Source organism: Methylobacter sp., from assembly GCF_036845245.1.
GTDB lineage: Bacteria > Pseudomonadota > Gammaproteobacteria > Methylococcales > Methylomonadaceae > Methylobacter_A.
Genome location: NZ_DAIUEH010000039.1, coordinates 1 through 57,671, shown reverse-complemented (window position 1 = coordinate 57,671; position 57,671 = coordinate 1). Strand labels below are relative to the sequence as shown.

At 47.5% G+C, this 57,671-nt stretch carries 47 protein-coding genes (1 of these 47 running past the window's edge); 17 read left to right on the top strand and 30 right to left on the bottom strand.

What is annotated here, in order from left to right:
* Positions 1 to 1,989, bottom strand: partial view of a TonB-dependent receptor plug domain-containing protein gene (locus tag V7051_RS16805; protein WP_333876765.1) — the 5' portion only. Its footprint begins 54 nt before the window's first position; the window shows 1,989 of its 2,043 coding nt (coding positions 1-1,989); its start codon is at positions 1,987 to 1,989; its stop codon lies off the left edge, out of view.
* 644 nt (positions 1,990 to 2,633) lie between these two features.
* Here V7051_RS16805 and V7051_RS16800 point away from each other — a divergent pair.
* Genes V7051_RS16800 through V7051_RS16785 form a run of 4 tightly spaced genes read left to right on the top strand, consistent with a single transcriptional unit; the run spans position 2,634 to position 7,633 of the window.
* Entirely contained in the window at positions 2,634 to 3,233 is a 600-nt protein-coding gene (locus V7051_RS16800; protein ID WP_333876767.1) for a YfiR family protein, read from the top strand.
* A complete protein-coding gene (locus V7051_RS16795) occupies positions 3,233 to 6,226 on the top strand; it encodes a response regulator (protein ID WP_333876769.1) in 2,994 nt (997 codons plus the stop codon). Before V7051_RS16800 ends, V7051_RS16795 begins: the two co-directional genes overlap by 1 nt.
* Positions 6,216 to 7,136: a diguanylate cyclase gene (locus V7051_RS16790; RefSeq protein ID WP_333876770.1), complete on the top strand. Its 921-nt coding sequence runs from the start codon at positions 6,216 to 6,218 to the stop codon at positions 7,134 to 7,136. The genes V7051_RS16795 and V7051_RS16790 overlap by 11 nt, the downstream gene beginning before the upstream one ends.
* Positions 7,137 to 7,174: 38 nt before the next feature.
* On the top strand, positions 7,175 to 7,633 hold the full coding sequence (locus V7051_RS16785; protein ID WP_333876772.1) for a cupin domain-containing protein: 459 nt from the start codon (positions 7,175 to 7,177) through the stop codon (positions 7,631 to 7,633).
* Positions 7,634 to 7,692: 59 nt separating this feature from the next.
* Here V7051_RS16785 and V7051_RS16780 read toward each other — a convergent pair whose 3' ends face one another.
* From V7051_RS16780 to V7051_RS16770, 3 genes are all read right to left on the bottom strand, one after another.
* Positions 7,693 to 10,026, bottom strand: coding sequence for a methyl-accepting chemotaxis protein (locus tag V7051_RS16780; protein WP_333876773.1), 2,334 nt, complete (start codon positions 10,024 to 10,026; stop codon positions 7,693 to 7,695).
* 83 nt (positions 10,027 to 10,109) lie between these two features.
* The gene (locus V7051_RS16775) at positions 10,110 to 10,337 is read right to left on the bottom strand and encodes a 4Fe-4S binding protein (RefSeq protein ID WP_333876775.1); all 228 of its coding nucleotides are present in this window, start codon (positions 10,335 to 10,337) and stop codon (positions 10,110 to 10,112) included.
* Between the two features lie 105 nt (positions 10,338 to 10,442).
* Positions 10,443 to 13,148 carry a bacteriohemerythrin gene (locus V7051_RS16770; protein ID WP_334168758.1) on the bottom strand — a complete coding sequence of 902 codons (2,706 nt, stop codon included), beginning with the start codon at positions 13,146 to 13,148 and terminating at the stop codon, positions 10,443 to 10,445.
* 193 nt (positions 13,149 to 13,341) lie between these two features.
* On the opposite strand from V7051_RS16770, the gene V7051_RS16765 reads away from it, so the two are divergent.
* On the top strand, positions 13,342 to 17,223 hold the full coding sequence (locus V7051_RS16765; RefSeq protein ID WP_333876778.1) for an AAA family ATPase: 3,882 nt from the start codon (positions 13,342 to 13,344) through the stop codon (positions 17,221 to 17,223).
* A gap of 137 nt (positions 17,224 to 17,360) precedes the next feature.
* On the opposite strand, the gene V7051_RS16760 is transcribed toward V7051_RS16765, so the two are convergent.
* On the bottom strand, positions 17,361 to 17,969 hold the full coding sequence (locus V7051_RS16760) for an exosortase system-associated protein, TIGR04073 family (protein ID WP_333876780.1): 609 nt from the start codon (positions 17,967 to 17,969) through the stop codon (positions 17,361 to 17,363).
* 51 nt (positions 17,970 to 18,020) lie between these two features.
* Complete coding sequence (locus V7051_RS16755; protein WP_333876783.1) at positions 18,021 to 20,303, bottom strand: Tex family protein; 2,283 nt, start codon at positions 20,301 to 20,303, stop codon at positions 18,021 to 18,023.
* A 290-nt stretch (positions 20,304 to 20,593) separates the two neighbouring features.
* Here V7051_RS16755 and V7051_RS16750 point away from each other — a divergent pair, with 290 nt between their 5' ends.
* Positions 20,594 to 20,836 (top strand): hypothetical protein, encoded by a 243-nt coding sequence (locus tag V7051_RS16750; protein WP_333876785.1) that lies wholly within the window; start codon positions 20,594 to 20,596, stop codon positions 20,834 to 20,836.
* A complete protein-coding gene (locus tag V7051_RS16745; protein ID WP_333876787.1) occupies positions 20,823 to 21,176 on the top strand; it encodes a PIN domain-containing protein in 354 nt (117 codons plus the stop codon). The genes V7051_RS16750 and V7051_RS16745 overlap by 14 nt, the downstream gene beginning before the upstream one ends.
* 2 nt (positions 21,177 to 21,178) lie before the next feature.
* On the opposite strand, the gene V7051_RS16740 is transcribed toward V7051_RS16745, so the two are convergent.
* Together V7051_RS16740 and V7051_RS16735 are read right to left on the bottom strand one after the other, a co-directional pair.
* On the bottom strand, positions 21,179 to 21,469 hold the full coding sequence (locus V7051_RS16740) for a hypothetical protein (protein WP_333876788.1): 291 nt from the start codon (positions 21,467 to 21,469) through the stop codon (positions 21,179 to 21,181).
* 50 nt (positions 21,470 to 21,519) lie between these two features.
* Complete coding sequence (locus V7051_RS16735) at positions 21,520 to 21,852, bottom strand: AbrB/MazE/SpoVT family DNA-binding domain-containing protein (protein ID WP_333876790.1); 333 nt, start codon at positions 21,850 to 21,852, stop codon at positions 21,520 to 21,522.
* A 384-nt stretch (positions 21,853 to 22,236) separates the two neighbouring features.
* On the opposite strand from V7051_RS16735, the gene V7051_RS16730 reads away from it, so the two are divergent.
* Positions 22,237 to 23,532, top strand: coding sequence for a hypothetical protein (locus V7051_RS16730; RefSeq protein WP_333876792.1), 1,296 nt, complete (start codon positions 22,237 to 22,239; stop codon positions 23,530 to 23,532).
* Between the two features lie 343 nt (positions 23,533 to 23,875).
* On the opposite strand, the gene V7051_RS16725 is transcribed toward V7051_RS16730, so the two are convergent.
* From V7051_RS16725 to htpG, 16 genes are all read right to left on the bottom strand, one after another.
* On the bottom strand, positions 23,876 to 26,701 hold the full coding sequence (locus V7051_RS16725; protein WP_333876794.1) for an ankyrin repeat domain-containing protein: 2,826 nt from the start codon (positions 26,699 to 26,701) through the stop codon (positions 23,876 to 23,878).
* Between the two features lie 71 nt (positions 26,702 to 26,772).
* Positions 26,773 to 28,083: a YihY/virulence factor BrkB family protein gene (locus tag V7051_RS16720; protein WP_333876795.1), complete on the bottom strand. Its 1,311-nt coding sequence runs from the start codon at positions 28,081 to 28,083 to the stop codon at positions 26,773 to 26,775.
* A gap of 565 nt (positions 28,084 to 28,648) precedes the next feature.
* Entirely contained in the window at positions 28,649 to 29,329 is a 681-nt protein-coding gene (locus V7051_RS16715) for a class I SAM-dependent methyltransferase (protein ID WP_333876797.1), read from the bottom strand.
* Between the two features lie 104 nt (positions 29,330 to 29,433).
* Complete coding sequence (gene tpx, locus V7051_RS16710; protein ID WP_333876799.1) at positions 29,434 to 29,928, bottom strand: thiol peroxidase; 495 nt, start codon at positions 29,926 to 29,928, stop codon at positions 29,434 to 29,436.
* A 90-nt stretch (positions 29,929 to 30,018) separates the two neighbouring features.
* Positions 30,019 to 31,416, bottom strand: a complete 1,398-nt coding sequence (gene der, locus V7051_RS16705) for a ribosome biogenesis GTPase Der (RefSeq protein WP_333876802.1) — start codon at positions 31,414 to 31,416, stop codon at positions 30,019 to 30,021.
* A gap of 3 nt (positions 31,417 to 31,419) precedes the next feature.
* Positions 31,420 to 32,610, bottom strand: a complete 1,191-nt coding sequence (gene bamB / locus V7051_RS16700; protein ID WP_333876804.1) for an outer membrane protein assembly factor BamB — start codon at positions 32,608 to 32,610, stop codon at positions 31,420 to 31,422.
* Positions 32,610 to 33,257 carry a YfgM family protein gene (locus V7051_RS16695; RefSeq protein ID WP_333876805.1) on the bottom strand — a complete coding sequence of 216 codons (648 nt, stop codon included), beginning with the start codon at positions 33,255 to 33,257 and terminating at the stop codon, positions 32,610 to 32,612. Before V7051_RS16695 ends, bamB begins: the two co-directional genes overlap by 1 nt.
* Positions 33,258 to 33,366: 109 nt before the next feature.
* The gene (hisS, locus tag V7051_RS16690) at positions 33,367 to 34,644 is read right to left on the bottom strand and encodes a histidine--tRNA ligase (RefSeq protein ID WP_333876807.1); all 1,278 of its coding nucleotides are present in this window, start codon (positions 34,642 to 34,644) and stop codon (positions 33,367 to 33,369) included.
* A 23-nt stretch (positions 34,645 to 34,667) separates the two neighbouring features.
* Entirely contained in the window at positions 34,668 to 35,429 is a 762-nt protein-coding gene (pilW, locus tag V7051_RS16685) for a type IV pilus biogenesis/stability protein PilW (RefSeq protein ID WP_333876809.1), read from the bottom strand.
* A complete protein-coding gene (gene rlmN / locus V7051_RS16680) occupies positions 35,419 to 36,531 on the bottom strand; it encodes a 23S rRNA (adenine(2503)-C(2))-methyltransferase RlmN (protein WP_333876811.1) in 1,113 nt (370 codons plus the stop codon). The genes pilW and rlmN overlap by 11 nt, the downstream gene beginning before the upstream one ends.
* Positions 36,506 to 36,937, bottom strand: a complete 432-nt coding sequence (ndk, locus tag V7051_RS16675; RefSeq protein ID WP_104423168.1) for a nucleoside-diphosphate kinase — start codon at positions 36,935 to 36,937, stop codon at positions 36,506 to 36,508. The genes rlmN and ndk overlap by 26 nt, the downstream gene beginning before the upstream one ends.
* Before the next feature lie 88 nt (positions 36,938 to 37,025).
* Positions 37,026 to 37,961, bottom strand: coding sequence for a protein translocase subunit SecF (gene secF / locus V7051_RS16670; protein ID WP_333876814.1), 936 nt, complete (start codon positions 37,959 to 37,961; stop codon positions 37,026 to 37,028).
* A gap of 20 nt (positions 37,962 to 37,981) precedes the next feature.
* A complete protein-coding gene (gene secD, locus V7051_RS16665) occupies positions 37,982 to 39,832 on the bottom strand; it encodes a protein translocase subunit SecD (RefSeq protein WP_333876815.1) in 1,851 nt (616 codons plus the stop codon).
* Positions 39,833 to 39,953: 121 nt separating this feature from the next.
* Complete coding sequence (gene yajC, locus V7051_RS16660) at positions 39,954 to 40,304, bottom strand: preprotein translocase subunit YajC (protein ID WP_333876816.1); 351 nt, start codon at positions 40,302 to 40,304, stop codon at positions 39,954 to 39,956.
* 56 nt (positions 40,305 to 40,360) lie between these two features.
* Positions 40,361 to 41,476, bottom strand: a complete 1,116-nt coding sequence (gene tgt / locus V7051_RS16655) for a tRNA guanosine(34) transglycosylase Tgt (RefSeq protein WP_333876817.1) — start codon at positions 41,474 to 41,476, stop codon at positions 40,361 to 40,363.
* A 387-nt stretch (positions 41,477 to 41,863) separates the two neighbouring features.
* Positions 41,864 to 43,798 (bottom strand): molecular chaperone HtpG, encoded by a 1,935-nt coding sequence (htpG, locus tag V7051_RS16650; RefSeq protein ID WP_333876818.1) that lies wholly within the window; start codon positions 43,796 to 43,798, stop codon positions 41,864 to 41,866.
* Positions 43,799 to 43,899: 101 nt separating this feature from the next.
* Between htpG and V7051_RS16645 the strand changes: the two genes are divergently transcribed.
* Positions 43,900 to 45,525, top strand: a complete 1,626-nt coding sequence (locus V7051_RS16645; RefSeq protein WP_333876819.1) for a response regulator — start codon at positions 43,900 to 43,902, stop codon at positions 45,523 to 45,525.
* Positions 45,526 to 45,609: 84 nt separating this feature from the next.
* Entirely contained in the window at positions 45,610 to 46,221 is a 612-nt protein-coding gene (locus V7051_RS16640) for a sensor histidine kinase (protein ID WP_334181160.1), read from the top strand.
* Here V7051_RS16640 and holA read toward each other — a convergent pair.
* The 3 genes from holA to leuS are packed head-to-tail and all read right to left on the bottom strand — an operon-like array spanning position 46,213 to position 50,218.
* Positions 46,213 to 47,259, bottom strand: a complete 1,047-nt coding sequence (gene holA, locus V7051_RS16635) for a DNA polymerase III subunit delta (protein WP_333876822.1) — start codon at positions 47,257 to 47,259, stop codon at positions 46,213 to 46,215. The two genes, V7051_RS16640 and holA, sit on opposite strands and share 9 nt — an antisense overlap.
* Before the next feature lies 1 nt (position 47,260).
* Complete coding sequence (locus tag V7051_RS16630) at positions 47,261 to 47,758, bottom strand: LPS-assembly lipoprotein LptE (RefSeq protein ID WP_333876824.1); 498 nt, start codon at positions 47,756 to 47,758, stop codon at positions 47,261 to 47,263.
* Between the two features lie 9 nt (positions 47,759 to 47,767).
* Entirely contained in the window at positions 47,768 to 50,218 is a 2,451-nt protein-coding gene (gene leuS / locus V7051_RS16625) for a leucine--tRNA ligase (protein ID WP_333876826.1), read from the bottom strand.
* 85 nt (positions 50,219 to 50,303) lie between these two features.
* On the opposite strand from leuS, the gene V7051_RS16620 reads away from it, so the two are divergent.
* From V7051_RS16620 to lnt, 3 genes are all read left to right on the top strand, one after another.
* The gene (locus tag V7051_RS16620) at positions 50,304 to 50,789 is read left to right on the top strand and encodes a zinc ribbon-containing protein (protein WP_333876828.1); all 486 of its coding nucleotides are present in this window, start codon (positions 50,304 to 50,306) and stop codon (positions 50,787 to 50,789) included.
* Between the two features lie 58 nt (positions 50,790 to 50,847).
* A complete protein-coding gene (locus tag V7051_RS16615) occupies positions 50,848 to 51,630 on the top strand; it encodes a ParA family protein (protein ID WP_305274159.1) in 783 nt (260 codons plus the stop codon).
* 269 nt (positions 51,631 to 51,899) lie between these two features.
* Entirely contained in the window at positions 51,900 to 53,477 is a 1,578-nt protein-coding gene (gene lnt / locus V7051_RS16610) for an apolipoprotein N-acyltransferase (RefSeq protein WP_333876832.1), read from the top strand.
* Between the two features lie 109 nt (positions 53,478 to 53,586).
* Here the strand turns inward: lnt and V7051_RS16605 are convergent, their stop codons facing one another.
* From V7051_RS16605 to V7051_RS16595, 3 genes are all read right to left on the bottom strand, one after another.
* Positions 53,587 to 54,579 carry an integron integrase gene (locus V7051_RS16605; RefSeq protein ID WP_333876834.1) on the bottom strand — a complete coding sequence of 331 codons (993 nt, stop codon included), beginning with the start codon at positions 54,577 to 54,579 and terminating at the stop codon, positions 53,587 to 53,589.
* Between the two features lie 116 nt (positions 54,580 to 54,695).
* Positions 54,696 to 54,881 carry a hypothetical protein gene (locus V7051_RS16600; RefSeq protein WP_333876836.1) on the bottom strand — a complete coding sequence of 62 codons (186 nt, stop codon included), beginning with the start codon at positions 54,879 to 54,881 and terminating at the stop codon, positions 54,696 to 54,698.
* Positions 54,882 to 54,982: 101 nt separating this feature from the next.
* Positions 54,983 to 55,207 (bottom strand): hypothetical protein, encoded by a 225-nt coding sequence (locus V7051_RS16595; protein ID WP_334168759.1) that lies wholly within the window; start codon positions 55,205 to 55,207, stop codon positions 54,983 to 54,985.
* Positions 55,208 to 55,270: 63 nt separating this feature from the next.
* On the opposite strand from V7051_RS16595, the gene V7051_RS16590 reads away from it, so the two are divergent.
* From V7051_RS16590 to V7051_RS16575, 4 genes are all read left to right on the top strand, one after another.
* Positions 55,271 to 55,732 carry a hypothetical protein gene (locus V7051_RS16590; protein WP_333876838.1) on the top strand — a complete coding sequence of 154 codons (462 nt, stop codon included), beginning with the start codon at positions 55,271 to 55,273 and terminating at the stop codon, positions 55,730 to 55,732.
* A 111-nt stretch (positions 55,733 to 55,843) separates the two neighbouring features.
* Positions 55,844 to 56,311 (top strand): GNAT family N-acetyltransferase, encoded by a 468-nt coding sequence (locus V7051_RS16585; RefSeq protein ID WP_333876840.1) that lies wholly within the window; start codon positions 55,844 to 55,846, stop codon positions 56,309 to 56,311.
* A 100-nt stretch (positions 56,312 to 56,411) separates the two neighbouring features.
* Positions 56,412 to 57,194, top strand: coding sequence for a DUF2971 domain-containing protein (locus tag V7051_RS16580; RefSeq protein WP_333876842.1), 783 nt, complete (start codon positions 56,412 to 56,414; stop codon positions 57,192 to 57,194).
* A gap of 279 nt (positions 57,195 to 57,473) precedes the next feature.
* On the top strand, positions 57,474 to 57,650 hold the full coding sequence (locus V7051_RS16575; protein ID WP_333876844.1) for a hypothetical protein: 177 nt from the start codon (positions 57,474 to 57,476) through the stop codon (positions 57,648 to 57,650).
* The last annotated feature ends 21 nt before the right edge of the window (positions 57,651 to 57,671 follow it).

Here is a 57,671-nt window from a genome sequence, read left to right as displayed (position 1 = left end):
ATAATCGCCTAACTGCAAATCCGGATTGAATTCAATATGCTGTTCGATCAAATTATCGCCAACCAGTGAAAGCTCTAAATTCCGTACCGGTCTATATGCCAAGCGCAAGTTCAGACTGGTGTAATCACCTACCTGTTTTTCATTGACGTCGGCTAATTTGCCTACATATCTAAGCCAAAAATCCAACTCCAGATTATTTAAAATATCAAAGGATGAGCGTAAGCTGAATTGATTTTGCGGGGTTCCATAGATTTGTTGTTTTAAGCGACCATCCGAACGTCTAAATCTCTCTTCAAGAAAGCCGTAAGTTAAATTCAATTTCCAATAGTCAGCCGCTTGCCATGTGCCCGATAATTCAGAGCCATAGGTATAGCCTCGGACGTCATTAATCAATCCCACCGGCTGCAAAATATAAGGCGTACCTGCTTCCGATACTGCGATACTCGGCGTTCCGGGGACATACAACTGCAATCTGCTGTAGTCATTATAAAATAAAGCGAGATCGGCGCTGACTTTTGAGGCTTGAAAACGATAGCCCATCTCGTAGGCTACAACTTCTTCGGATTTAAATGTATTCGGCATCAAGGAAGCTTGACCTAGAACTTTTACCGGCAAATTTCCGGTTTGAGCTGAAGGAGGCGCCGTCTGTAACCAAATATCCATTTCTTCTTTGCTGCGAGCGGGCGTCGTTCCCGCTTTCGAAACCGCAGTCCAAACGCTGTGATTGTTGTCAGGACTCCAAATCAGCCGTGTATTGGGAAGAAATTGCAAGCCGGAAAAATCATTATGTTCCAGTTTACTGCCAATGATGAACTTTAACCTGTCGGGAATCAGCGTCATCTCATCTTGTACAAAACCATTGTACAATTTGTAAGCACTACTGTCGGGGTTGAACTGATAAAGGGCATTGTTGCTATATTGGTCTTGAATAAATCGATATCCACCGCCCAGGATGAGATCATGCCGATCAAAAAGTTTTAGGTGGTACTGAGAATCCAGATCAAATTGATGAAAGTTAGAAGGCAGATAAAATTCATGCTGTTGATAATCATAATAGGCCTGCAAGGAAAAATCGGAGTCGGCAGACAATGTTTTATCCCAACGGCTTAATAAACTCAACATAGTGCTGTCTTCTTGATTACGCACGGCATTAACATAAGGAGCTGTTAATGACGGATTTTGCGATTGGTCCTTAAAGCGGCCGCGAAAAAAATTACTCTGAATTTTCACTGCATCGTCATCGCCATCCGACAAGTCCAGTTGTACTCCGCCTTGTTGCGCATCCCAACCATCATAAGAATCAGCTCCGCTGGTATTCACATAGCTATCGTGTTTTTTACTCTGGACATGGACCCTACCGAAACTATGCTTATCGATTTGAAAACCATAGCGGGCCGAACCGAAGACCTGCTCGTCCCCTGCTGTAACGCTTAGTTCAGTACCCTGAGTTTTTTTTGCATTTTTACTGATGATATTGATAACCCCATTGACCGCATTCGCCCCCCATAAAGTCGCTCCAGGGCCGCGAATGACCTCAATACGCTCAATATTTTCCATCAGCATGTCCAGCGTTTCCCATAATGTTCCGGAAAAACCTGGAAAAAAAAGAGTTCTACCGTCCATTAACACCAGTAATTTATTTGCGGTACGGTCATTAAATCCACGTATAGTGACGGCCCATTGATTAGCATTAATGCGGGCAACTTGCAGGCCGGGTGCCATTCTAAGCGCTTCGGGGATGCTGGTCGCACCGCTACGGCGGATGTCTTCGGCTGAAATGACAAAAATAGCGGCCGCTGAATCTTTCACATTTTGTTTTTTCTTGCTAACGGAGGTAGTAATACTTAACGCCATGACTTGCTCAAGCGGCATCGCCAATAAATCCTCGGAAGAAAGGGCATTTATCGGGCGCTGATCCTCTGCATAACAGTTCAGGCTGAGAAATAAAGCAGAGATACATACCTGCAATTTTGTATTGACGCTAGGCATTCTTAAATTACTGGAAAACTATTCTGAATAACTTATCTTAGTGTAATTTTTGTATTATGTTCTATTTGCCTGAGGAGTTAAAGCCATTGACTTGTTTGTTGGAGAACGATCAAGCCCGGCTGGGAGCATAATTATCCGACTTAGTTGTATTTAAATGGGTTTATAGTCAATACGTAAGCATGATTAAGTTATGTAATTAGGCTATGACAGTAAAAAGGCCGATTTTGTTTACTATCAATTTAATGCTAATGTTTCATCTGCGCCTTAAAAGGCTCAGTTTATACAAATTCAGTTGCTCACTTTCAAAAGAAATAAGTTAATGAAGAGACTTGGCTTTTACGCATCCATGATGAACGCGGACCTCATTATCGAAAACTTCGATATAGGATTAACGGATTACACTGATAATATCGAGACCATATGTTAAACAAATTACCGCTAGGCTTCACAGGGCGCTGGTTCAGTAAGTCATATTTGACAGCAGTATCTCATCACAACCGTATAATAAATGTGCTACATGATTGGCGTATTTAGATGTTGGCAACTAAAAAGCACACTCACCCGCAAAATAACTTTGGATATATGTTGAGGCGATAACCGTAAAAACCCGGGAATTGTACTTGGCCTTTGGTTTAATCTAATTAATGTCTTCAAACAGACCAACTGTATTTATATTGCTGTGCCTCGCTATCGATTTAAGCGCTAATTTCCAATCGGTAATTAGACTTGCGTCGGTGATGCGTCGTAGCTTGATTTTATTTGCGTTGGCGTTATTGTCTGTATGGAATACCAGTGTTGCCGAAGAGCCACCGGAGCGGGAATCGCAAATTACTGTCGCGTATTTGTATCATTTCACCAAGTTCACCGAATGGCCGACTGTTTCGGCGGTTTTCCATTATTGTGTTTATGATAATGCTAATTTTACTAATCTGCTGCAACAGACCTATAGTGGTAAAACTATCGGTGATGCAAGCATTGACGCTAAAAATATCAACAGCCAATCCAAGTTAGACGATTGCCAATTAATTTATTTTCCCGAACCCGGGCCTGCCGATTTCCTGAAAAAAGTTAGTCAATACCCCATCTTGTCGGTTGGATCACAGAAAGACTTTACGGAACTGGGTGGAATTATTTATCTATATGAAGAAGACCAAAAAATACGTTTTTATGTCAATAATGCAACAGCAACAAATGCAGGGTTGAAAATCAGTTCGCAATTGCTCAGACTTTCCAAGGAACCCTAATGTTACCGAACCGATCCATTAAATTTAAATTAATGTTCATTACGGTACTCAGCAGCAGTATTGCGTTGTTGACGTTCAGCTGTGTGTTGTTGTTTTACGAGATAACATTTGTTGAAAAAAACCTGATTAACAATCTACAGACTCAAGCGGATATCATCACAGAAAACAGCTTGGCATCGCTGGCTTTTATGGATGAACCCACGACAAAAAAGACTCTGGGCGCATTAAAGCATAACCCCGATATTCTTTATGCCGGCCTCTATAATAAATCGCAAAACCTGTTGGCAAGTTATCAGAAGTCCTCATATCACACATCTGAAACATTGCCTTCCGAACCGCTGGGCAATGCCCCGCAATTAATAAAAGGCGAGAATTTTGTTCAAATAATCCAGCCGGTACGATTGGACAATGAACTGCTGGGCTATTTGCTGATACGCGGAAGCTTTGAATCGCTTCACGAAAAACTGCATAACTATGCCTTCACTACCCTGCTGGCATTCGGCATTGCGTTGCTTGTCGCCCTAACATTGTCATTACGGTTACAGCGGATTATTTCCGGACCTATTATTCGAATAGCCAAATTTATTAACCGTGTCACCGAGTCGAAAACTTATACGGTACAGGCAAAAAAAGAAACCGATGATGAATTGGGGATTTTGGTTGAAGCGTTTAACCGAATGCTTATGCAGCTTGATGTGAGTCTACAAAAGCGTGATGAAGCGGAACAGGCATTGGCTCATCATCTGGAGCATTTACAAGAAACTGTTAACGAGCAAACCAAAGATTTACAACAAGTGGCTGCCACGGCCGATGCGGCAAACCGTTCCAAATCGGATTTCCTCGCCAACATGAGCCACGAAATTCGCACCCCGATGAATGCTATCATCGGCATGTCGAATCTGGCGCTACGCACTGATTTAAGCGCCAAGCAAAGAGGTTATCTAGCCAAAATCGACAGTGCAGCGCAATCACTGCTTCGTATTATTAATGACATTCTGGATTTTTCCAAGATTGAGGCAAGCCAGCTGGATTTGGAGTATTCGCCTTTTTCGTTAGACCATCTTTTAAATAATTTGGCTGACTTAGTCGGTTTCAATGCCGAGGAAAAAGGCTTGGAAATCATCTTTTATGTTGCGCCGAATGTACCGACCCGCTTACTGGGCGATCCATTACGCTTGGGACAGATTCTCTTAAACTTGACCAATAACGCGATCAAATTTACCGAGAAAGGAGAAATTGTGATTTCTATTTCCGCTGAGCTCATTGATGACCAGCAATGCCGCCTGCATTTCGCCATTCGCGATAGCGGCTTAGGTATAACACCTGAACAAATTCAAGGACTGTTTAAACCTTTTGTACAGGCGGATAGTTCGATCACCCGTCAATATGGAGGAACCGGATTGGGTTTAGCCATTTGTCATCAATTGGTCGGTTTGATGAATGGGGAAATATCGGTCGAGAGTGAACCCATGCAAGGCAGTACTTTCCGCTTCAGTGTTTGCCTTAAAGTGGAGCCAACATCAGAAGTATCGGCGCTCCCGCCTGCTGATTTCCAGGGAAAACGGATCTTGGTAGTGGACGACAGCGTTATTGCGCGGGAAATGTTGTCTTTCATGCTTAGCTCCTTGGGTTTTTTGGTAGAGAGCACGGATTCCGGCATTCAAGCGTTGGAATGTGTCCGTATCAAACAGGAAGCCGAACAACCCTTCGACCTCATATTGATAGACTGGCGCATGCCCGATATGAACGGCATAGAAGCGGCATCAAGAATCAAATCCCATAGCGGGTTGGCGACTCCCCCCGCTATTTTGCTGATCACGACGTTTTGCGGTGAGGATCTGGCCTATCAGGCCCAACAAGCCGGATTGGACGGCTTTCTCCTGAAACCCATTACGGAAGCAGCATTGATCAACTCGATCAGTACGCTTTTCGGTCTGTCCAAATCGGAACCCGCAACCCATAAACGGCAAATCGGTGAGGATTTATCGTTTATGGGTTGCAGAGTGCTGCTGATAGAGGATAATGCGTTCAACCGGGATGTCGCTATCGAGATGTTACAAGCGATGGATCTGGAAGTAGATTATGCGCTCAACGGCCAGGAGGGCATTGAGCGGCTGAATACCGACACTCTTTACGATCTTGTATTGATGGATATTCAAATGCCGGTCATGGATGGACTCAAAGCAACCCGTTTGATCCGTGACAACCCGCGTTTCGCTGATTTACCCATCATCGCTATGACCGCCCATGCTATGGCGGAGGATCGTGCAAAAAGCCTTGCGGCCGGAATGAATGATCACATTACCAAACCGGTTAATCCAAGCCAGCTTGCGGCAGTCCTACAGCACTGGCTTGGCAAAGGGGCCGCAACAACGGAAGCTCCCCATTCACCGGAGCAACCCGAAATCGTCGGCAACCTCGAGTTGCTCGACATAGGCAAGGCTCTTGAATATGCCGACCATGATGAGGACAAAATGCGTAACAGGCTGATTAATTTTTATTCTTCCTACGCATCAATATCAGAACAACTGGATGATATGGTCTTAAGCGGCGATTATGATGGCCTAAAGCGAATGGCCCATTCGCTAAGGTCGACTGCCGGTTATATCGGCGCCTTGGGTTTGCAGCTTGCAGCCTCGCAATTCTGGACCATCGAAGTACCTACACAACAACACACAGCATCGCTAAAGCAAGAATTGCAAGCGGTGTTGGCTGCGATTTTGTCTCATATTCTTGCTCACACAGAGGTAAGCCCGGTGAAAAGTGCACCTAACAACTTTACCGAAACACTGAAAAAAATTGAAACATTGATACGCACAGGAGATGCCCGTGCCTCGGTCAAACTGATTGAGCTTGAGCATAGCATGATCGGCAATCCGCTGGTCGCTGAGCTTACCGCTATCCGTGACGCTTTCGATGAACTGGACATCGATCTCGCTTTAAGCAAATTGGCAACCCTACTTGAAAACCAGGAAGGACGCCATGACCAATAGGCAACGCATTCTGATCGTCGATGATGAAAAATTCAACCGCCAGATTTTGAGTGAGTTACTGCTCCCGGATTATGAAGTGTTCCTAGCCAAAGATGGCGATCAAGCAATCGCTCGCGCCAGAGCTACGCCGTCGCCGGATCTTATTTTGTTGGATGTGATAATGCCCGGCATGGATGGCTACGAAGTACTACGCCGCTTGCGTGCCGACGAACGCACCCGGGATATTCCGGTCATGTTTGTAACCGGCATGTGCGAAGCGGACGATGAGGCCAAAGGTTTGGATATGGGTGCCGTCGATTATGTCTTAAAGCCGTTCCGGTCTGCGGTAGTCCGCGCCCGAGTGCGTAATCACATGAACTATATCTGGCAACGCAAGCAGCTTGAGCGCGATGCGTTTATCGATAGTCTAACAGGTATTCATAATCGCCGTAGCTTTGACCAGACCGTGGACATCGAATGGAAACGTGCAGTCCGCCATGGCAAGCAGCTTTCCGTGGCGATGGTAGATATCGATTATTTTAAGCAATACAATGATACTTACGGGCATGGCGCTGGAGATGAGGCGCTACGGCTGATTGCTAAGACGATGTTGAAGATAGTTAACCGTTCCGGCGAGCTGATAGCCCGTTACGGCGGTGAAGAGTTTGTGGTCCTGCTACCGGAAGTTGGGCGTGACGAAGCCGTCCGGATTGCAAAACGGATTCGTCATTCGGTAGAGACGCTGGGCATTAATCACGAAAAATCCAGTGTCGCTCCTGTTGTAACGATTAGTGTGGGAGGCATTTCGATGATGCCTTGCACAAATAGTACTGTTACCGATTTACTTGCATTAGCCGATGAGCAACTGTATCTGGCGAAGCGATCGGGACGAAATTTGGTAAGTTGGGAATCGTCTAATCTTTCGCCCTAACCCATCTCGGTTCACTCACGGTAAGAAATATTCTTGAAATGAACATCAAAAACCGCTTTGTATGCTGCTTGGCATTATGCAGTCCATTTACAGCGTCCGCCCTGGACGAAAATACAGCCCTGAAAGTTACCCCGCTGCTCAAGACGACCACCAGCTGGGATGGTAAACCCATCGTCTATCCCAAAGGACAAAGCGAAGTTACTGCACTGATCGTTGAAATTGCACCGGAGGCCGAGACCGGTTGGCACGAACACCCGGTGCCTGCATTTGGCTATATGATGGAAGGCGAACTGGAACTAAAGCGTGCCACAGGCGAGGTTAAAATCCTCCATCAAGGCGACGTTTTGCCCGAGTCCGTAGGCGTATTGCACAATGGCCGCAATATAGGCGAAGAGCCGGTCAAGATTCTGGTATTTTATATGGGTGAAGTCGGTAGCAAACTTAGCATTGCGCACCCTGAATTTGCTCCCCAGTCATTGCCAAGTTCTGAAAAGTAATACCCCTTTATCTTTGCCCCGACAAGCGCCAAAATTATCATTAAATTTTGCTTCCATCATCAGAACTCCTCCCATACGCTATTATCGTAGTCCGGCTTTTTTAATGCAGCGGGCATCGTACGTTGTGATGCCGCCCGCGTAGCGACCGGCACTTTTTTACCCGATTCGATTGTTTTAGCAGGAACGGAAGCACCTTCCGAGCGTACTTTAAAGAAACTGAGCAGCCGGGTCATATTAGTGGACTGTTCACTCATCGCAATGCTGCCTGCGGCGGCCTGCTCCGCCATCGCCGCATTTTGCTGGGTAATATCGTCCATTTGGGCCACCGCCTGATTGACTTGCTCGATACCCGCCGACTGCTCTGAGCTGGCACCTGAAATATGCGCAACAATACCGCCGACTTTCTGAACGCTTTCGACAATTTCAGTCAGCGCGGCACCGGTTTCGTTAACGAATGACGTGCCGGCCCGAACTTTATCGACACTAGTCTGTATCAACTCTTTGCTCTGCTGTGCAGCGCTTGCGCTCCGTTGAGCCAGATTACGAACTTCCGTTGCCACAACCGAAAAGCCGCGCCCATGCTCTCCGGCCCTGGCGGCTTCTACAGAGGCGTTTAATGCCAACAGATTGGTCTGAAATGCGATTTCATCAATTACGCCGATAATTTCAGAAATTTTATTGCTGCTGACATTTATTTCCTGCATTGCTGCGATAGCTGACTTAACGACGTCGCCGCCTTTTTGCGCCAATTGGCTGGCTGAATTAACAACCTCTGTCGCCTGGATGGTATTTTGCGCATTATTTTTTACAGTACTGGCCAGCTGCTCCATGCTGGCGGCAGTTTCTTCAAGGCTGGCCGCCTGTTGTTCCGCGCGGCTGGAAAGATTGTTATTGCCGCTTGCCATTTCCTGCGCTGAACTGTCTATAAAGTCGGCCGTATCCCTGATGTGAATAATAAAATCGCTCAATTTTGCCATGGTGGCATTAATATTATTTTTGCATTCCGCATAAACGCCTTGATATTCACCGGTGATGGCAGCCGTTAAATCGCCTTCAGCCATATTTTCCATGACCCTGTTGACATCACTGAATACGCTTTCAATGACATCGGCCAATTCATTGATGCCGGATGACAAAACTTCGGCAAAGCCTTGTTTGTCGCCCATGTTGATCCGCGTACTCAAATCACCGGTTTTAACATCCTGCACTAATTGTCCAATCTCCTGCTCGATTCTTACCTCAGGCGTCCTATTTTGCCATTCAGCAACAAAACCGATGCGTTCGCCTTCATTATTAATAACCGGGCTGGCAATCACATGCATATGCTGACCTGCAATCAGCATTTTGGCGCTATACGGTCGCGTTAAGCTGTTTAACAGACGTCGCTGATGTAAAGGGTCCTTATGAAAACTGTCGATATTTGTGCCCCGCATTTTATCGGCATCGAAACTCGGCAACTGTGTACGGATGTCATGCTCTGCGGCCTTAAACAAACGCTGAACGCTATTATTGGTATAAATAATTTCAAGATTGGTATTGGCCACCATCACACCGGATTGAACATTATCCAACGCCTGGTTAATCTGCATGGCTTTTGCAGCATCCTCCCTGGCTTGAGCCAAATCCATATTCAGATTCACTTCCATTGAATAAAAAGCACGTTGGAAATCGCCAATCAGATCATCCCGGCTTAAATCGTGCGCATGTCCAAACCTTTTCTCGGCCAGCAGATAAGCGATCTCGATGGTTTTATTCAGCATCGTGGTAAAGCTATGAACGACACTGAAGCTTATCGCCGATGCCATCGCGACTGCCGCGGCGACCCCGGACAATAGCAAATAATCCTGCGCTAAAAACAACTGGTACATCCAGTAAGAAACAGGACTCAGCAGCACGGCCAATGCAACGACCATTTTTTTCCAGGCTTCTATTTCGTTGATTGATTTAGCCATTGCCGCTAAACCCGTCGGTTTTATCGTTGCTTTTTTTGCCTCGATCAGCCGGAACAAATGCTCTGCTTCCCGGATCTGTTCGGGGCTTGGAGCGCGTCGAACCGAGATATACTCATGAACCTTGCCATTCTTGAATACCGGTATTGCATTCGCTTCCACCCAGTAATAATCACCGGATTTGGTCCTGTTTTTGACTATGCCTTTCCAGGGTCTAAGCGCTTTTAAGTCCTCCCATAAATCTTTAAAAGCGGCCGCAGGCATATCCGGGTGACGAACGATATTATGTTCCGCGCCAATCAGTTCATCACGGGTAAAGCCGCTGATATTGACAAACTCATCATTGACATAAGTAATAACGCCTTTTAAGTCAGTTCGTGTAATGAGTATCGCGCCTTTTTTCATTGACACTTCCTGATTAGTCACAGGCATATTTATTCTCATTTAAACCTCACCTTACGTACTAAGAATTGACTATCGCATTGATACATTTTTAGCTGACTGCCCGGAATGATTTCCAAAAATGCTCAACCCAGTAAACGCGAAAACTTGTTGAATAAACTTTCTTTGGCTTTATGGATGCTGTCGTTAGGACAGACTGTCACGCACAGGGGATCACCATCGCTCAGGCATTTGTTGCATAATGCGGTGTCGATAACATAAGCATCCTCGGTCTGGAAAATGGCTTCACTTGGGCACTCGGGCTCACAAACACCGCACCGGGCACATATATCTTCATTAATAATTAAAGTCATACGTTGCTCATACCTAAATTTGTAGATTAAACAGGGGGATAAAATCAGAGAAAAAACCGGACACGATCACTGTTGACTAAAAAATTTCCTGCCCGATAAATAAATTCATACCGTCAAACTGACAAACTGGTGGCTCAAGCCAATTTTCGATTCACGAGAGGCTTCGCCAAATATTTGATCCAACAGCAACTCAGCAAACGCCTCTGCCGGTACCGGCGGGCTTTTGAAGTAACCTTGATAGATATCGCAACCTTTTTCTTGCAGGAACTCCAGCTGCTCCAGTGTTTCCACGCCCTCGGCCAGGACTTTGAAGCCCAGAATATGCCCCATCGCGATAATCGTCGCGGCAATTTCCATATCGTCTTGAAGATGGGGAATATCATCGATAAAGCTCTTGTCGATTTTCAGCACATCCAGCGGAAAGTGCTTCAAATAAGCCAGCGACGAAAAGCCGGTACCGAAGTCGTCAATCGCAAGCCGTATACCCTGAGCACGCAGCTGGTTCAGAAGCGCCGTAACATTACCCTGGTTTTCCATCAATCCACTCTCGGTCATTTCCAGCTCCAGGTGTTTAGCTGGAAAGCCTGTTTCATTCAGTGCTGTAGCAACTAATGCGCTAATATCGCCGCGACGGAACTGGTGGGGAGAGACATTGACTGCCAAAGTTAGCGGCGGGAAGCCCGCATCCAGCCATTGTTTGCCTTGGCGGCAGGTTTCCCGCAGTACCCATGCGCCAATTTCCAGGATCAGCCCCGTTTCCTCGGCAATCGGGATAAAACGGAGGGGGGGAATTAATCCTTCTACCGGGTCCAGCCAGCGAACCAACGCTTCGGCGCCGACTATGCGCCCACTTTCAATGTTTACTTGAGGCTGGTAGAAAACACGTAATTCCCCTTGCTTGATTGCATGACGTAGCCGGGTTTCCAACGCAATCCGTTCACGGGCTGCAAGCGTCTGCTCTTCTGAGAAATAGGCATAGCAGCCGCGCCCGTTATGTTTGGCTTGATACAGCGCGGCATCGGCGTGATCCATCAGCGCGCCATAGCCGTCGCCGTGTTCCGGGTGCAAGCTGATGCCGATGCTGACGCCGATCTGGACATCGTTGTTTTGATTTAGTTGAAAAGGTTTATTTAAGGCAGCGATGATTTCTTCAGCCAAGCGGGCCGCATCTTCCTGATGTGTAATGTCTTCGAGCAAAACAACAAACTCATCGCCGCCCAGACGGGCTACCATATCTACGTCGCGCAATCTGGCCGAGATGCGTGCAGCGACCTGTTGCAGCAACTCGTCGCCGGCCAAGTGGCCGCAGCTGTCGTTGACTACTTTAAAGCGATCCAGGTCAAGCATTAGCAATGCCAATTGCTTACCCTCACGCCGATCCACTTCGATGCTGTGTTTAAGACGTTCCTGCAATAGCCGGCGGTTAGGAAGCCGCGTAAGCGGATCGTAAAATGCCAGCTGACGAATCTCCTCCTCCGCGGCCTTGCGTGAAGAAATATCGGAGAACGAGGCAACGTAATTATTGACCCGTTTACTCATATCATAGGCTTCCTTACTCGCCGTGATAATAAGCCATTCGGGATACACCTCACCGTTTTTACGTCGATTCCATATTTCGCCCTGCCAGACGCCGGTACTATTGATGGTCTCCCACATCTGAGCGAAAAAAGCCCTGTCGTGCCTCCCGGAACTGAGCATATGCGGCGTTTTACCGATGGTTTCCTCGGCGCTGTAACCGGTGATCCGGGTAAAAGCCTGATTGACCTTGAGGATGACTTTATTGGCATCGGTAACCAGCATCGCATCCTGCAATTCAAACGCCGTGGCGGCGATGCGAAGATCGACCTCATCCTGTTTTTGGCGGGTAATGTCGGTAATGAAACCATGCCAAAGTACCGATCCGTCAGTCTGCTGCTGCGGTAGCGCATTGCCGAACAACCAACAGACCGATGCATCGTCAAACTGCAAGCGGTATTCCTGCCGCCATGGCGTTAAGTCCCGCGCCGATACTTTAAAGGAAGTCTTGAAGTTTTCCAGGTCATCCGGATGCAAGCAGGCAAATATCTTGCCCGCATCAGCCCGGACTTCCTCAGGGCTAATCCGGTAGATGGTACGAATGGCTTCGTTGGCGTAAGGGATACGGGAACTGCCGTCAGGAAATAGCTGAAACTGGAACACCAGTCCCGGCACCTGGCTGGCTATTTTCTGGAGCCGATCCAATGCATCCAAGCTTGCCTGTTCGGCCTTCTGGCGTTCAATGACCTCTTTCGCCAGTTGCATGGTGCGTGATGAGAGCGAATCGTACATCGAAAGCATGGTTTCGATCAGTACCCGCATCGCTCCGCTCATTTCCTGGTCGGCTTGCTCCTTAGCCTTATTTAACGGTACACCCGACTGCACCGCCAACACCACCTTGGCCATGCGCATATCGGTATCCAGAATATGAAAAGCCAGCCATTGGGTCAGGAAAGTAATAATCTCCTCGACCACCTGATCCGACGGGCTGATATTCTGCTCACCCATCATGGTGTTGACTTTAGTCAGGAACCTGCTGTGATCGCTTTTATGGTTTGCTTCCCAAGTATCTTCAGGAAAGACTGTGTGCCAAATAGTTTCTTCAGCCTGAAAGTGGCAGATCGTATAATCAAACAAATCCTTGAAAACATTAGCCAAAGTAGGCATGTCGGATTGATGGACCAGATGACCGGCAAGCACATTTAATAGATCGACCAACTTTTGGTGTTGTTCATCGATCAGTGCCACTCCGATTTCAAAGTTTTTATTCCACGGAAAAACTTCAACTGAATACATATTGTTTAGCCTAACAAATTGACATGTGAAAGGAGTGGTGAGCAGTTCATTATGATCAGGCTTTATTGCTGAAATATTTCATATTTATCCATTAAGCGTTTACGAACAAAAAAATATAATTTCAAGAGTTTTTCTGGTAGCTTAAAAGATCCATTCAAACTAATGTTAAATGACTAGCGTCTACTAATCGTCTATGCCCTCATTATCTGTCGACAACGATCTCAAAATATTATTGCTGGGCGGCTTTAGCGCTGAATTAAAGGGTAGTCCGGTGACCGGTTTTTCTTATAACAAGATGCGTGCATTGCTGGCTTATCTTGCCGTGGAACAGGGAAAAGATCACAACCGGGAATTTTTATCCGAGCTGCTGTGGAGCAGCTTAGATATTGAAACAGCCCGGCATAATTTGCGCCGGGCTTTGTCGAGTTTACGACGAATATTGGAATCGCCAACCGGTCGAGTCATATTTTTAACCACTAATCACACCATTCGCCTTACTCCGAATATCTACGTCGATGCATTGGAATTCGCCGGCCAGGTTTCAGCCCAGCAGGAGAATAACCGCGTCAGCATACACCAGCAGAAGATACTTATTGACCTGTACAAAGGCGAATTTCTGAGTGGCCTATACTTGCCTAACTGTCCTGATTTCGAAGATTGGCTTCAGACGCAACGCGAAAAACTGCACCAGCGGGCACTATCCTTACTTGAGAGTCTGTCGAATCATTACACAAAAATGGGCGACTACAATCAGGCCTTGCAATTCGCTTTACGTTACACGGCATTGGAGCCGTGGGACGAGGACGCCCACCGCCGGGTAATGCATTTATATGCGTTGAATAACCAAAACAGCTCGGCCATCCAGCAATACGAAATCTGCTGCCGCCTGCTGAAAAAGGAGTTGGGGTTATTGCCTAGCGAGGAAACAAGGCTTCTGGCTAAACGTATCAGTAACAGCACCTTACAACACTGGAGCACTGATGCTACGGTTGAAATACCAATGCTGCAAGCAGCTCCGGTTCCGCCGTTATTTTCAGAGCGGCGCCTCAAAGATCGACGCAAGTCGGAGCCACGTGAAGCGGCACTGGATGAGCGGCGTCAAGTGAGTGTGTTGTATTGCGAATTGATAGCCCCGGCGATTGACGACCCTGATGAGGCTATGACGCTATTATCCGCCCCCCAGTCTCGCTGCGTGGAAATCATCAAGCAGTTTTCAGGGCATATTGTGCAAACGCATGGCGGTGGGATTCTGGCTTATTTCGGCTATCCTCAAGCCCACGAACATGCTGCCCGCTATGCGGTGCAAACCGCTATGGAAATCAGCCGCGAAGCCTCAGACATCATCGAAATTCGGGCATCCGTCCATACCGGGCTCATCATCACCCGCAGCAACCCATCGATGCCGGACACAGTCGGCAAGACTTCCAAAATCGCCATCAAATTAAACCATCACTTAACGCATAGCGGAGTGGCAATCAGCCAACAGACACAATACCTTGTGTCCGGTTTTTTCGAATGCATCAGCCTGGGCCTTCAACTTTTGTCGGATCATGCCGGACATTTGGAAATATTCAAGGTGGTACAAAAAAACAGTGCGCACACCCGATTGGATGCAACAGCGCAATTAACTCCGCTGGTCGGGCGCAAAACGGAAATCGCCGAACTCATGGCGCTATGGGAAAAAGCAAAGCAGGATACAGGACATATTGTATTGGTTCGGGGCGAGGCAGGCATCGGCAAGTCCCGCCTGCTCTACTCCATCAAAAAACACCTGGCTGATAAGACGCATGTCATTCGCGAATTGCACTGCTTCCCGGAATTCAGCCAATCTCCTTTTCATCCGCTGATTGCGATGTTCGAGACCGTGATGGGTTTCACACACCATGACAGCCCCGAAGCAAAATTCGGCAAAATGGTGGCCTATGTCGAAACCCATTATCCCGAATTAACGCAAGATGCAGTCCCTATGCTGATCCAGCTGCTTTCCCTGTCTTTGTGCGAACATTACCAACCGTCCAATTTCTCGCCGCAAAAACAGAAAGAGCTGACAATCACCACCCTGCTCACCCTGTTGAAAGCGCTTTCGCTACAGCAGCCGGTGTTATTTATCGTGGAAGACTTGCACTGGATCGATCCTTCCACACTGGAGTTATTGACCTTGCTGGTTGAGCAGGAAGAAAGAGGCGCAGTTCTGGTAGTACTCACTGCCCGGCCCGAACTTGTTCCGCCCTGGAATGAAACCCTGACCTCAACTTTAGCGCTTGAGCCGCTTACCGAGAGCGAAACGGTGGAAATAATTACTTCGTTCAACAAGAATATTTCCGCAGAAACCATCCGCCGCATTGTCGAGCGCACCGACGGAATACCGTTGTTTGCCGAAGAGATAACGAAAATTGCAATTCAATATGATCAGGCCTACATACCCAGCACTCTGCACGATCTTCTAACCATGCGTTTAGATAACATGGGCGAGGCCAAATATACCGCTCAGCTTGCCGCCACCATTGGGCGCGAGTTCGATATTAATTTACTGCGCATGATTTCCCCGCACGACCTCGCCTTGTTCAATCGCACCTTAAATACATTGCAAAACGCAGGATTGATCCTGAGGATCAACGAAATCACCTATCAATTCAAGCATGCCCTGATTCAGGAAGCAGCCTATCAATCGCAAACCAAGGCTGACCGGCAGGCTACGCATCAACGTATCGCACAAGCATTGCAAAGCGATTTTCCCGATGTCATCGCAATGCAGCCGGAGCTTTTGGCTCAGCACTTGTTCTCCAGCGGGGAAATATATCAATCCATCGAATACTGGATCAAAGCCGGGCAACGAGCCGCCCGGAACTCAGCAAATCTGGAAGCGATAGAGCATTTCAATTCCGGGCTGCAACTTTTGATGACTTTGCCTTCTGGCCAGACCAAGGACAAGACTGAATTCAATATATTGGTCAGCCTCTGCCTAGCGCTGTATGCGGTAAAAGGCTACGGTTCAGAGGAAGCCAAACAGACTAACGCGCGCATTTCCGTTTTGAGCGAGACCGTGGGCGATAGCCCGGAATTATTCCAGGCAAAATGGTCCCTGGTGATGAATACCATTGCGAATGTCGGCTCCCGTGAAGTGTCCGGAGCCGCCATGCAGCTACTGAATATGGCGCATAATGATCCCTTGAGAAAGCAGGCGGCCCATTATATCGTGGCCAAATCGGCTTTCTGGCAAGGCAAGTTCGAGCTCACGCATAGCCATGCCGAACAGGGCATCGCTCTTTATCATCCGAATCAATTGCCGATGCTACTGGAGCAATTCGGCGAAGATATGTCCGTATCCAACGGGGTATACTTGGCTTGGGCGCTTTATTTTCTTGGCTTCCCGGATAGAGCGCAACTGGTTTGCGAGCAAACGCTGAAACAAGCACGCGAGCTGGGACACCCGCATACCCTTGGTCTGGCACTGTGCACCGCGTCATTGGTCTATCGCTCATTGAGCAAGCATGCTGAAACCTTGTCCTTATCGGCTGAAGCGATTGCAATCGCAGTTCAATATGGCTTTCCGGTTTGGCTGGCTGTCGGAGAAATGGCTCAGGGCTGGGCGCTTGTTATGCTCGGACAGGAAGAAGGCATCTCTAAGCTCAAGTCGGGCATAACAGGAATGAGAGCAGCAATAGGCGGCATTTCAGTGGTATTCCTGTCTGCCCTGATTGAAGCCTATCTGCACCTGAAATTGCTCAATGAAGCGCTCGACCTGATTACGGAAGCGCTGGCCGATGCACTGAGCACCGGTGACGGTCACTTTACAGCCGAACTTCATCGGCTTAAGGGCGTGTGCCTGCTCGGAACTTTTGAGCCGGACGCGGAAGAGGCCGAAGCCTGTTTTAACCGGGCCATCTCCATTAGCAGCAAGCAAAGCTCGAAATCCCTTGAACTGCGCGCTACGATCAGCATGGCCCGGTTATGGCGACTGCAAGGCAAGCATCAAGAAGCGCGGCGCATGCTGGAGAAAATTTATAATAAATTCACAGAAGGCTTCAATACCCACGATCTTCAGGAAGCGGCCTGCTTAATCAGGAGCGAATAGCGCTTAAACTCGCGCCGATGAAGCTTCCGAGTCCTTTCCAAAAAACTTTTCTTAAATGCTTTTTACATGTGGACGGGCAACATAAAAAAGCCCGGAAGACTCACATCCCCGGGCTTTTTCGCTTAAGCAGCGCTGCATTATTTTTTCATTTCTTTTTTGAACATTGAATCCAATTTTTGGTTGGTTTCCTCGCGGTACTGCTTTGAATTATCAATCGGTTCCGGTTTGGGCGCTACTACGGCGGGAGCGGCAACAACCGGCGCAGGGCTAGGTGTCTGGGCGATAGTGGGCTCTTCTTCCGGTGTTTGGTCTAAACGAAATACCGGCCCGTAAGTGGTATCCACATCAAAATTATCCCAGATATAAACAGGTTGAGCGATAGGCCTGGTAGGAAGCGGTATCGTAATCAAATCAGTAATGCCAACCCCTATGCGTCCTGCGGTGTGAACCAAACCTTTAAATAATCCCCCCACAGCGCCATAAATAATATTGCTTTTATTGGTTGTATTAATAATGTTTTTGGGAATTTCCAAAACGCCGGTAGTCAGATTGGCAAAGGCATTCAGCGCCTTGTTGCCAACCTTGCTGCCGTAACTCCGATACTGCGTTTCATCTACTCGCACAACAGGCGTGTAGGCCGTATAGCCATAACCCTGCTGCATCTCAGCTAGGGCCATCGGCGTATATGCCGTAAACAGGCCGCTGAACAAAATAAAAAAGCAAAAAAAACGACTGAGTTTACGCATATCAAATCCTGCTGGAGTATTAGTTATGAAACCAGTATAGCAGAGCCATCATTATTTACTGATCCGCGCCTTGGCAAAGGCGCTAGCCATTGAACCTTGCACTGGAGCCTGTGGTTTCGGCTTGTACGCCGCCTGCTTTTGATTATTTCGTTCGGGCCTGGCCTCGCTCGCTTCAGGATTTGTTTTCATCGATAACGAAATGCGCTTGCGTTCGACATCGACCTCCAACACCGTCACTTTGACCATTTCACCGGTTTTAACCGCATCTCTGGGGTCTTTGACAAAAGTATCGGCCAAATGGGAAATATGCACCAGACCGTCTTGGTGTACGCCGATGTCGACAAATGCGCCGAAGTTGGCGACGTTGGTGACCACGCCATCCAATCTCATGCCGACTTCAAGATCGGTGATTTTCTCGATACCGGCCTTGAACTCAACGCTCTTAAATTCCGGTCTCGGGTCGCGGCCGGGCTTTTCCAGTTCCTGCAAAATGTCGGTCACCGTCGGCAAACCGAAATGCTCATTGGTGTAATTGGCAGGATTCAGCCCTCGTAAAAACTGGCTTTGGCCGATCAGGTCGCGGATCGATTTTCCGGTGCTGCCGATAATGGCTTCAACAACGGGATAAGCTTCGGGATGCACCGAAGACGCATCCAACGGGTTGTCGCCGTTCATGATGCGCAAAAATCCGGCCGCCTGTTCATAAGCCTTATCGCCCAACCTCGGCACTTTTTTCAATTGCTTGCGATTGGTAAACGGGCCGTTTTCATTACGAAAAGCGACGATGTTTTCACTGATGCTGGAAGACAATCCGGATACCTGTTTAAGCAGGGCTACCGACGCAGTGTTCACATCGACGCCGACCGCGTTTACGCAATCCTCAACTACGGTATCGAGTCCTTTAGCCAACTGCACCTGATTTACGTCATGCTGGTACTGGCCCACGCCGATCGATTTGGGATCGATTTTAACCAGCTCCGCCAACGGATCCTGCAAACGTCTGGCGATCGAAACCGCGCCGCGCAACGACACGTCCAGCTCGGGAAATTCCTTGGCCGCCAATTCAGACGCAGAATAAACCGATGCGCCTGCTTCCGACACGGTGATCTTGGTAAACTTAAGTTCGCTGTGCCGCTTCATCACATCGGCCACCAGTTGGTCGGTTTCCCGAGACCCGGTGCCGTTGCCGATGCTGACCAAATCAACATTATGTTTTTTGATCAGTTTTGCCAGCGTGTCTATCGCTCCATCCCAATCCTTGCGCGGCGGATGCGGATAAATGGTATCGGTAGCCAGCAGCTTGCCGGTAGGGTCGACAATCGCAACTTTAACGCCGGTGCGTATGCCGGGGTCCAGGCCCATCGTCGCTTTAGGCCCGGCCGGTGCGGCCAGCAGCAAGTCTCGTAAATTGCTGGCGAACACCCGGATCGCTTCTAGTTCGGCGGCTTCGCGCAGCCTGAGTTTCAAGTCCAGGTCGATACGGGTGTACAGCTTGATTTTCCAGGCGAAACGCGCGGTTTCCGCCAGCCAGGCATCGGCCGGTTTTGAGGTATCGGTAATCTTGAGATGACGGGCGACGAATTGGGCGCAAAGATCGTGCTCTTCTTTGTCTTCAGCGCCGGGTTTAAGCGTTAGATTCAACAAATCCTCATTGCGTCCGCGAAACAACGCCAAAGCCCGATGCGAAGGGATTTTGTTGATCGCTTCCTCGTAATCGAAATAATCCTTAAACTTTGCCGCTTCCTGCTCTTTGCCGGCCACAACGGCGGCATGGACAATGCCTTTTTGCCAGATGCGCTCACGCAGTTCGGCCAACAGTTCAGCGTCTTCGGAAATGCGCTCCATGATGATTTGCCGTGCGCCATCCAGAGCCGCAGCAACATCCGGCACGCCTTTGTCCGCATCGATATAAGCGGCGGCGATTTGTTCGGGAATCAGGCTGCGGTCATCCAATAACGCATCGGCCAGCGGCTCAAGCCCTGCTTCGCGGGCGATTTGCGCTTTGGTGCGACGCTTGGGTTTGTAAGGTAAATACAAATCCTCGAGCAGCGTTTTAGTGTCGGCATCGATAATGGCTCTTTCCAGTTCCGGCGTCAGCTTGCCCTGGGAAGCAATGCTGTCCAGAATAGTTTTGCGCCGCGCGTTCAGTTCGCGCAAATAACTCAAACGCTCTTCCAGCAACCTTAATTGAGTATCATCCAAACCACCGGTCACTTCTTTCCGGTAACGGGAAATAAACGGGACAGTCGCTCCCTCATCCAATAAGTTGACAGCAGCGCTGACTTGCTTGACGTTAACGGCTAATTCTTCGGCAATACGTTGTATTACATCCATTTCTTGAATTCTTATGCAGTTTAAGATGGGCGCATTGTAGCAGCAAGGCATGGCTTAGATAAAAATAAGCGCATCATTTCGAAATGACTCTAACTGATGATTCATTTTTGAATTATGATTTTAGAAAGTTTTAAGCGGTAGTCATAGCTAGTCAAGTTATTAAAAATCACTGACTTACAACTCGGCAATTATGCCGAACGGCTAAAAAAGACCCGCGCGAATTTGAAGAAAATTTTACTTTTCCCAGTGATGAAGCATAAGCTACAAACTTTAAAACGGGGATATAAACCATGGCAATCATAGAATTAGACGATGAAACGGCTGTCCTACTTAATGAATTGGCAGAGCATGAGCATATTAGCCCTGCCCAATTATTAAAAAATCTGGCGCTAGTCTATCGCAGCACACAACAAGCCAATCATGCCGAACAGCCTGAATTACTAACCGACTTTGCCGGGATACTAAAAAACTCCCCCTCATTTACCGGCAACCCGTTAGAGATTCAACAGGCGATGCGTGATGAATGGTCTTAGCTATTTGCTTGATACCAATATCGTCATCGGCTTGCTTAAAGGCAATGACAAAGCTATTACCTTTCTAAGCTGCATCAGTCTGTCCGCTTGCGGATTTAGTGCCATCACTCGGATGGAGTTGTTGAGTTACCCGGATTTGACTATGGATGAGGAACAGGCTATCAACCGCCTATTGGATCGGATGACGCATTTAGCGATTAGTCCGTTGATTGAAGATTTAACGATACAATTTAGACATCAACACCGCGTCAACTTACCTGACGCCATAATCGCCGCCACGGCCACCGCGCATGGCATTAAACTATTAACGCTGGACAAAAAACTTGCCGTGAAGTTGTAAGGTCAGTTTGTGTAGGTTGGGCAAACAGCCTTATCGTTTGCCCAACAGTGACCACGCGATAATGTTGGGCAGAAAAGCGTTGCCCAACCTACCCGGCTACGCTGCATATCTTCCGAATACAAAAGGGTACAGCCGAATTGAAGCGCTGAGCTGACGATCATACTGTCATACAGGGAAAAACCGAACCGTTCCGCAATATCCAGCCCCCGTTCATAGGTATCGACAATCACCGCTTGGGTCTGACATACCGCACGTACCGTCCCCAACATATCGTGTATTTCGGCATAGCTCATCCCAAGTTTTCGCGATGCAACCGAGGCAAATTCATTGAGCACTTGAACGCTTATGATGTCGCCGAAGCAATAATCGATTCGGCTCGGTCCGCTTTGCGGTTATCTTCGGACAATAAATACAACTGAACGTTGGCGTCGAAAAACGGCCTATCTGTTTTCATGGACTTCCAAGCGGTCAAACTTGAAGTCGGCAGGCAAACATCCGCGATATTTGCGCAACCGGACCAACAACTCTTGCGGACAGGGCTTTTTCTCAATTTCGAAAACCCGCTTACCGGCGATATGAATCTCGATGTCATCGCCTTCTTTATAAGCTGAAGCGCTTCGACAACCGGCGCAGGCAATCTTAAGGCCAAGCCATTACCCCATTTAACGACTTGCATGACGAACTCCAATGTTAGAAGGATATACAAAGCTTTATTGTATCCATGTTAATTGACGGTCTAATGATTCTTTATACGGCTAGCAAGATGAGCTGCCGAATGCTGAACGGAGCACATCAATCGCGAACGATACGATCCTGATATTACGGCATTCCTACCGCCTTAAATTTCAAATCCACTTTCACTCGATTCCTGAATACCGGGCAGTTTATTTGCCCGCAACTGTCACATCCATGTCACTTACATCAAAATAAAAATGATGATATTGTCTACGCCGTAGGTTAGGTGCATTGCAGACAATCATACAATGACCTGATCAACATCATCTGAATTCTAATACATACCTCTAATAGACATATCGCTAATATTTTTGGAGAAAAACACATGAGCAGTTATGACGCATGGCAAACGACTTTTTATTTTTCACTTTTGTCGAATGCCGTTTCGGGAGACATTTTGACGGTGAAGCTGGGAGAGGGAATAAATTTCCCGGCGTTGTTAAAGGAAGCGGCTGAACAGGCGCAGGCAAGTTTCACCGAGCAATTAAAACAAAGCTTTGCGGATGCTATTGTTGCAAATAATACAGCCACTCCTCCACCGCTAGGAGCCAACGACTGGGAAACCGTATGGGGTCCGCAGGCTTTTGTGATTCCGCCGGAGTTTAGCAGCATCGATTGGATTTCCCGCACTGTAAAATGTAATGCGACCAACGCCATAGCCGTTGTATTTAGTCCATCATTGAAACGTTACATTGTTGCTATCGCCGCAACTAATTTCGTCTCGGCCTATGATTGGCTTGTCGAGGATTTTAATGTCAAAGCCGTGGTCGCGTGGGAAGGCGCTTTGCAAGCGTGGGCGGGCAATAAGAACTCCACGTCTCCGAACGCAACAATCCCTTGCATATCCAGCGCCACCAACACAGGAATCACCAATCTCTTAGGAATGACCGACACGGTCATCACCAATAAGTCACTAATGGACTTCTTGGCTTCTGTCGATTCGTCGGGCTGCACCCTAACTTTCACCGGCCATTCATTGGCAGGCGCATTGTCGCCCACTTTAGTCATGGCCGCTTTTGATCCGACCGCAGGCTTGCTGAAAAACTCCTCATGGACAGTAGGACAGGCTCAAGCATATCCAACCGCCGGAGCGACGCCTGGCAATGGCCCATTCGCGCAGTTGTTCAATGGCACGGAATTTGGCGGAAGCAATGGCACTCAGCCTTGGCAATTGTGGAACACCGATCTTTTCAATAATTTGGACATGGTGCCGCGAGCCTGGGATAAGGAATTGATGACAGCATTGCCACAGATCTATAAAGCTTACTACAAAGATTTGCTGGCGTTGGATGCCATTATCAAGACAGCATTGGTTGATGCTGCTCTGGGTGAATTGGTTGCCGGCCCTTACACATCGATCAATCGCGCCTGCCTCAATGGCGAAACGCCCGCCGATGCCGCTAACGAATTCGCTTATCAGTACACAGTGACCCTTGATGGCTTAACAAGTGCAACCGCAACCGAGCTGATGACGCTGCCGCAAGCCGCTCAAAGCACTCAATCGCCGACCGATAAAACCGACATCAGCTGGCCGCGTCAACTGCTATTCCAACATACCAGAGCTTATTCCGAGTTGATTCTAGGCGATGGGCCGACACCGAGTAAAAGCAGCAACGGATAAGCGGAACTTGAGCGTGGTCTCAGGCTTGCGTATAAGAGATCACGGGTAAAGTAACGAACCGGTTTTCACCGGATCATCGGAGGCGGTCAACCGCCTCCGATTTCCACAAAATGTAGCGTATGGATTTTCCCGCTTTCTTCACTCATTGATTCACAATGTCGATCGCGGTTTAATTCTGCAAGCGCGTCCGGGGCAAAAACTGAGCTTTTTCGAAAACAGCAATACCTGCTTCACCGATAAATTCCAACAGGCTATTAAAATCTTTTAACAGCGCTCCGGGTTCTGTGTCGCTAAACGGTTGATTTCGATTTAGCCGGTGTACAGGGCGTTAGTTTGTTGCTCATCAGCGTCCTCCTGTTTCTTCTGTAATCAACTGCTTCAATAATTCTTTGCAGACAGCCATACCTTTTTCAGCATACTCGTTATAATCACGATGCCACCAGTCTTGCTTGGTTTTGTAGACCGGGGCCAATCTGTCAACCGTCAACAAATTATAAATATTAACCCATTCGCCTTCCACTTTGAGCGCCAGTCTGGGATTGAAAATATAAGCGCCGCGCAACACTCGATAGAATAGTTTGCGGTTGTGCTTGTCGTCTTTTTTGATTTCGTTTTTGGACAGGATGCTGGACAGGTAAGCCCGTTGCTTACGCCGTTCAGGAAGAATGCTGCCTGGAATATGCTGCACGGCGTCGATAAAGTCCTGGGTGGTGAAACCTTCGAGGCGATAGGTCATTTTTTTCGGCATCACCCGGTAAAACAGCGCGATCATCAGGTTAAGCATGAAAAACTCCATGCTGCTTTTATCGAGTTTGATCAGGCGGCCATCGACCTGGATACTCATGCTGGTGGGTTCCAGTTGTTCGTAGATGTCGGCCAATTTCTTCTTAGCGTAGGTATCGCTACGATCCGTTTGCGCCAAGGCGATTTGAAATGCGGTCAAGCCGTTGCCGTCGACTTTTTCGGTATCGGCGCCCAGCTCAAACAGCGCTTTGATAACTTCAACATTGCCCATCCAGGCCGCGACCATTAACGGCGTTTGGTTGAAGATGTTGCGAAAATCCGGGCCGTATTGATTAACTTGTTTGAGCACGGCATCGGGCTTTTTAAAGCTGTAGGCGCTGTAGTGCTTTTGCTGCAACATCTGCAAGCCTTTGTCCGGCTGCTTGGCGGCTTTGAATTCGGCTTTCAGCAGACTGTTGATGATGTCGCGGTCTTCATAAACCAAGCCGTATTCGAACAACGTCATCTTGGCGTTCTTATCGTTGCTTTCAAAGGCTTTACGTTTTAGATCGGCCAGCGTTGCAGCGGTGATGACCTGCCAGTCCGGCGTTTTTTGTTTGAGGATTTCATTGCGAATCCGATCGGCCTGTTCTTGTTTACCTTGCAGTTCCAGCTTATGCGCTTCCTGACGCCAAACGTCCAGGCTGGAGTTTTGATTGGCGAGTTGCAGGCTGCTCTGGGCATCGCGCAGACCCAACAGCTCCAGCAAGGGTTGTTTGGGGTTGCTTTCGATCCAGTACAGGTTTTTAACCGCCCGCGTTATCGCGACATATAAGGCGTTGATATAAAACTTATAAACTTCCAGAGATTTGTCGGTTTTATCCTTGGCGCGGGCGTATTTAATATCCTGTTGCAAATCCGCAGCACTGACGCCTTTGCTGATTTCCCGGTAACGGGCTTCCTCCTGGCTCAGGAAGTTGTAGAGAATGATGTTTTCGTATTCCAGCCCTTTGGCTTCCTGGATGGTAAATACCAGCGGCGTGCTGAAATGCTGCTGCGCTGCCGGTTTTTGGTCGACCGTCATGACGATGACCGCAAACAGCGTGGAGGCTTTGGTTTTGCTGTCCAGCTCCTGGCGAATGGTCACGGTGTCCTGTAAAAACAACACTTCACCGTGGGTGTGGCCGTTGCTTTCCACCAGATAATGGCTTTCTTTGTCGATGGAACCGAAGCGCTGGTTTTTGATTTTCAGAATCTTGTTGGCAATGTCGGTGACTTGTGGCGAATTGCGGTAATTGGTATTCAGGATCCGGATCAATTGGTCCGATGTTTGTAAATCTTCCTGTCGGTAAAACAGGCTTTTAACTTTCGACCAGGAAAAGAAGTTGGGATGCACAATCTGGTTGGAATCGCCGCACAAGATAAAATCCTGAGCCTGACGTAGCGATTTGATAATCAGGTACAGCTGGATATTGGTTAAATCCTGCACTTCATCGACAACGACAAAATCGTAACCGGGTTGAACATGCTGTAAATACTGGTGACTGACGATGTTGCTGTCGTAAAGCTGATGGTCTTGTAAAAAACTCAGGTATTTTTCAAAAATGTCGTACACCGCATCGCGTTCTTCACCCAAGAAGATCGATTCTTTGACACCCAGATTCAGGTAATCTTCACGGCTTAACCAGCTTTTATCGGTGGCAGGCCCGGTAATGACACCGCGAAACTCTTCAAACAACTTATGCGCATCTTTCAGTTGGCCTTGGCGATAGCGGCTAAACCACTGTTGGAAAGCCTGGAAAGTGACCGGTTTACCCGCCGGCACCCGGATACTCTCCAAAAATTCCTGGAACGATAAGAAATCAATCTGTTGATCGGGGTTATCGTAATGGTGTGCGTAATACAAGTCGCGTGAGTTTTTAACCAGATAAGCCGACTGAGTCACATACAGCACGTCGCCCACAGACTGTTTCATTTTTTCCAGAGTCAGGGCCGTCTTACCGCTACCGGCCGAGCCGATCACAATCAACGGGGGCTGCAAGTCGTAAACCGATTGTTGGCGGTCATCGAATGAGATGATTTTATCCAACAGGTTAAACGAATTATGACCGGGGTTCAGGTAAACCAGCTCTTTTTCGCCGGACTCATCGGGCTTGAGCATGACGGGGATCTTGTCTTCATCAATACTGCTGACTTGACGTAACAAACGCGAGTCTGGGTAAGCATGGTTTTTAATGAACTCCAAAATCAGCGCATAATTTTGCTGCTTATGCTGATAAATTGAGAACAGCAAGCGATCGCGTTGATTGAGCCTGGCCCTGTACAGATTGTCGCCGACTTTTTTTACCTCAGCCGATTTGAAGTCATCTTGTTCCAGGTATTTTTGCAACTTGGCGAAACCGGGAATATTTTTGGGATTGAGCTCGTTATATAAGAGGACTTTCATAAGCGTTTTGTTTTTGTTAAAAGTGTTGCCGGAATAAGCCGGTTCGAGCGACACGGCAATATTACTACAGATCAAATTTCTTTCAATAACCGATCCTGCTCAGAATTTTCAATTAATTTAGTGAACTTATTGACGATATCCATAAAAAGCTGTTTCCGGTTAATATCAGGTAAATGGTTTTGTCCGCATTGTTCCAGCGCGTTAATAACATAAGCAATAGTAATTATATTAATATCGACCGCAGGCTGGTAGACCTCATATTCGTCCTGATCTTTAAACTCGACAATAATATGGCTTGCTATTAATTTCATTAAAATCGATTGAATAATTGCTATCGGAATAGCTAGCTTTTTGGCTATTTGGGCTGATGTTAAGGGGCTATTCAAGTCAATAAAATTTCTAATGATCAAATGAGTAACTTGTAACGCAATCACTTTTTTCAAGGAAAAACTTAAATTGGAAAACTTGTTACTATTTTGATAATTTTCGTAATTCTGTAAGAAAAAAGCTATTTCACAACCAAATAAGACAATCATCCAACCAATTTGTAGCCAGGCGACAAATAACGGTAATGCGGCAAAACTGCCGTAAATTGCGTTATACGCCGATACGCCAATCTGTAAACTTAAATAGGCCCACTGAACCAGATGATACATAATGCCTGTCGCAATACCGGCAATTATGCCTGCCCTATAATTGATTTTATGGTTAGGCATAAAAATAAACATAAAAGCAAACAGTGCTGACATCAGTATTAAAGGCAATAAGCTTAGTCCCCTAATAACCAACCAAGCACCCATACCAGGTAATTGAATAACAGTTATTAACCAGGTTATCTTTGTTTTTAAAAATACGGTAATGCTGCCGGAAATTATTAATACAATCGGGGCTAGCAACATTAGAGATAAATAATCGCTGAATTTTCGGCCTATGGGTCTGCCCTTATCTACTTTCCAAATATAATTAAATGATTCTTCAATGTCACCGATTACATTAATAATGGTCCAAAGCAAGATAATAATACCGGTCCCGGCAACAACTTCGCCTTTAGCACTATCCAACATATTTTGCGCAAAACTGATTAATTGTAATACCATCGTTTCCTGATTAGGTATTTGCTCCATTAACCGCTGCTCCATTATTTTCTCAAAGCCAAACCCTTTGGCGATGCCAAATAACAGGGCGATAATAGGTACTATGGATAATAAAGTATAAAGCGTTAATGCGGATGATCTTAGCGAGCAAAGATCCCGCGAGAAGCCCTGAGCAGATAATATTATTATTTTTAGCGACCTAATTATTTTCGCTTTAAATGACGGAAGCTTTTCTTCATCCAGCAGCCATATATCTTTCTTAATAAAATTGATTATATTGAGTTCCATAGGCTGACTTTATGCTTTTAATTAAAAGTAATTATTTTTTTAAACGAATGATCCCGTTTAAAAATACGCCAATGTAGCATGTCATCTATTCGTTCAATCTCAGCAGCCGTGACTAATACAGCAATATTTTGAGCAAACTATAACTATCGTGCTATTTATTTACTGAATTCTGATGTTAAGCCATTTTCTACAAGCCAGCATCATCTTATTTATGGATGGAATACTAAGGTGCATTAAAATTGAATTTTAAGCGTATGAAAAAACCGTGTATGCAGATGAGGCGCCAATGGAAGATGTATTAGTTTTAGTGATCCACATACCCCCTTTTTTGATCATCCTTTATTCAAGGAAAAATTTCCTAACCTGTTTTTCAATGTCCGCACCGTTATTAGGTGCGATAGCAATAACCATCGCGATGATCCTGGGCAGTATTCTCGTTTGTTGGTTGAGAAGTTAACGGGCATGGTTTGATTCCACTCATAATCAAGTACATTAACAAACTTGATCGCTCTAATTAAAACAAATCCAGGTAGGTGGGAGAATTGCTTTTCAGCTTATCGATTAATTATACCGGTTCCGCAACGAATATTACCGAAGCCGGTTTACCTGTCTTGGGATGTATGGGTTCGCGTATCTCAAGCAACCGGAATTCACTATCGACAAACAACTTTGTCCAACTCTCGAAGGTTCTGAAATACCATGGAGCCGGGTCGGTAAAATCGGGATTTAATCCAGCCCATGAACCTTCCCGCCACCCATCCCGGTATGGAAGATCGCCACAGACCATGACTGGATGAAGGGTCTGTATAATGAACAAGCCAGGTTGATTCAGTAGCATCCGAGCAGCGCTAAACACTCCCTCGACGGATTCTTTTCCGAGCAATGCGAAGTTACAAACAATAACATCTACCGAGACGCTGAGTTTTCCAGCGGCAAGCTCTTCATAGGAAATCACACGAAAATCACCGTCTCCGGCATGCAGGGCTACTTCAACGAGACCAGGCACGACATCTATGCCAATGACATGGATATTCGCAACAGCAAGTTCGCGAGCCAGCCAGCCTTCACCGCAACCGATGTCAAGCACGGAACGCGGCGAACGGCTCAGTACTGCATCCAAGATCGCCTGATCGGTGATCTGCCGGCGACTCTCGATTTGTCCATCACGCACGGCAATGACCCACTGCCGCGCATTCTTGCCCCATGATTCAATGATTTTCGCATCGCTGAGTGGATCAATTTCCATCGAATCTACGGCTAAGGTTTGGGCAAGAACGGTTGGCTACGGAAACTTATCGAAGCCAAGTATGGATGCACGCACCGGTAACTGGTTTGACTCAGCCAGACGTTTTACAACATCGACAATGCGCTTTCGTAATCCGGTTCATGAGCGATTTCATTAACCAGTTGCGTATAAATGACTTTGTCATTTTCATCGATAATCACGATAGCACGGGCAGTCAATCCGCGAAGAAAGGTATCGACGATGGTCACACCGTAATCATCGGAAAAGCTGGAGCGAAAAGTGGACAACGGAATGACGTCTTTTAAACCTTCCGATTCACAAAAGCGGCTTTGCGCAAAAGGCAAGTCGGCTGAAACGGCTAAGACAACGGTGTTGTCCAGATGTGAGGCTTTCTGGTTGAACTTGCGCGTTGACGCGGCGCAGGTCGGTGTATCCAGACTGGGTACGATATTCAGGATTTTTCTCTTGCCGGCATAGGTTGCCAAGGTGACATCCACTAACTCGCGGCTGGTCAAAGAGAATGCCGGTGCATCGCTGCCAACTGCGGGTAATTCGCCGGAAGTGTTTAGGGGCTTGCCTTGAAATGTGATTGTAGCCATGATTGTTTCCTGTAGTGTTGATTTAATGACAAACGATGCTTTATTCCAGCCTACGCATTATCTTTGAATATCCATGTCGGACAGAATCACTTAATCCCTTTTCTTACTCTTTACCCGCTTCATCAAGCGTTCCTTCTTTTTCACCTGCCATTCGGTCAGCTTGTTCTTTTGACCGTGGAACGGATTGGCCGGCGACTTAAACACTAAGCGTATCGGCGTACCGACCAAGCCCATCTTGTCGCGGTAATAGTTCACCAAGTAACGTTTGTAAGACTCAGGCAATGCATCGGTTTGCACACCGTGGATCACCACGATCGGCGGATTCCTGCCGCCTTGATGCGCATATTTCAGCTTAATACGGCGGCTATTCACTATCGGCGGCTGATGCGCGGTGGTGGCTTCTTTCAGGATACGGGTCAGCACCGGCGTAGACATATCGAGCATGGCCGCCGCATACAATTGTTGTACGACATCGAACATTTTGCCGACGCCGCTGCCATGCAAGGCTGAAATCGGGTGTTTTTCCGCAAACTCAAGAAAGGACAGTTTGACATCGAGCTGCCGATGGATGGTTGCCTTTTGGTCGGCACTGATGCCGTCCCATTTGTTCAAGCCGATAATCAGGGCTCTTCCGGCTTCCAATACCAAGCCTAATAAATGCGCATCCTGATCGGTGATGCCTTCCCGCGCGTCAATCAGGTAAATGACGACATTGGCTTTTTCAATCGCTTGCAACGATTTAATGACACTGAATTTTTCAATGGTCTCGGCAATCTTCGATCTTCTGCGCATTCCGGCGGTATCGATCAGCGTGAACTTTTTGCCGTTGCGTTCAAAAGGGATATAAATACTGTCGCGCGTGGTGCCCGGTTCATCGAATACGATAACCCGTTCTTCACCTAACAAGCGGTTGACCAGCGTCGATTTGCCGACATTGGGCCGTCCAACGACAGCAATGCCGATGCCGCTATGCGCCTCTTCGACTTCACCCTTGTCCGGCGGCAACAGTTGGTTAACTTTTTCCAGTAATTCAGGTATGCCTCTGCCATGGGAAGCGGCGATCTGAACCGGCTCGCCCAATGCCAGCGAATAAAAATCCGATGCGGCAACCGTGGCGTCAATACCGTCAACTTTATTGGTGACCAATATGACCGGCTTATCCAGCTTCCTGAGAGTATCGGCAATCACTTTGTCGGAAACGCTCAGGCCTTCGCGTGCATCAACCATGAAAAACACGACGTCAGCCTCTTCCAATGCGACTTGCACCTGTTTTCTGGCGAAGCTTTCTATGCCTTCGGCATCATCGGCTATACCGCCGGTATCGACGACCAGACAGGGACGGTCACCCAGTTTCACCCGGCCGTATTGCCGATCTCGGGTTAATCCTGAGAAATCCGCAACCAGAGCATCGCGGCTACGCGTTAAATAATTGAATAATGTGGACTTGCCGACATTAGGTCGCCCTACTAAGGCTATTACAGGTAACATATTTTATTGAACTTTTAAAGCGGCAAGCGTGCCGTCTTTTGCATAAACATAAACAATATTATCGACTACGATTGGCTTGGCATCGATCGGGGCCTCGGTTATTTGTACACGGCCCATTTGCCTGCCATCGGTGCTGGATAACCAATGCACGTAGCCTTCAAAATCCCCTACCACGACATAATTTTCATACGGGACCGGAGCCGTTAATTTTCTTTGATGCAAATCCTTCTGCTTCCACAAGCCCGCACCGCTATGCTGATCCAGTTGCATGACGTGACTTTCCGAATTGGTTAGGTATAAGTACCGGTAGTCGTTACTCAAGCCTGAATGCGACGAAATGGTTTCATTGCGCCACAATATATCGCCGTCCAATTCCGAAATGGCCGCTATTCCGCCCTGATAACTGGCCACATAAATCACACCGTTAATGGCGATAGGATCAACATCCAGATCAACCAGACGTTCGATTTCAGAGCGCCCTTTAGAGATAGCAATGCTGGTTTCCCATACATATTTGCCGTCAGTCAGCCGTAAAGCCATCACTTTACCGTTATCGTAACCGCCGATCACGTTACCTTCAACAATCAACGGCGATCCGGTCCCGCGTAAACTTAAAGCCGGTACGCTACGCTCATAATTCCAGCGCTTGCCGCCGGTTTTTTCATCAAGAGCAATCACTGCGCCATCCGTGGTCCTGACGATAACAATGCCATTGGCGACCACAGGCACTGAAAGCACCTCGCTGGATACCGAGGTTTTCCATAACACCGCGCCGGTTTCAATGTCTAACGCAACGACTTCAGCATCGCTGGAACCCAAAATCACGGTGCCTGCGCCAAGACCCGGTCCACCGGAAAAGTGAACGTCGGTTTCGGTTTCCCAAATTAAATTGCCGGTAGTCAGGCTTCTGGCCTGCACCACGCCTTCCCGATCCGCCGCCAGTATTTTTCCGCTGCCGATGACTGGAATCAGTTTCAAGGATTGCTCGTCGGCGCCGACACCGACCGATTCTTTCCAGATAACTTCAGTCTTGATTTCAGGGGCATACTCAACCAGGAGGCTCGGAGGATCGGCGTTGTCTTCGCCGCCACTAAAGTAGTCGGTAATGCCGGAAATAGATTCCCCAATAGTATCAACAGCCGCACAGCCTGTTAATAAGGTGATAAAAATCAATACAGATAGGGTAAGACGCATTATTTTTGATTTTCCAGCTTTTCTTGGGCGGTCAGGTCATCAATTTTGAACTGTAACAAGGGTGACGGCTGTCCATTTCTCAGTGCATTTTGATACGATGTGCGCGCCTCATCCAAACGATCCAGGGCTACGTACAAATCGCCTACCAGTTCATCGTAATTGGCCGAATAACTGGCCGTTGCTTTGGCATCGACCTCGTTAACCACTTGCAAGCCCTGTTCGTATTCGCCGGTAGCCAGCATTAAACGCACCAGTCTTATCCTGGCGATATTGCTCAACTGTTTATCCGGCTCTGCCGCAATAGTTTTCAGAATCTGCTTCGCCGCGGTGAAATCGCCTTGCTGCGCTTTTAACTTGGCCTCGAATAGTCCGCTGAATGCGGCATATTCCGTGCCTTTAAACTGCTCCTGCATATGCTCGGCCAGTTTCTCTACGGACTCTTTTTTATCCCCGTCCAGTGCTTTCAGCAATTGGTCATAGGTTGCGGAAGCTTGCGCTGACTGCGTTTTCTTATGATCCTGCCAGTAATTCCAGCCCAGAATAATGACAATACCCATGACTAATCCAACGATGGTCGAGGTTGAGTTTTCTTTCCACCATCTTTTTAAGGCTTCAACCTGTTCTTCTTCTGTATCGTAAATTTCCACTTGTTTTTCTCTTTTTTAAATTTAAAAAATATATTTTCACCACGAAGGCACGAAGAACACGAAGTTTTTATTCTATTTTTTCTTCGTGAACTTCGTGTCTTCGCGGTGATTAATCAAGCTGCCTCTGTAAAAACTCAATCGCCTGCTGCTGCGACATATTTTGTTGCTCCAGCTCATTATGGCGTAGCGGTTTGACGCTGACCTCGCCACGACTGACTTCATCGTCGCCCAGAATGATCGCAAATTCGGCACCGCTTTTGTCGGCTTTTTTAAACTGGCTTTTAAAGCTGCCGCCACCGCAATTCACCTGCAATTTCAAGCCGGGAATCTCATTCCTGATGGTCTCGGCAAAGCGCATGCCTTCCTGCTCCGCGGTTTCGCCGACTCTAATCATGTAGACATCAACAACGCCAGCAAGCTGCACACACTCCAGTGTTTCCATCAAAGCCAACAGGCGCTCCATGCCCATCGCAAAACCGACCGCATGATTGGGCTTGCCGCCCAGCTGCTCTATCAGTCCGTCGTAACGTCCGCCCGCACAGACCGTGCCCTGCGAACCCAGTTCGTCGGTGACCCATTCGAATACGGTCTTACTGTAATAATCCAGGCCACGCACCAAGCGGGAATTGAGCTCGTAACCTATGCCCAGATCATCCAATATTGCGGTTATCGCGTTGAAATGCTGACGACTGTCATCGCCCAGATAGTCTGTCAATTCCGGTGCATTAGCCACAACCTGCTGCATCGCCGGATTTTTGGTATCCAGTATCCGTAGCGGATTGGTCTCCAACCGCCGCAAGCTGTCTTCATCCAATTGGTCCAGATGACTTTGAAAATAGCTGACCAGGCTTTCCCGGTAAACGATACGCTCGGCAATCGTGCCTAAGGAATTGAGCTGCAAGCGAACCTTATCGCGAATGCCCAGTTTTTTCCATAGCCGATCCATAATCAGGATCAATTCCGCATCAATATCGGGCCCGGCCATACCATAGGTTTCAACGCCCAGTTGAAAAAACTGGCGATAGCGGCCTTTTTGCGGACGCTCATGCCGGTACATCGGCCCGTAGTACCATAAACGGTGAACCTGGTTGTGCAATAAGCCGTGCTCCAGACAGGCCCTGAGACAACCGGCCGTGCCTTCGGGACGCAGGGTTAAAGAGTCGCCGTTCCGGTCGTCAAACGTGTACATTTCTTTTTCGACGATGTCGGTTACTTCACCGATAGAGCGCTTGAACAATTCGGTTTTTTCCACGATCGGCAAACGGATTTCACTGTAACCGTAAGCGCCAAGCACTTCCCTGATACATTGTTCCGCATATTGCCAGAGCGGAGTCTGCTCAGGAAGCACATCGTGCATCCCGCGAATTGCTTGAATATTATTTGCCATATTTAATTAAGGTTCTGCTGAAGTTAAAAATCTTTAAGCCCGGCGATTTTTTTTGCTTCATTTGAAAGCGGAAATTTTTCCAGCAATAAGTGTTTATATTCCCTGGCAAGCTCCCTGTTACCTATCACCCGCTCGGTTTGCGCCGCAAACCATAAGGTTTCAGGCGTATGCTCGGCAACGCCCAGATAACGCTGCAAAAAACCTTTTGCCGCCCAAAAATCACCGTTGTGATAAGCGATTTTTTGCATTTCCGACAACGCCGGTGCATAAGCGTTATTGAGTTGCAGCGCTTGCCTGAAATAGTTCTCGGCTTGCTGCTTTTGCCCTATGCTCAATGCGCATCGTCCGGCATTCGTTAATGCCAGCCACTGCCTGTCGTTTAACGGATTCGAACTGGCTTCGGACAATAAGTCCATGCCTTGTTCAAAGGCTTTGTGTTCGCAGAGGAAACGGCCAAAATTATTTCTTACACTCAAATCATCAGGCGCTAAATCCAGCGCAGTCTGATAATGCTCTTTGGCATTATCGGGCTGATTTAATTTTTCATACAAAAAAGCCAGCGCGTTATGCGCCTGGGCATTATCCGAATTATTTCTTACTGCCTGCAGCAAGTTCTCTTTAGCCAACTCCAGCTTATTCATGCTTAGATAGCGTACCCCGAGCTGCAAATGCACGTCGTCGGCATTATTACTTTTAATGTCGCTTGCTGAGCTGCAAGCAACCAAAATCATAACGAAAAAGCCAAACGCAAATCGATTAATCGCTCTTGATAAATCAAGCGGCACGTTCGGAGCCTGCCGGATGAAGTTTTAGGTGCCTGCGGCTTTTATCCTTAACTTGCCCGACCAACTGACCGCAAGCAGCATCAATATCTTCGCCGCGCGTCTTTCTAACCGTGGTGACAATACCTGCATCATTTAACAGCGTTTTAAACCGGTTGATCGCTTCTTTGCTCGAACAACGATAAGCCGAGTTAGGAAACGGGTTAAACGGTATTAAATTGATTTTTGACGGCACCGTTTTTAATAGTTTGATAAGTCCCCGCGCGTCCTGCACCGAGTCATTAATGCCATCAAGCATCACATATTCAAATGTAACCGTGCGCCGCGGCGCCAGTTTTGCGTTATCCCGGCACGCTTCCATTAATTCCTTCAACGGATATTTTTTATTGATCGGGACCAGTTCATCCCTTAATTCATCGGTCACTGCATGTAACGATACCGCAAGACTGACATCGCAGACTTGGGTTAAACGATACATGGCCGGCACTACGCCTGAAGTACTGACAGTCACCCGGCGCTTGGACAGCCCGAAGGTAAAATCATCCATCATCAGATTCATGGCCGCGACTACATTGTCGAAATTAAGCAGCGGTTCGCCCATGCCCATCATGACGACATTGGTAATCCTATTTTCCGGCCCCAACCTTTTTTGCGCGACGAATAATTGGCCGATAATTTCAGCCGTAGTCAGGTTGCGGTTAAATCCTTGCTGGGCGGTAGAACAAAAAGTGCAAGCCAACGCGCAGCCGATTTGCGATGAAACGCATAAAGTGCCGCGTCCCTCTTCAGGAATAAAAACCGTTTCTATCCGGTTGCCGCAATGGGTTTGCATGACCCATTTACAGGTACCGTCCGTTGCGACTTTTTCAAGCACGATTTCAGGCGTTGCTATGTAGCAGTTTTCAGTTAAATAAGCGCGCAATGACTTGCTCAAATTGGTCATCAGGTCGAAGTCTTCGACGCCTTCCTGATAAATCCATTTGAGCAACTGCGTCGCCCGGAAAGGCTTCTCGCCTAACTCGGCAAAAAAGGCCGCAAGGCCTTTTCTGTCGAAATCGAGCAAATTGATGGTTTTGGTATTAACGGGTTCTAGCACAGATTTCATTGTCGGAGAAAAAGTAGGCAATTTCCCTTTGAGCGGTTTCGACAGCATCTGAACCGTGTACGGCGTTTTCATCGATGCTGCTGGCAAAATCGGCGCGGATAGTTCCGGCAGCCGCTTCTTTCGGGTTGGTTGCACCCATGATTTCGCGATGCTTAAGAACCGCGTTTTCACCTTCAAGCACTTGCATGATCACAGGGCCTGAAATCATGAATGCGACTAAATCATTAAAGAAGCCGCGCTCGCTGTGTTCCGCATAAAAACCTTCGGCTTGCTCTTTGGTCAGGTGCAGCATTTTTGCGGCAACGATTTTCAAATCGTTTTTTTCGAAACGGCTGTAAATTTCGCCGATTACATTTTTTGCTACAGCGTCAGGTTTAATGATTGAGAAAGTGCGTTCGATTGCCATTGTTAAGGAAACTCCAGATTGAAAAATAGTAAGGATTGTGGATTATAGCCGATTGGCGGCCGTTATTGTAATCGCTTAGCCATTAACGCTAAGGCAAATTGTCGATTTCAGCGTTTTCTTTTTTTACCGACATCAGGTCTTTTCTCGATACGCCCAACCACAGTACGATAGGGCTTGCGACCAGCACCGACGAATAAATGCCGAACAAGATACCGATAGTCAGCGCCAGCGCAAAATTATGCAGCGCTTCGCCGCCGAAGAAAAACATCGCCAACACCATCATCTGCGTCATAAAGTGCGTAATAACGGTACGGGACATTGTTGTCGTGATCGCGTTATCGATCATTTCGGGAACGGTCGCTTTGCGCATCTTATGGAAATTTTCCCGTACCCGGTCGAATACCACGACCGATTCGTTGACCGAATAGCCTAATATCGCCAGCACGCCGGCCAGCACTGATAGCGTGAATTCCCATTGAAAAAACGCGAACATGCCGAGAATAATCACGATGTCGTGCATGTTTGCGATAATAGCCGCCAACGCGAAACGCCACTCGAAGCGAATGGCCAAATAAGACATAATCCCCGCTACGACTAAAAGTAGAGCCAATCCGCCGCTTTCAAACAATTCCTGGCTGACTTGCGGCCCGACAAACTCGACGCTACGTAACACGACACTAGGATCTTGCTCTTTCAGTTTTGCCAATATCACCTCGCTTAACTTGATGTCGTTGGTTTCAGGCTTCATCGGCAAACGGATTAACACTTCCTTTACGGTGCCGAAATTCTGCACCGAAAATTCGGATAATTTTTGATCTTCCAATACTTTTCGAACCGCTTCGATGTTGGCCGGCTGATTGTAGCCGACTTCGATTTGGATACCGCCGGTAAAGTCCAGGCCGAAATTAAGCCCCTTAAAGCCTAAGGCCAGTATCGCCAAAATAAAGGTAACTAGCGAAATGGTCGTGGTAATCCGACCATAGCGCATAAACGGAATATCGTGTTTAATTTTAAAAAGTTCCATTGAGTCCTCGAATATTATGTTCAGATAGCCAACTTATCCAACTTACGCTGCCTACCATAGGTGATATTGACCAACGCTCTTGATACTACAACCGCACTGAACATGGAAGTTAAAATTCCGATACACAGCACTAGCGCAAAACCGCGGATGGGGCCGGACCCCAACCAGAATAACGCGATGCCGGCAATCAAGGTCGTGATATTGGAATCGAAAATAGTCGCAAAAGCCCGCTCATAACCGGTATAAATGGCAGCGTTAGGCGTCATACCGAGCCTGAGTTCCTCGCGTATTCGCTCGTTGATCAGCACATTGGCGTCGATGGCCATGCCCACGGTCAGCGCAATGCCGGCCATACCCGGCAGCGTTAACGTGGCTTGCAGCAGGGACAGCACCGCAACCAACATCAACACATTCATGCCCAACGCGACGATGGAAAAAAGACCGAACACGCGGTAATAGACGATCATGAAAAACGCGACCGCTATGAAGCCATAGACATTGGAATTGATACCTTTGCCGATATTTTCTTGACCCAGGCTTGGGCCGACGGTGCGCTCTTCGACGATGTCGACCGGAGCCACCAACGCCCCCGCTCTCAACAATAACGACAAATTACGCGCTTCCTGCGGACTGTCTAAACCGGTAGTCTGGAACCGATGACTGAAAACACCCTGGATAGTCGCGACGTTGATGACTTTTTCAACTTTCTCTTTATGACGGACTTTTTGGCCGTTCACGACTTTGGTTTCAACTTTATATTCGATGAACACCACTGCCATCGGCTTGCCGATATTAGCCTGGGTCAATTTACCCATTTTGGCCGCACCGACGCCGTTTAGGGAAATATTAACCGAAGGCCTGCCATCCTGATCAACGCCGGAAGAGGAATCGACGATTTGATCGCCGGTCACGATAACCCGTCGATCCAACAGGATAGGATTGCCGTTACGCTCGGTATACAAGCGGCTGCCGACCGGAACATGGCCTTCGACCGCTTTTTGCACATCGTGTTCGACATCAACCAGACGGTATTCCAGAGTAGCCGTTGTGCCCAAAATTTCTTTGGCGCGAGTTGTGTCTTGCACGCCAGGCAATTGCACTACAATGCGGTTTTCACCCTGCTGCTGAATTACCGGCTCCGCAACACCTAATTCGTTGACGCGATTACGCAAAGTCGTCATGTTTTGCGCTACGGCAAATTTCTTAATATCCCGCACTTCTTTTTCGGAAAGCTTCAACCAGACTTGATCTTGTTCTTTTGGCTCGGTGACCTCCAAAGTGCGAAAGTCTTTACCTAATAGTTTCAACAACGCCGGTTTGTCATCAGCCGAATTCAGTTTAACCTTAATGAATCCACTGTCTTTAGAAACCGATTGATAACGTATTTTTTCGTTTCTTAACGCCAGACGCACATCATCGTTATAGCGATCTTCAGCTTGCTTAACGGCGGCATCCATGTCCACTTCCATTAGGAAATGCACCCCGCCGCGCAAATCAAGACCCAAATACATGGCTTCCGCTCCCAGAGACCTCAACCATGCAGGCGTGGTAGGCGCCAGATTTAACGCGACGTTATAATCATCGCCCATTTTATCCCTAAGTAAATCCGCTACTTTAAGCTGATCATCGGTACTGCTAAACCGAGCTAAAATATGGCCGTCTTTAAACTCAAACGCCTTTACATTAAATCCGGCCGTTTTAATCACGGATTCGACCTGATTTGCCTGTTCCTGAGTTAATTTTGCAGGGCGTGTCGATGCCACCTGAACAGAGGGATCGTCGCCGTATAAATTCGGCAATGCGTAAATAGTCGAGACCGCAAAAACGATCAGGACCAATAAATTTTTCCAAAGTGGGTAATGGTTTTGCATGTGTTATTCCAACAATTCAACTTTGTCGTAGGATGGGTAGAGGCGGCAGCCGAAACCCATCATAATCAATCGTCTATACGATAGGTTTCGCAATGCTCTACCCATCCTACGCGCAATGACATTAAACTTTAGCGACTTTCTTAGTTATCGCTTTGTAAGTTCCTTTCGGCATCATGGTATCAATGCTATGACGCTGTACTTGAATAAAAGTATTCTCGCAGACTTCAAGCTTGACGAAGTTTTCATCCAGATCAACGACCTTGCCCAAAATACCTCCTGAAGTAACCACTTCAGAACCTTTAGTCATCGCCGCGATCATTTCTTTCTTCTCTTTGGCGCGCTTGGATTGTGGACGCAAAAACAAAAAATAAAAAAACACCAGTATACCCAGTGGAAACAGCATGCCTTCAATACCTGGCGATTGGGCGGCGGGGGCAGCTGCGGCTACAGCATCAGAAATAAAAAAACTCATGGTTATCCTCGGGGGTTATTATTATATAAAAGCGTTGTATTTAAAAAAGTCCGTCATTATGCCACAGTCGGCACGGCTTTTCCTCGTTGTTGATAAAATTGCTTGACAAAAATATCCAGCTCTTGCTTTTCAATCGCATCACGCAAGCCCTGCATCAGACTCAGGTAATAATAAAGATTATGTATAGTATTGAGCCTTGAACCCAGCATTTCCTTGCATTTATCCAAGTGTCTCAAATAAGCTCTTGAATAATTCCGGCAGGTATAACAGCCGCAGGATTCATCCAGCGGACCGGTATCGAACTCATACTGGCTGTTCCTGATCTTTACCACGCCGAACGTGGTAAAAAGATGGCCGTTACGGGCATTACGGGTCGGCATCACGCAATCGAACATATCGATACCGCGCCTGACGGCATCAACCAAATCCTCCGGCGTCCCCACTCCCATTAAATAGCGCGGTTTATCGATCGGCATTTTGCTATGCACCACATCCAGCGTTGCCATCATTTCTTCCTTAGGTTCGCCGACCGACAGACCGCCGATCGCGTAACCGTCGAAACCGATATCCACCAATCCGGCTATCGACTCCTGACGCAAATGTTCATACATCCCGCCCTGCACGATGCCGAATAAAGCCGACTCATTACCTTCATGAGCCGCCTTGCTGCGCGCCGCCCAACGCAATGATAAGCGCATCGAATCGGCCGCTTCATGAACTGTCGCAGGATATGGGGTGCATTCATCGAAAATCATCACAATGTCCGAGCCCAAATCGCGCTGTACCCGCATGGATTCTTCCGGCCCCATAAAAATAGAGCTGCCGTTAATAGGTGATTTGAACGTCACACCTTGTTCGGTGATTTTTCGTAAGGCCCCCAGGCTGAACACCTGAAAACCGCCGGAATCGGTTAATATCGGCTTGTCCCAATGCATAAAATCATGCAAGTCGCCGTGCGCCTTGACTACATCCATGCCGGGGCGCAGCATTAAATGGAAGGTATTGCCCAGAATAATCTGCGCGCCGATGCCGGTCAGTTCATCGGGCGTCAGCGACTTAACCGTTCCGTAAGTGCCGACCGGCATAAAAATAGGCGTTTCAACGATGCCGCGGGCAAACTTAAGCTGGCCGCGCCGAGCATGACCGTCCGTATTGATTAATTTGAATTCCATAAATACTTGAGAACATTAATAAGGCTGGGAATTATCCAGACTTTTTAAGTCAATGTATATGTGAATAAAAGTCTTTTATTCATATACTGCTCAGGGAACAGGCAATCTTAATTATCCAAAAAAGATTTTATAACCACCCATTGAGCATCGATTTCTTGACCGCATATCTTGCGAATATAAATAGTACAACCGAAAATTGAAGCGCAGAACCGACACTTATGCTGTCGTACGGGGAAAAACCGAATCGCTCCGCAATATCCTGTCCCCGTTCTGGGTATCGACGGTCACTATTTAGGTTTGATGCGACCGAGGTACTTTGTCTAAAGTTGAGAGCTTTCACGCATAAAAAAGGCTGGATACTCTCCAGCCTTTTTCGTTTGTTACTGATTAATGCAACAGCCCCTGCAATAATCCATTCAACTTATGCACAAAAGCCGCCGGATCGTCCAGCTGTCCGCCTTCGCTCAGGATGGCTTGATCGAACAGGATATGAGCCAGGTCGGCAAAACGATTGTCGTCTTGCTCTTCTTTCATTTTAACCACCAACGGATGGGTCGGATTAAGTTCGAAGATCGGCTTTCTGCCCATTCCCATGCCCAAGCCTTGTCCGGCTTCCTTCATGATTCTTTCCATGTTCAGGCTCATGCCGTAGACATCGGCGACCAAGCAGGCGGGCGATTCGGTCAAACGATGGCTCAAGCGCACTTCGCTGACTTTATCGGCCAGTACGTCTTTAATCTGCTTGAGTATCGCTTCAAAATCCTTGTTCACTTCTTCCTGGGCTGCCTTGTCTTCTTCGGCATCCAAAACACCCAAGTCCAGATCGCCTTTGGCAACGGACTGTAAATGCTTGCCGTCGAATTCGTCCAGGTTAGACACCAGCCATTCGTCGATACGATCCGATAATAATAAAACCTCAATACCTTTCTTACGGAAAATTTCCAGATGCGGGCTGTTTTTGGCCGCCGAGAACGTGTCTGCGGTGACATAATAAATCTTGTCCTGCCCTTCTTTCATGCGGCTGACATAAGCTTCCAAAGAAACTTCCTGTTTGTCGGTGTCGGCATGCGTTGAAGCAAAGCGCAACAGTTTGGCGACACGCTCTTTATTGGCATGATCTTCAATCGGGCCTTCTTTGATAACCGCGCCGAATTGGGACCAGAACTTTTCGTATTTTTCCGGCTCGGTCTTGGCCAAATCTTCCAGCATGCCTAACACTTTTTTAACGGCGCCTGACTTGATGGTGCTGATTTGCTTGCTTTGTTGCAGGATTTCCCGCGATACGTTCAGCGGCAGGGAGTTGGCATCGATAATACCCCGGATAAAACGCAGGTAACGCGGCATCAACTGCTCGGCATCGTCGGTAATAAACACTTTGCGTATGTACAGTTTTACGCCGTGTTTGGTATCCCTGTCCCACATGTCGAACGGTGCCCGCGACGGCACATAAAGCAGCAAGGTATATTCATTGGTGCCCTCGACTTTGCTATGCACATGGGTTAACGGGTCTTGGAAATCATGGCCAACATGTTTGTAGAATTCGTTATATGCTTCATCGGAAATTTCCTGACGCGCTTTGGTCCATAATGCGGAAGCCGAGTTAACGGTCTCTTCGACAATCTCCACCGGCTTTTTCTCTTCGCCTTCTTCTTCCTCATCCATAGATGGCGCAACTTCTTTGTCCATCACGATAGGCAGGGAAATATGGTCGGAAAATTTTCTGACGATAGAGCGGATACGGTAGCCGTCCAGAAACTCGCTTTCGGCTTCTTTCATATGCAAGACGATTTCGGTTCCACGTTGGGCTTTTTCTACGGATTCGAGTGTGTAATCGCCCTCGCCCGCCGATTCCCAACGCACACCTTCGCTCTTGTCGGCACCGGCCTTGCGAGTGATTAAAGTCACTTTATCGGCAACGATAAATGCCGAATAAAAACCCACGCCGAACTGGCCGATCAATTCGCTGTCTTTGGCTTGGTCGCCGGTTAATGCTTGAAAAAACTGTTTGGTGCCTGATTTTGCGATCGTTCCGATATGTTCCTGAACTTCCGCACGAGTCATGCCGATGCCATTATCGATAATGGTGATAGTGCGTTTTTCTTTATCGTATTCCAGACGGATTTTCAGCTCACTATCGCCTTCATACAATTTGTCATTAGATAGTGCCTCAAAACGCAGTTTATCCGCTGCATCCGACGCATTGGAAATCAATTCCCGTAAGAATATTTCCTTGTTACTATATAACGAGTGAATCATTAAATGCAGAAGGTGCTTAACTTCAGTTTCAAAGCCTAATGTTTCTTTTTTTGCTTCAACAGTCATTTTTATCAATCCTGATTAATTATAAGATTAACGCCAATATTGGGACTCGTTGGTTTTTTTCAAGGCCAAACCAGACAGATGAAATATAAGATTAATTCTTTATGGCAATAAACCTCGCATCAAAAAAAATATTGGTTGTCGAAGATCAAGCGATCATGCGCGAAACCATTAAACATATCCTGGGTTCATTTGGCGCCCGGTTTATTGTTGAGGCGGAATCCGGCATCAATGCAATAACGGCGATGAGAATCGACAGGTTTGATATTGTGCTCTGCGATTACAATCTGCTTAGGGGAAAAAACGGTCAGCAGGTTCTGGAAGAAGCCCGGCACCTTAAATTATTACCGGTTAAGACTATTTTTATCATGGTTACGTGTGAACAAAGCCAAGAGATGGTGCTTACCGCTATCGACAACAAGCCCGACGACTATCTGATAAAACCCTTTAACCGGCTGCAGCTGTTAAGCCGTATTGAACGATGCTATGCCCGCAAAAAATACTTGGCCAGCATAGAAAATGAAATAGACAACGGCAACCTTTACCTGGCTATACAGAATTGCGAAAAGCTGCTCAAGCTCGATGACAAAAAGATGCGCTTGCAATTATTAAAAATACACGCCGAACTGACCATTAAGGTTGGCGACTTTAAAAAGGCCGAAGAGATTTACCAAAGCATTCTGCAAGAAAGAGAACTGCCCTGGGCCAGATTGGGATTGGGGGTGGTTGCTTTTTTTCTTGGCTATTACGATCAAGCGATCAAGACTTTTCAGGATCTCATTGAACAGTATCCGGTAATGTTGGAGGCTTATGATTGGCTGGTAAAAGCGCACGAATCCATGGGTAATGATGAACATGCCGTATCATCGCTTAATTCAGCTGTTACGCTTTCGCCTATGTCCATCTTAAGGCAAAAAAAGCTGGCCTTGCTCGCTGACAAAACCGAAAACTTCGCTGTTGCCAAAAGAGCCTACACCGCCACCATAAAACTAGGCAAAAACTCCATACATGGCTCATCGGCCGACTATGCGGGATTGGCCAATGTCCATTTAAAAAGCAACGCCGCCAACGAAGCGCTAAAGATATTGTATGAACTGAATCAACAATCTCACAATGATCCTGAAGCAAAAATCCGGGCTGCCCTATTAGAAAACGAGATTCACCAGACTAAAGGCAACAAGGCGCTAGCTCAACAAGCTTATGACAAAGCGTTTAAGCTAAACGAACAATTTAATAATCAAATAACCAGAGAATTACGCCTGGAAATGGCAAAAGCTTTTTACCTGAATAGAAACGGCGAAATTTGCGATGAGATTCTTAATGATTTAATTAAAACCAATATTGATGATAAGCTTTTTATCAAAGATATTGTAACGATGTGCAACGCCATTATCGGCGAAAACCATGCCGAAACGCTGATTCAGCATATCAAGAAAGAGCTGGTCGACATCAATAATAAAGGCGTGAGCCTGTTCCAGGAAGGCGATATTAAAGGAGCTCTCGCAGTCTTTGAAAGGGCGATTGCAAAAATGCCGGATAATCAAACGATCATTCTAAACATGATAAAAATCATTATTCATGACATTAAAACATCTAAATCCGACCCTGAAAAAATCATCAGCGCCCAGTCCTATATCAATAAAGCCATTCAAATAGGCATACCCCACAATCAAATCAGTGGTCTCCAAATAGAGCTGGACACTATTCAACATAAAAACCAACCAACCTAATCCGCCAAGATGCACAATACACATATGTCTTCAATCGGTTTTCCTGCCATTTTGGCTTCTTCAGTACATGATATAAAGAATTCATTGACAGCTCTTCGGGCGCTGCTCAGCCAATTGGAAAATGTCTACCAAGATCCAAAACCGACTGAGTTCAGGCAACTGGAATTTGAAACCAATCGGATGAACAATTGTCTGATGCAGTTATTGACCCTTTATAAAATCGATTTATCCCAATTCAGCCTGACTATAGACGAACATAGCGCCGCTGACATATTGGAAGATGTCATCGCCCAGCAATCTACTTTATTATCCTTAAGCAGCATTGAACTTATTACCGAATGCCATGATGAACTATTTTGTTATTGCGACGACTCCCTGATCAGCAACGCCCTCTGTACGCTGGTCAATAACGCACAGCGTTATTGCAAGAGTAAAGTTATGCTTTCTGCCGCCCAGGAAGATAATTATATTGTTTTCTGTATTGAGGATGATGGCATGGGCTATCCGGAAAGTCTTATGTCGTCGGACTACAAGCAACTTCCCCAGCTTGATATGTCTAACGGCAATACCGGATTGGGTTTGTTTTTTACTGAGACCATCGCACAATTACACATCAAAGGTGATAAGCGAGGCTTTATTATGACTGACAATAATAGCCAGTTTGGCGGGGCCAGATTTAAACTGTATTTACCGTAACTGCTGATGAAAATGCCGCCCCTCGCCTATGCCCTTGTAGGCGGCAAACATCAGGCAAACGGCCAGTAAAGTTTCCCACGGCTCTCCTTGCTGCCGGCCTTTAATCTGCCGGTCCGCCTTTGCACTCAACGTCAATATGCTGTTGAGGTCACTATCAGCCAGCCTGTTCAGCGCATCACTAACCAGTTGCTGGCGCTTGTCCCAAATCTGGTTGTTTTTAAAGACCAATGCCCTGTTTTGCCCTTGAGCTAACGCCTGCTTAATCCTGATTAATGCACGGGCTTCCCGCGTCAAAGCCCATAAGACTACCGGAGCCGCAACGCCTTCTGCCTTTAAGCCGGACAATATCTTGAAAATCCGGCCTACTTTGGCTGCCAGTACGCTATCCATCAGCTTAAATACATCGAACCTGGAGCTGTCCGCCACCACATCGAAAATCTGCTGATTGCTGAGGTGACCGGTACCGTATAACACGTACAGTTTCTCTATTTCCTGGGCGGCCGCCAACAGATTGCCTTCAATTCTGGAAGCCAGAATCTTTATACCTTCTGTTTCAGCCTGTAGCCCGCGTCGCTGCATTCTTTGCTGCAACCAGCGAATCAAGTCTTGCCCTTCTAACGGCCATACTTGAATAACGCAACCGACCTTATCCAAAGCCTCAAACCAGCGCGCTTTTAATGAAGCACCTGCCATCTTTGCTGCGGTAATCAGTAACAGCGTATCTTCCGGCAAACGTTCGCAATAGGCGATTAAAGCCTTTGAGCCATCAGCACCCGGCGTGCCGGAAGGCAGTCTTAAGTCGATGATTTTTTTATCGGCAAAAATAGATAACGAACCTGCCGACTCCGTTAATTCATTCCATGAAAATCCGGAGTCAACAACAAGCACCTCGCGACTTTCATAACCCGCTTTTCGCGCCTCGGCCCGGACAGTATCAGCGACCTCGCCCAACTGCAACGGCTCGTCGCCGCTAATAAAATAAACCGGCGCCAAACCTTTTTGCAAGGCCGCAGCTATCTGTTCAGGCTTAAGCCGCATGCTATTTGGTGCCTGCCTCTAATACGACCCTGGCGCGGTTAACGATGGTATGCACTGCTTGTTGATACATTTCATTACGTATCACGCCTTCTTCATTATCCTTGGCGATCACAAATTGCTGATCATTGTAATACTCACGCCTGATTTCAACAGTCTGCCGCGGCATCAAAATGGCATCGACGGCATTAGCAAATTCATAATCCAGGCGATATTCCAGTTCAAACTCATTAGACTTGCCTCGGGTACTCAACGACAACACCCTCCGGTTAAAATCTTCGCTTAATATCTTGATGACAATACCGGCCCCTTTACGAGAAGACGCAAGCTGACCGGAAGATGACTGCATGATCTGGCTGAATTGGTCGCGTAGCGGCCCCGATCCGCCCTCTACAAAAACATTTTTCATACTTGCAGGCAGCTCAAAAGCGCCCCGCAAATGATAGCCGCAAGCGCTCAATAACAAAGCCGCAATAAAGATGACTGCTTTTTTTGTTAACACACGTTCCCCTTAAACTACAACATTGACCAATTTTTTAGGCACCACGATCACTTTCTTGATCGGCTGACCTTCAATAAAGCGCTTGACCTGTTCATCACTCAGCGCCATAGCCTCTATTTCTTCTTTAGATGCATTGACCGATACCGACATTTTGCTGCGCAATTTGCCGTTAACCTGTAGCACCAGCTCCAAGGTATCCTGCTCCAAAGCCGTTGCATCAACTTCGGGCCATGACGCGCTGACTACAGCTTCTTGATGCCCCAAATCCAGCCACAACTGATGGCAGATATGCGGCACAATCGGCGATAGCATCAACACAATGGCTTCCAACACTTCCTGCCGGACCGCCTTGCCGTTGTCGGAGTCATCAACAAATTTGGACAAAGTGTTGATCAGCTCCATGTTCGCCGCAATCACGGTATTAAAAGTATAGCGTCTGCCAAAATCATCGGTCGCTTTCTGGATAGCCAGATGCAGTTGCCGGCGCACAGCCTGCTGCTCAGAGGTTAAAGCTTGTTTATCCAGCGGCACCGTGGAACCACCGGCTTCACAATGCAGATAAGCCTGTTTCCAAAGCCGCTTCAGGAACCTGAATGCGCCTTCTACGCCACTGTCGGACCATTCCAGCGATTGTTCCGGCGGCGCGGCAAACATGATAAACAAGCGCACAGTATCGGCGCCGTATTGATCAATCAGGCCTTGCGGATCAACCGTATTGCCCTTGGATTTGGACATTTTGCTGCCGTCTTTCAGCACCATGCCTTGGGTCAACAGCTTTTTAAACGGCTCGTCGCAAACCAGCAAGCCTTCATCACGCAACAATTTGGTATAAAACCGCGCATACAACAAATGCAAAATAGCATGTTCGATGCCGCCGATATAATGATCGACCGGCAACCAATATTTGGCGCTTTCATCGAGCATCCTGTCTGGGTTATTGCCTGCGAAGCGTGCAAAATACCAGGATGATTCCATAAAAGTGTCGAACGTATCAGTTTCCCGGCGCGCCGCTTTGCCGCATGATGGACAAGTCGTATGGGAGAAAGTCGGATGCGCCACCAGAGGCGATTGCGAACCGTCAAGTACCACGTCTCTAGGCAGTTCCACCGGCAAATCCTGCTCGGGAACCGGAACCGTGCCGCAGTCGTCGCAATAAATAACCGGAATCGGCGCGCCCCAATAACGCTGACGGGAAACACCCCAGTCGCGCAATCTGAAATTGGTTTTCCGTTGGCCTTTTTGGTCTTTTTCCAGCGCTTCTGAAATAGCTGCAAAAGCTTGTTCGGACGTTAAGCCGTCGAACGCGCCGGAATTTTTCAACACGCCTTTTACGGTATAAGCTTGCTCGGAACAATCGTCGTTTCCGCCGTCTTTGGCGAAAATCACCTGCTTGATCGTGATACCGTATTTCTTCGCAAACTCGAAATCACGTTGGTCATGAGCAGGAACCGACATCACCGCACCGGTGCCGTAACCCATCAACACAAAATTGGCAATCCACACCGGAACCTGTTCGCCGGTGATCGGATGAACCGCTTTGATGCCGGAATCGATGCCGCGCTTTTCCATGGTTTCCATGGCCGCTTCGGAAGTTTCCATCATCTTGCAATCATCGATGAATGCGCGGATCTCGGCATTGGTTTCCGCGGCTTTCAGCGCCAGAGGATGTTCCGCCGCCACGGCAAGATAGGTCACGCCCATCAAGGTATCGGGACGCGTGGTGTAGATGCTCAAAGGCTGATCCGAATCGGGCACCGGAAAATTCATCTCCACACCTTCGGAGCGGCCTATCCAGTTGGCCTGCATGGTTTTGACCTGTTCCGGCCAACCGTCCAGCGTCTCCAACGAAGCTAGCAATTCATCCGCATAGGCAGTGATTTTTAAGAACCACTGGGCGATTTCTTTGCGCTCGACTTGGGTATCGCAACGCCAGCAGCAGCCGTCGATGACCTGTTCGTTAGCCAGAACGGTCATGTCATTCGGACACCAGTTGACCGGCGCGGTTTTTTTATAAACCAGGCCTTTTTCCAGCAACTTCAGGAAAAACCATTGCTCCCACTTATAATAATGCGGATCGCAGGTGGCTAATTCACGGTCCCAGTCATAGCCGAAACCCAGCCGTTTGAGCTGGTCGCGCATGTAGTCGATGTTGCTGTAGGTCCAGTCGGCCGGATGTACGCCGTGCTGCATCGCGGCATTTTCCGCAGGTAGGCCGAACGCATCCCAACCCATAGGCTGCAACACATTTTTGCCCAACATGCGCTGGTAACGGCTGATGACGTCACCAATGGTATAGTTGCGGACATGGCCCATATGCAGCTTGCCGCTGGGGTAAGGAAACATCGACAAGCAATAATATTTATCCTGTGTAGACGATTCCGACACATTAAATACGCCTGACTCGTCCCAGGCGGCCTGTACTTCTTGCTCGATTGCCAAAGGCTTATAATTTTCTTGCATCCTTCTCGTCTTTTACCAGTCAAAAGCGTTAGAATACCGTACAGTTGCTTAAATCTAAAGCGCCATTTTCAGGAGATGAACCCTAATGAATAAAAACAAACTTGTCACCGCCTACACCGATTTCATGAAGCATCTCCATGAAACCATGGAAGATACGCTGCATTCTTTTGCCGAAGCGCTGGAAATTTCAAAAGAAAAAACCAGAAAAGACAGCAATTTGACCAGCGATGAGCTGGACAGGGTTTCAGAGTATGTTAAACGCGACGTTGAACATGCGGCTCAGGGCTTATCAACCGAACAAGACAAGGACTCATTGTCCGAGTGGTTTAAGTTCGATGTTGAATTAATTGAAAACTTCGCGCTGGATGCTTTTTTAAGCGTTGCCGATAAAACCCGTCTGGAGCTGGCAAAACTGGAAGAATTGGCAAAAGCACACACCTACCACAGCGGCGACATTACGGTACCGGGAACTTTTATCTGCGACGACTGCGGCAAAGAAATTGCTTTCAAAACAGCCAGCGAAATTCCCGAATGTCCGCAATGCCACGGCAAAACCTTTATCCGCATTTGATATTACCGGCCCAAGCTTTATAATGAAACTTTCAACTATTTGATTTAACGGGGATAACATGCGCAGAGTCATTTTCAACCAGAAAGGCGGCGTCGGCAAATCTACTATTACGTGCAATTTAGCCGCCATCAGTGCTGTTGAGGGTAAACGCACATTAGTTATCGATCTCGACGTTCAGGGCAATTCAACACAATACCTGCTCGGCAATAAAATCAGCGATAGCGACAAAACTATTGCTCACTTTTTTAAAGACTGCCTGAGCCTGTCCCTGTTTGGCGGCGGCTCATCCGGGTCTGGCCTTGAAAGCGCAATACATGAGACGCCGTTCCCCAACCTGTTTGTGATTCCATCCCACCCCGAACTTGAACCGTTGCAAAGTCGTTTGGAATCGCGGATGAAAATTTTCAAATTAAAAGAAGCGCTGGAAAAACTTGAAGGCTTTGATGAAATTTATATGGATACGCCGCCTATCCTGAACTTCTACAGCCAGTCTGCATTAATCGCTGCCGAAAAATGTTTAATCCCGTTTGACTGCGATACTTTTGCCAGAGAAGCCCTGTATTCATTGATGCAGGTCGTGGCGGAGGTTAAAGCCGACCATAACCAAAATCTTGAGGTTGAAGGCATCATCGTCAACCAATATCAAAAACAAGCCAATATGCCCCGCCAGATAGTTGAAGAGCTTATTGCCGAAGGCCTGCCGGTATTGGCAGCAATGATTTCACCATCGGTCAAGGTCAGGGAATCGCATTCAGAATCCAAACCGCTGGTGCATTACGTCCCCAATCATAAGCTGACTGACGAATACCGTGCGTTGCATGCTGAGATTCATGGCAGTTAATCTGTAACGACTTCATCGTTCCCATTCTCCGGAGACTGTGAAAGTATTCTTAAAAATATGACGCATACTATTTTAGTGACTTGTCAGTCATTGTTTTATTGATCGTGGGAGGGGCTTTAGCCCCGACTTTCGGGGCTAAAGCCCCTCCCACATGAATACTTTCACAGTCTCTCCGGCGTGGGAACGCATCCATTACCGCTCCAGCGGTGCGAGTCGCAGAGCGTCTCCGGTGGTAATGCACCGCACCATTACACTGCATCCCTAACACCATGAACAGCGTTACATCCGACAATCTTAAGCCCTGGCTACTCCCAATCCTGTCCGGCATCCTAATCGGCACCAGTTATATCCCCTTCCCGCCGTGGGCTTCTCTATTTTGTTTTGTACCGCTGTGGATTTTCTGGAACCAGCAAACCCGCTTGAAAGATGTTTTTATCGGTGGATTAATTACTTCTTTCGTATTCACACTGATCGGCTTTAACTGGGTCACATACCTGCTGCATGAATTTGCTCATCTTGACTGGCCTGTAGCGGTCATTGGCATGGTGGTCTATGGCTTGATAGCCCACTTATTTGTGCCGCTGGCCGGTGTATTGTGGTTTTGGGGACGAAAGAAATTTCAGTGGTCAAAGCGGCTGTCGCTGGGACTGATGGCGCTAATCACCATGCTTTGCGAAGCCTACTCGCTGACCCTGTTTGACTGGAACTTCGGTTATTCCTGGTATGGAGCAAATATCCCCGTTTACCATTGGGCCGAAGTGATCGGTTTTAGCGGACTCAGCGCGGCAACACTGCTTTGCAATCTGCCGCTTTATATTGCCTGGGAAAAGCGCAAACAGAACGCCGGTAAAATCCTATTAACAACTGTTGTTACAGGCTTTATCTTGCTGAATGTCGGCGGCCTGTGGCTTAAAAACAGGCTGCCGCAACCGGATGCATCGTTTAAAACACTGTTGATTCAAGCCTATATCGATAACGCCGAAAAACTGGCTGCCGAGCTGGGCAAAGGCTACGGCAAGGAAATATTCAATCGCTATACCGCACTGACCGACAGCGCACTCAAAGCACACAAAGACGACAAAATCGACTTCGCGATGTGGCCCGAAACCGCATTTCCGGCATTGTTAGGCGAGCAATTTAAATTTGATGCTTATCCTGTAGCCCTGGCCCAGTTTCTCCAGCAGCGGCAACTGCCGCTTATTACCGGCGCCTATAGTGTCGATGAATCATCGCGCCTAATCACCAACTCCTTATTTGTATTAAACAAGGATGGCGAAATAGTACCGCCGCATTACAGCAAATCGATATTATTGGCTTTCGGCGAATATATCCCCGGCGAGCAATTCTTCCCAGAAATCCGCAACTGGCTGCCGCCTACCGGACATTTCGCAAGAGGCCACGGCCCGACCAATTTACTGCACTGGAACGGCTACAAAATGGGGGCGCAAATTTGCTACGAAAGCCTGTTCCCACGCTTTTCTCGCTCGCTGGCTGAACTTGGCGCCCAATTCATCATCAATGTAACCAACGATTCCTGGTACGGTGCATGGCAGGAACCTTATCAACATATGTATATGACGCTGGCCCGAGGTGTAGAATTTCGCCGCCCGGTACTGCGCGTCACCAATACCGGCATTTCCACGGTATCGCTGGCATCGGGAGAAATCCTGGAACGCTCTCCTATACATCAGGCTTGGGCAGGCTTATACGAAGTACCTTACCTGAAGAACCCGCCCGCCACTTTCTACCAAAATTGGTTCTGGCTGGTGCCGGGTTTATTATGGGGAGCGTTGGCTTTGTTACTGGGGATTGGTTTTCTAAAACGGTCGAGTAGCAACATTGCTTAGGCTAGCCCAGAGCATCGAATAGCGAATGTTGGGCTTTCTCGCGTCAGCCCAACTTACGATCCTGTTAAGGCTTGTCATTTGAAATCCCGTAGCGGTTAATAGCCTGCCGCTATAACCGATCCAGCGGACTCACCACGCCTTTGCCGCCTTTGTTTAATACATGGGTATAGATCATTGTCGTGGCAACATCGCTATGCCCCAGCAATTCCTGGACAGTGCGAATATCATAGCCCGACTGCAAAACATGCGTCGCAAAGCTGTGTCTTAAAGTATGCGGCGTAGTCGGTTTGGCTATGCCCACCGCTTGAGCCGCCCGCTTAACATACCGCTGCACCTGCTTTTCCTCAACATGATGGCGACGCTCCGAATTGCTGCGCGGATCGATGGAATAATTTTTTGCGGCGAAAACATATTGCCAGCCCCACTCTTTCGAAGCATTGGGGTATTTAATCGCCAACGCATCCGGCAACCACACATCGACCTTGCCCAGAATAACATCCTGCTCATGCCACTCTCGGCGCAACGCCAGCTGCGCGCGCATCGGCTCCACAAGACTTTCCGGCAGCATGGTCACCCGGTCTTTGCCGCCCTTGCCGTCGCGCACAATAATTTCCCTGCGCTCCAGCTCAACATCTTTCACCCGCAAGCGCACCGCTTCCATCAATCGCATGCCGGTACCGTACAGCAACTTGATAATCAAACCGATAGGTTCAGGCGCTAACGATGCTTCATGTAATAAAACTTGTATTTCCTGGACTGTAAGAACCACAGGCAATCTCCGGGGCTTTTTTGAGCGCTCAAAACTATCCAGCCAAGGCAAATCGACCGCCAACACCTCGCGGTACAAAAACAAAATCGCCGACAACGCCTGATTTTGGGTAGAACTGGACACATGCCGTTGCGTAGCCAGATAAGTCAGAAATGCCTCCACCTCAATTGCTCCCATTTCCAAAGGATGTCGCTTATGGTGATACAAAATGAACTGTTTAATCCAGGCGATATAGGTTTTTTCAGTGCTCAGGCTATAGTGTTTAAAGCGAATCTTGTCGCGGACTTGGTCAAGTAATTTCTTGGGCTGCGCCGATGTCGTATTTGTTTGCATGATTTGTCGCCTTAACTTATACTCTAATCATTAAAAACAATAAGATAATTTTAATTGAAAATGATTATACGACAACATGAATTTTTTATACGATAAATGATGTCGTATATATTACGTTATACATCTTCAATATAGTGCTTAAGCGCGGCTTTAAAATGCTCGGTTGGGTCGCCATAACCAAACCCGACATAAGCGCCTACCACGTCATTTAAAGTTACCCAGTTTGTGGCTCTGGACTCCAGTCCATCAAGCAGCGACTGGAGTCTAACCTTTTCGGCTTTATGTTTTTGGTCTAGTGTCATAAAAATGTATAACTGTCAGGTCAATGGGACGCGCCTAAAGTTCAGCGCGTCGCTCAAGTTCAATCGTGCGCGCCCTTTACCAGGGCGTTAGATCCACCTATTTAGGGTTGCTTGCACTCTATCCAGTCAGTGAATTTGCTGCATTCAAATAGCCCGGAGAAGCCGTGTACCCACAGTTTCCCATCGCTCATTTTCTCGACTTTTAGTGGGATTCTGTCAGGTATGCTTTTGCGAGTCCACCATCCTTCGTGTGTAGGTTGATCTAACCCGTCAGTCAACTCGGACTGGCCGACCTGTAGCGGGTTTGTATTTTCGTTTGTGATCATAAATCCTCGCTTCGTTTAGGGTTTGTCACCGGCCAGCCGGTTACTTTTTGCGTTAGATATCCCATGTCTCGATCCATTTTGCTTAAAATTTTCAAGTGGCTTGCGGTTACGATCACTATCCTTACTTTACTTCTCGTAGTGGCCATCACCGTTTTCATATGGCAACGCCCATGGATACCCTTCCTTGACGACGGTCCTTTTAAGGGGCAACCAATCCAAAGCCTCCCGAAAACTGCGCCCCTGCAAGTGTTTCCAGTACGAGATTTTGTCCTTGAAGTTTATGCACCACTATCGAAGGAACAAGCACCTATCGTATTGCTACGAACCCAAGACAAGCGGGTAAAATGGGCTGTTCATGCGGAGGGAATGGAAAATACACATGTGTCATCGCTAAAGTTCATTGATTACCGAACTATTTTCGGTACGACGGTTCGAGGCACAGTGCAGTGGACTTATGGATATGAGGCAATGTGGTGGATGATTGGTCGTGATGGTTCATTAAAAGAATACTGGTACTCATGGTAACCACCAAAACGTCCCTAACATTGCGCTCAACCGGAGCGCGGTTACAATGCAGTTTTATTTTTTCAGCTTTCCGGGCCGCGCCCCGGTTAGCTCTACGTTAGGCAACATTCCATGAGCATAGTCCGCGAATTCCTCACCGACGATACTGAGCCAGTCAATCTCATCATGACCACCTGCACTCAGGAACTTCGAAAGGTTTATGGCCCCAAGCCGGCTACAAAAAGGGTTTCCAAAATTCAGCCGAACTCATCGCGAATCGTAGCTGTTAGCCCAAAAGACACGGTTGTTGGTGTCGCCGAGTGTATCCATCGCGAGTTGGCCCTTTACGTGCAGGGCATTGCGGTAGCTCCAACGTATCGACGGCGCGGTGTGGCTACCGACTTGCTTGCTCACTGCAACTCGCTCGCTGCCGATGCCGGGCTAAATGTCTTGGAAATCGCCACAATCAAGGAAACTGGGAATGCCGAGTTATTTTGTCGCCTTGGTTTCTTTGTCATTGATGAGCGTGTTTCGGATCACTTCTGGCACCACGATAAGCAGCCAGTTACTGAAGTTACGCTTAGGCGCCATGTTACCTAACATCACAATCCACCGGACCTCCGGCAAGCTGCGCTTGCCTACGTCCGGTGATTTACAACGTTAGGCCCATGCTGCAACCAACTTACTATCCTAGGAACTTATGTTAATCAATGTTTTCGAGACCATGACATCGGGCCCGGAGGAGTTCTTCAATCTGTCGGACATGGATATAGAGAAAATGAAATCCGATACCTTGATTGCGTTTCGATACTTCACCAAGCTCAAGGCCCTAGACTTCTTAGCCACGGGCGAGATATATATGGCACATCCTAGTCAATGGGAAGATCCCTTTGAAGGGGAATTATATATGTATTGGGGCCTTATTACGGGAAGGGGTCATCTAACGGATCACATGAAATCTCTTTGCCTTTCCGAAGATCCAGAATCCGATTTAATCTGGAAATGCTACTGCCAAGACAACTCCGGAATAAAGATTGGTTTTAAAGTAAACGCCCTAGCCGCGGAAATCAATGCAAATGTTTTGGGTAGAGTTTTGTATATAGACAGAATTAATGCTCTGGACATCATAGATAATCAATTAGAAAAAATTCCAACTAATCATTCCCACAAATTAATTTTTACAAAACAACGAGCATATGAAGGAGAGCGAGAATTAAGAATTCTCAAATTTGACGAAGAAGAAAACGCGAAGAAACCATTTCGCGTCAAGGTCAAATTATCTGATTGCATTGAATCGATCACGATAAACCCCCGAGCAAGTGAAGAGGATGCATCCGAACTCACAGCGGCAATCAAATCTCAGGGATTGGATATGCGCATAAAACAATCCACATATCTGGGCCGAGATTGGGACTATATGCTTACGGCCGCAAGAAAATATATTAGACGGACAACCGCTATGGATACACCCGATGAGGTGTAGATTGCTTGTGCAAGTGAAATGCCACTGGCCTAACAAGTCGGTCAAAGGGACGCGCCGCCATTTGGCGGTTTCGTTTCAGCTCAGTGAGCGGCACGTCCCTTAGCTCTACGTTAGGCTCCACCACCGAAGTGGCTAGGCGGTTGTTGAACATGGTAAACTCACCACTAAATCAAGAGCAGGAAGTAAAGCTATGACCGCCATTACGTTTGATACCTTAAAATATGCCAACACTCTTAAAGCTGCCGGAGTTCCTGTTGCGCAAGCAGAAGCAGAGGCCGTGTGGCACTGTCCGAAGTTCTGGAAGTAAATCTCAAGGACTTGGTCACTAAAGAAGATTTACTGTCGGTTAAAAATGAGCTTCACCGCGATATTGAAGACGTACGCCGTGATATGCGCGAAATGGAACAACGTCTTATCATCAAGCTAGTAGTCAGTCATATTGAAGCGAAGCGATAATTTGTGATATAGCTATTGGCT

Excerpts from the sequence above, each read along its gene's own strand:
- V7051_RS16740 (WP_333876788.1), bottom strand. The coding sequence starts at position 21,469 with ATGAGCTATGCCGAAATACACGATATGTTGGGGACGGTACGTGCGGTA.
- V7051_RS16770 (WP_334168758.1), bottom strand. The coding sequence starts at position 13,148 with ATGTATTCAGTTGAAGTTTTTCCGTGGAATAAAAACTTTGAAATCGGA.
- secF (WP_333876814.1), bottom strand. The coding sequence starts at position 37,961 with ATGGAACTTTTTAAAATTAAACACGATATTCCGTTTATGCGCTATGGT.
- V7051_RS16620 (WP_333876828.1), top strand. The coding sequence starts at position 50,304 with ATGAATAAAAACAAACTTGTCACCGCCTACACCGATTTCATGAAGCAT.
- V7051_RS16775 (WP_333876775.1), bottom strand. The coding sequence starts at position 10,337 with ATGACTTTAATTATTAATGAAGATATATGTGCCCGGTGCGGTGTTTGT.
- der (WP_333876802.1), bottom strand. The coding sequence starts at position 31,416 with ATGTTACCTGTAATAGCCTTAGTAGGGCGACCTAATGTCGGCAAGTCC.
- htpG (WP_333876818.1), bottom strand. The coding sequence starts at position 43,798 with ATGACTGTTGAAGCAAAAAAAGAAACATTAGGCTTTGAAACTGAAGTT.
- V7051_RS16730 (WP_333876792.1), top strand. The coding sequence starts at position 22,237 with ATGAGCAGTTATGACGCATGGCAAACGACTTTTTATTTTTCACTTTTG.
- V7051_RS16615 (WP_305274159.1), top strand. The coding sequence starts at position 50,848 with ATGCGCAGAGTCATTTTCAACCAGAAAGGCGGCGTCGGCAAATCTACT.
- V7051_RS16725 (WP_333876794.1), bottom strand. The coding sequence starts at position 26,701 with ATGAAAGTCCTCTTATATAACGAGCTCAATCCCAAAAATATTCCCGGT.
- bamB (WP_333876804.1), bottom strand. The coding sequence starts at position 32,610 with ATGCGTCTTACCCTATCTGTATTGATTTTTATCACCTTATTAACAGGC.
- holA (WP_333876822.1), bottom strand. The coding sequence starts at position 47,259 with ATGCGGCTTAAGCCTGAACAGATAGCTGCGGCCTTGCAAAAAGGTTTG.
- yajC (WP_333876816.1), bottom strand. The coding sequence starts at position 40,304 with ATGAGTTTTTTTATTTCTGATGCTGTAGCCGCAGCTGCCCCCGCCGCC.
- ndk (WP_104423168.1), bottom strand. The coding sequence starts at position 36,937 with ATGGCAATCGAACGCACTTTCTCAATCATTAAACCTGACGCTGTAGCA.
- V7051_RS16590 (WP_333876838.1), top strand. The coding sequence starts at position 55,271 with ATGTCTCGATCCATTTTGCTTAAAATTTTCAAGTGGCTTGCGGTTACG.
- V7051_RS16780 (WP_333876773.1), bottom strand. The coding sequence starts at position 10,026 with ATGAGAATAAATATGCCTGTGACTAATCAGGAAGTGTCAATGAAAAAA.
- hisS (WP_333876807.1), bottom strand. The coding sequence starts at position 34,644 with ATGGCAAATAATATTCAAGCAATTCGCGGGATGCACGATGTGCTTCCT.
- tpx (WP_333876799.1), bottom strand. The coding sequence starts at position 29,928 with ATGGCTACAATCACATTTCAAGGCAAGCCCCTAAACACTTCCGGCGAA.
- V7051_RS16605 (WP_333876834.1), bottom strand. The coding sequence starts at position 54,579 with ATGCAAACAAATACGACATCGGCGCAGCCCAAGAAATTACTTGACCAA.
- V7051_RS16720 (WP_333876795.1), bottom strand. The coding sequence starts at position 28,083 with ATGGAACTCAATATAATCAATTTTATTAAGAAAGATATATGGCTGCTG.
- V7051_RS16600 (WP_333876836.1), bottom strand. The coding sequence starts at position 54,881 with ATGACACTAGACCAAAAACATAAAGCCGAAAAGGTTAGACTCCAGTCG.
- V7051_RS16580 (WP_333876842.1), top strand. The coding sequence starts at position 56,412 with ATGTTAATCAATGTTTTCGAGACCATGACATCGGGCCCGGAGGAGTTC.
- V7051_RS16645 (WP_333876819.1), top strand. The coding sequence starts at position 43,900 with ATGGCAATAAACCTCGCATCAAAAAAAATATTGGTTGTCGAAGATCAA.
- rlmN (WP_333876811.1), bottom strand. The coding sequence starts at position 36,531 with ATGAAATCTGTGCTAGAACCCGTTAATACCAAAACCATCAATTTGCTC.
- V7051_RS16800 (WP_333876767.1), top strand. The coding sequence starts at position 2,634 with ATGTCTTCAAACAGACCAACTGTATTTATATTGCTGTGCCTCGCTATC.
- V7051_RS16735 (WP_333876790.1), bottom strand. The coding sequence starts at position 21,852 with ATGCAAGTCGTTAAATGGGGTAATGGCTTGGCCTTAAGATTGCCTGCG.
- V7051_RS16785 (WP_333876772.1), top strand. The coding sequence starts at position 7,175 with ATGAACATCAAAAACCGCTTTGTATGCTGCTTGGCATTATGCAGTCCA.
- V7051_RS16715 (WP_333876797.1), bottom strand. The coding sequence starts at position 29,329 with ATGGAAATTGATCCACTCAGCGATGCGAAAATCATTGAATCATGGGGC.
- V7051_RS16765 (WP_333876778.1), top strand. The coding sequence starts at position 13,342 with ATGCCCTCATTATCTGTCGACAACGATCTCAAAATATTATTGCTGGGC.
- V7051_RS16745 (WP_333876787.1), top strand. The coding sequence starts at position 20,823 with ATGAATGGTCTTAGCTATTTGCTTGATACCAATATCGTCATCGGCTTG.
- V7051_RS16595 (WP_334168759.1), bottom strand. The coding sequence starts at position 55,207 with ATGATCACAAACGAAAATACAAACCCGCTACAGGTCGGCCAGTCCGAG.
- secD (WP_333876815.1), bottom strand. The coding sequence starts at position 39,832 with ATGCAAAACCATTACCCACTTTGGAAAAATTTATTGGTCCTGATCGTT.
- V7051_RS16795 (WP_333876769.1), top strand. The coding sequence starts at position 3,233 with ATGTTACCGAACCGATCCATTAAATTTAAATTAATGTTCATTACGGTA.
- V7051_RS16790 (WP_333876770.1), top strand. The coding sequence starts at position 6,216 with ATGACCAATAGGCAACGCATTCTGATCGTCGATGATGAAAAATTCAAC.
- V7051_RS16750 (WP_333876785.1), top strand. The coding sequence starts at position 20,594 with ATGGCAATCATAGAATTAGACGATGAAACGGCTGTCCTACTTAATGAA.
- lnt (WP_333876832.1), top strand. The coding sequence starts at position 51,900 with ATGAACAGCGTTACATCCGACAATCTTAAGCCCTGGCTACTCCCAATC.
- tgt (WP_333876817.1), bottom strand. The coding sequence starts at position 41,476 with ATGGAATTCAAATTAATCAATACGGACGGTCATGCTCGGCGCGGCCAG.
- leuS (WP_333876826.1), bottom strand. The coding sequence starts at position 50,218 with ATGCAAGAAAATTATAAGCCTTTGGCAATCGAGCAAGAAGTACAGGCC.
- V7051_RS16585 (WP_333876840.1), top strand. The coding sequence starts at position 55,844 with ATGAGCATAGTCCGCGAATTCCTCACCGACGATACTGAGCCAGTCAAT.
- V7051_RS16755 (WP_333876783.1), bottom strand. The coding sequence starts at position 20,303 with ATGGATGTAATACAACGTATTGCCGAAGAATTAGCCGTTAACGTCAAG.
- V7051_RS16760 (WP_333876780.1), bottom strand. The coding sequence starts at position 17,969 with ATGCGTAAACTCAGTCGTTTTTTTTGCTTTTTTATTTTGTTCAGCGGC.